52 protein-coding genes and 1 tRNA gene (2 of these 53 only partly in view) are annotated in these 56570 nt (G+C 63.1%); 26 read left to right on the top strand and 27 right to left on the bottom strand.

What is annotated here, in order from left to right; all coding sequences use genetic code 11:
- Positions 1–1517: the 3' portion of a type IV conjugative transfer system coupling protein TraD gene (gene traD, locus NJD74_RS06310; RefSeq protein ID WP_003821101.1), read on the top strand. Its footprint begins 676 nt before the window's first position; the window shows 1517 of its 2193 coding nt (coding positions 677–2193); its start codon lies beyond the left edge, outside the window; its stop codon occupies positions 1515–1517.
- Entirely contained in the window at positions 1514–2275 is a 762-nt protein-coding gene (locus NJD74_RS06305; RefSeq protein WP_003821103.1) for a TIGR03747 family integrating conjugative element membrane protein, read from the top strand. Before traD ends, NJD74_RS06305 begins: the two co-directional genes overlap by 4 nt.
- A gap of 46 nt (positions 2276–2321) precedes the next feature.
- On the opposite strand, the gene NJD74_RS06300 is transcribed toward NJD74_RS06305, so the two are convergent.
- Positions 2322–3251, bottom strand: coding sequence for a hypothetical protein (locus NJD74_RS06300; RefSeq protein WP_003821104.1), 930 nt, complete (start codon positions 3249–3251; stop codon positions 2322–2324).
- A 208-nt stretch (positions 3252–3459) separates the two neighbouring features.
- On the opposite strand from NJD74_RS06300, the gene NJD74_RS06295 reads away from it, so the two are divergent.
- The 16 genes from NJD74_RS06295 to NJD74_RS06220 all read left to right on the top strand — a co-directional run bounded on the left by NJD74_RS06295 (position 3460) and on the right by NJD74_RS06220 (position 17479).
- Complete coding sequence (locus tag NJD74_RS06295) at positions 3460–3840, top strand: RAQPRD family integrative conjugative element protein (protein WP_003821105.1); 381 nt, start codon at positions 3460–3462, stop codon at positions 3838–3840.
- On the top strand, positions 3837–4070 hold the full coding sequence (locus tag NJD74_RS06290) for a TIGR03758 family integrating conjugative element protein (RefSeq protein ID WP_003821106.1): 234 nt from the start codon (positions 3837–3839) through the stop codon (positions 4068–4070). Before NJD74_RS06295 ends, NJD74_RS06290 begins: the two co-directional genes overlap by 4 nt.
- Positions 4071–4086: 16 nt before the next feature.
- The gene (locus NJD74_RS06285; RefSeq protein ID WP_003821107.1) at positions 4087–4446 is read left to right on the top strand and encodes a TIGR03745 family integrating conjugative element membrane protein; all 360 of its coding nucleotides are present in this window, start codon (positions 4087–4089) and stop codon (positions 4444–4446) included.
- 12 nt (positions 4447–4458) lie between these two features.
- Entirely contained in the window at positions 4459–4869 is a 411-nt protein-coding gene (locus NJD74_RS06280) for a TIGR03750 family conjugal transfer protein (RefSeq protein WP_003821108.1), read from the top strand.
- The gene (locus NJD74_RS06275) at positions 4866–5558 is read left to right on the top strand and encodes a PFL_4703 family integrating conjugative element protein (RefSeq protein WP_003821110.1); all 693 of its coding nucleotides are present in this window, start codon (positions 4866–4868) and stop codon (positions 5556–5558) included. Before NJD74_RS06280 ends, NJD74_RS06275 begins: the two co-directional genes overlap by 4 nt.
- Positions 5555–6472: a TIGR03749 family integrating conjugative element protein gene (locus tag NJD74_RS06270; RefSeq protein WP_033962596.1), complete on the top strand. Its 918-nt coding sequence runs from the start codon at positions 5555–5557 to the stop codon at positions 6470–6472. The genes NJD74_RS06275 and NJD74_RS06270 overlap by 4 nt, the downstream gene beginning before the upstream one ends.
- The gene (locus NJD74_RS06265; protein ID WP_003821113.1) at positions 6462–7880 is read left to right on the top strand and encodes a TIGR03752 family integrating conjugative element protein; all 1419 of its coding nucleotides are present in this window, start codon (positions 6462–6464) and stop codon (positions 7878–7880) included. The genes NJD74_RS06270 and NJD74_RS06265 overlap by 11 nt, the downstream gene beginning before the upstream one ends.
- On the top strand, positions 7861–8301 hold the full coding sequence (locus NJD74_RS06260) for a TIGR03751 family conjugal transfer lipoprotein (RefSeq protein WP_003821115.1): 441 nt from the start codon (positions 7861–7863) through the stop codon (positions 8299–8301). Before NJD74_RS06265 ends, NJD74_RS06260 begins: the two co-directional genes overlap by 20 nt.
- Entirely contained in the window at positions 8301–11177 is a 2877-nt protein-coding gene (locus NJD74_RS06255) for a conjugative transfer ATPase (protein WP_319623851.1), read from the top strand. Before NJD74_RS06260 ends, NJD74_RS06255 begins: the two co-directional genes overlap by 1 nt.
- Positions 11178–11190: 13 nt before the next feature.
- A complete protein-coding gene (locus tag NJD74_RS06250) occupies positions 11191–11955 on the top strand; it encodes a DsbA family protein (RefSeq protein ID WP_011871455.1) in 765 nt (254 codons plus the stop codon).
- A gap of 184 nt (positions 11956–12139) precedes the next feature.
- Positions 12140–12634, top strand: a complete 495-nt coding sequence (locus tag NJD74_RS06245; protein WP_009876611.1) for a JAB domain-containing protein — start codon at positions 12140–12142, stop codon at positions 12632–12634.
- A 158-nt stretch (positions 12635–12792) separates the two neighbouring features.
- Complete coding sequence (locus tag NJD74_RS06240; RefSeq protein WP_011871456.1) at positions 12793–13239, top strand: TIGR03757 family integrating conjugative element protein; 447 nt, start codon at positions 12793–12795, stop codon at positions 13237–13239.
- A complete protein-coding gene (locus NJD74_RS06235) occupies positions 13236–14183 on the top strand; it encodes a TIGR03756 family integrating conjugative element protein (RefSeq protein WP_009876613.1) in 948 nt (315 codons plus the stop codon). Before NJD74_RS06240 ends, NJD74_RS06235 begins: the two co-directional genes overlap by 4 nt.
- A gap of 69 nt (positions 14184–14252) precedes the next feature.
- Positions 14253–15590, top strand: a complete 1338-nt coding sequence (locus NJD74_RS06230) for an integrating conjugative element protein (protein ID WP_009876614.1) — start codon at positions 14253–14255, stop codon at positions 15588–15590.
- On the top strand, positions 15587–15946 hold the full coding sequence (locus NJD74_RS06225) for a hypothetical protein (protein ID WP_009876615.1): 360 nt from the start codon (positions 15587–15589) through the stop codon (positions 15944–15946). Before NJD74_RS06230 ends, NJD74_RS06225 begins: the two co-directional genes overlap by 4 nt.
- A gap of 15 nt (positions 15947–15961) precedes the next feature.
- Positions 15962–17479, top strand: coding sequence for a conjugal transfer protein TraG N-terminal domain-containing protein (locus NJD74_RS06220; RefSeq protein WP_011871458.1), 1518 nt, complete (start codon positions 15962–15964; stop codon positions 17477–17479).
- Between the two features lie 13 nt (positions 17480–17492).
- Here the strand turns inward: NJD74_RS06220 and NJD74_RS06215 are convergent, their stop codons facing one another.
- From NJD74_RS06215 to NJD74_RS06205, 3 genes are read right to left on the bottom strand one after another with little or no spacing between them, the layout of a single operon-like run.
- A complete protein-coding gene (locus NJD74_RS06215) occupies positions 17493–17870 on the bottom strand; it encodes a DUF3742 family protein (protein ID WP_011871459.1) in 378 nt (125 codons plus the stop codon).
- 27 nt (positions 17871–17897) lie between these two features.
- Positions 17898–18356 (bottom strand): type II toxin-antitoxin system YhaV family toxin, encoded by a 459-nt coding sequence (locus NJD74_RS06210; RefSeq protein ID WP_009876618.1) that lies wholly within the window; start codon positions 18354–18356, stop codon positions 17898–17900.
- Positions 18356–18673: a type II toxin-antitoxin system PrlF family antitoxin gene (locus NJD74_RS06205; protein WP_009876619.1), complete on the bottom strand. Its 318-nt coding sequence runs from the start codon at positions 18671–18673 to the stop codon at positions 18356–18358. The genes NJD74_RS06210 and NJD74_RS06205 overlap by 1 nt, the downstream gene beginning before the upstream one ends.
- A gap of 305 nt (positions 18674–18978) precedes the next feature.
- On the opposite strand from NJD74_RS06205, the gene mobH reads away from it, so the two are divergent.
- A complete protein-coding gene (mobH, locus tag NJD74_RS06200; RefSeq protein ID WP_009876620.1) occupies positions 18979–20823 on the top strand; it encodes a MobH family relaxase in 1845 nt (614 codons plus the stop codon).
- Positions 20824–20903: 80 nt separating this feature from the next.
- Here mobH and NJD74_RS06195 read toward each other — a convergent pair whose 3' ends face one another.
- The 12 genes from NJD74_RS06195 to NJD74_RS06140 all read right to left on the bottom strand — a co-directional run bounded on the left by NJD74_RS06195 (position 20904) and on the right by NJD74_RS06140 (position 34669).
- Positions 20904–23555, bottom strand: coding sequence for an excinuclease ABC subunit UvrA (locus NJD74_RS06195; protein ID WP_020924950.1), 2652 nt, complete (start codon positions 23553–23555; stop codon positions 20904–20906).
- Positions 23556–23580: 25 nt separating this feature from the next.
- Positions 23581–25446, bottom strand: a complete 1866-nt coding sequence (gene nhaA / locus NJD74_RS06190) for a Na+/H+ antiporter NhaA (RefSeq protein WP_011871462.1) — start codon at positions 25444–25446, stop codon at positions 23581–23583.
- Positions 25447–25500: 54 nt separating this feature from the next.
- Positions 25501–26814 (bottom strand): replication-associated recombination protein A, encoded by a 1314-nt coding sequence (locus tag NJD74_RS06185; RefSeq protein ID WP_023106336.1) that lies wholly within the window; start codon positions 26812–26814, stop codon positions 25501–25503.
- A 51-nt stretch (positions 26815–26865) separates the two neighbouring features.
- Positions 26866–28173, bottom strand: coding sequence for an NAD(P)/FAD-dependent oxidoreductase (locus NJD74_RS06180; RefSeq protein WP_011871464.1), 1308 nt, complete (start codon positions 28171–28173; stop codon positions 26866–26868).
- Between the two features lie 16 nt (positions 28174–28189).
- Positions 28190–29020 (bottom strand): S-formylglutathione hydrolase, encoded by an 831-nt coding sequence (gene fghA, locus NJD74_RS06175; RefSeq protein WP_011871465.1) that lies wholly within the window; start codon positions 29018–29020, stop codon positions 28190–28192.
- A 58-nt stretch (positions 29021–29078) separates the two neighbouring features.
- Entirely contained in the window at positions 29079–30413 is a 1335-nt protein-coding gene (locus tag NJD74_RS06170) for a DUF3422 family protein (RefSeq protein ID WP_023106334.1), read from the bottom strand.
- Positions 30414–30595: 182 nt separating this feature from the next.
- A complete protein-coding gene (locus NJD74_RS06165) occupies positions 30596–30994 on the bottom strand; it encodes a VOC family protein (RefSeq protein ID WP_017514589.1) in 399 nt (132 codons plus the stop codon).
- 43 nt (positions 30995–31037) lie between these two features.
- Entirely contained in the window at positions 31038–32147 is a 1110-nt protein-coding gene (locus NJD74_RS06160) for an S-(hydroxymethyl)glutathione dehydrogenase/class III alcohol dehydrogenase (RefSeq protein ID WP_007182549.1), read from the bottom strand.
- A gap of 59 nt (positions 32148–32206) precedes the next feature.
- Entirely contained in the window at positions 32207–32482 is a 276-nt protein-coding gene (frmR, locus tag NJD74_RS06155) for a formaldehyde-responsive transcriptional repressor FrmR (RefSeq protein ID WP_007182548.1), read from the bottom strand.
- A gap of 282 nt (positions 32483–32764) precedes the next feature.
- Positions 32765–33655: a carbon-nitrogen hydrolase family protein gene (locus tag NJD74_RS06150; RefSeq protein ID WP_007182547.1), complete on the bottom strand. Its 891-nt coding sequence runs from the start codon at positions 33653–33655 to the stop codon at positions 32765–32767.
- Positions 33652–34260 (bottom strand): GNAT family N-acetyltransferase, encoded by a 609-nt coding sequence (locus NJD74_RS06145; RefSeq protein WP_007182546.1) that lies wholly within the window; start codon positions 34258–34260, stop codon positions 33652–33654. The genes NJD74_RS06150 and NJD74_RS06145 overlap by 4 nt, the downstream gene beginning before the upstream one ends.
- A gap of 1 nt (position 34261) precedes the next feature.
- The gene (locus NJD74_RS06140) at positions 34262–34669 is read right to left on the bottom strand and encodes a ketosteroid isomerase-related protein (RefSeq protein WP_017514126.1); all 408 of its coding nucleotides are present in this window, start codon (positions 34667–34669) and stop codon (positions 34262–34264) included.
- 154 nt (positions 34670–34823) lie between these two features.
- On the opposite strand from NJD74_RS06140, the gene NJD74_RS06135 reads away from it, so the two are divergent.
- Positions 34824–35729 carry a LysR family transcriptional regulator gene (locus NJD74_RS06135; protein WP_020924945.1) on the top strand — a complete coding sequence of 302 codons (906 nt, stop codon included), beginning with the start codon at positions 34824–34826 and terminating at the stop codon, positions 35727–35729.
- Between the two features lie 150 nt (positions 35730–35879).
- Here the strand turns inward: NJD74_RS06135 and uvrB are convergent, their stop codons facing one another.
- Positions 35880–37856 carry an excinuclease ABC subunit UvrB gene (gene uvrB, locus NJD74_RS06130; RefSeq protein WP_020924944.1) on the bottom strand — a complete coding sequence of 659 codons (1977 nt, stop codon included), beginning with the start codon at positions 37854–37856 and terminating at the stop codon, positions 35880–35882.
- 493 nt (positions 37857–38349) lie between these two features.
- On the opposite strand from uvrB, the gene NJD74_RS06125 reads away from it, so the two are divergent.
- Positions 38350–39621: an IS4-like element ISPa45 family transposase gene (locus NJD74_RS06125; RefSeq protein WP_020924943.1), complete on the top strand. Its 1272-nt coding sequence runs from the start codon at positions 38350–38352 to the stop codon at positions 39619–39621.
- A gap of 257 nt (positions 39622–39878) precedes the next feature.
- Here the strand turns inward: NJD74_RS06125 and NJD74_RS06120 are convergent, their stop codons facing one another.
- Positions 39879–40310, bottom strand: coding sequence for a DUF488 domain-containing protein (locus NJD74_RS06120; protein ID WP_023835768.1), 432 nt, complete (start codon positions 40308–40310; stop codon positions 39879–39881).
- A 484-nt stretch (positions 40311–40794) separates the two neighbouring features.
- Between NJD74_RS06120 and NJD74_RS06115 the strand changes: the two genes are divergently transcribed.
- The 3 genes from NJD74_RS06115 to NJD74_RS06105 all read left to right on the top strand — a co-directional run bounded on the left by NJD74_RS06115 (position 40795) and on the right by NJD74_RS06105 (position 44791).
- Positions 40795–41736: a LysR family transcriptional regulator gene (locus NJD74_RS06115; RefSeq protein WP_060765353.1), complete on the top strand. Its 942-nt coding sequence runs from the start codon at positions 40795–40797 to the stop codon at positions 41734–41736.
- Between the two features lie 514 nt (positions 41737–42250).
- Complete coding sequence (locus NJD74_RS06110) at positions 42251–43417, top strand: glutathione-independent formaldehyde dehydrogenase (protein ID WP_020924942.1); 1167 nt, start codon at positions 42251–42253, stop codon at positions 43415–43417.
- Positions 43418–43900: 483 nt separating this feature from the next.
- Positions 43901–44791 (top strand): LysR family transcriptional regulator, encoded by an 891-nt coding sequence (locus NJD74_RS06105; RefSeq protein ID WP_023103878.1) that lies wholly within the window; start codon positions 43901–43903, stop codon positions 44789–44791.
- Between the two features lie 22 nt (positions 44792–44813).
- On the opposite strand, the gene NJD74_RS06100 is transcribed toward NJD74_RS06105, so the two are convergent.
- Positions 44814–45107, bottom strand: a complete 294-nt coding sequence (locus tag NJD74_RS06100) for a helix-turn-helix transcriptional regulator (RefSeq protein ID WP_009459591.1) — start codon at positions 45105–45107, stop codon at positions 44814–44816.
- Between the two features lie 119 nt (positions 45108–45226).
- Here NJD74_RS06100 and NJD74_RS06095 point away from each other — a divergent pair, with 119 nt between their 5' ends.
- Both NJD74_RS06095 and NJD74_RS06090 read left to right on the top strand, forming a co-directional pair.
- Entirely contained in the window at positions 45227–45880 is a 654-nt protein-coding gene (locus tag NJD74_RS06095; RefSeq protein WP_023106332.1) for a substrate-binding domain-containing protein, read from the top strand.
- A 118-nt stretch (positions 45881–45998) separates the two neighbouring features.
- Positions 45999–46967, top strand: coding sequence for a Dyp-type peroxidase (locus NJD74_RS06090; RefSeq protein ID WP_020924940.1), 969 nt, complete (start codon positions 45999–46001; stop codon positions 46965–46967).
- A gap of 37 nt (positions 46968–47004) precedes the next feature.
- Here NJD74_RS06090 and NJD74_RS06085 read toward each other — a convergent pair whose 3' ends face one another.
- The 8 genes from NJD74_RS06085 to msbA all read right to left on the bottom strand — a co-directional run.
- Positions 47005–48948, bottom strand: a complete 1944-nt coding sequence (locus NJD74_RS06085) for an integrase arm-type DNA-binding domain-containing protein (protein ID WP_319623850.1) — start codon at positions 48946–48948, stop codon at positions 47005–47007.
- A 226-nt stretch (positions 48949–49174) separates the two neighbouring features.
- Positions 49175–49250, bottom strand: a tRNA-Gly gene (locus NJD74_RS06080).
- A 46-nt stretch (positions 49251–49296) separates the two neighbouring features.
- A complete protein-coding gene (gene pgsA / locus NJD74_RS06075) occupies positions 49297–49920 on the bottom strand; it encodes a CDP-diacylglycerol--glycerol-3-phosphate 3-phosphatidyltransferase (protein WP_019183370.1) in 624 nt (207 codons plus the stop codon).
- A 9-nt stretch (positions 49921–49929) separates the two neighbouring features.
- Positions 49930–51777, bottom strand: a complete 1848-nt coding sequence (gene uvrC / locus NJD74_RS06070; RefSeq protein WP_046273707.1) for an excinuclease ABC subunit UvrC — start codon at positions 51775–51777, stop codon at positions 49930–49932.
- Entirely contained in the window at positions 51774–53189 is a 1416-nt protein-coding gene (locus NJD74_RS06065) for a hypothetical protein (protein ID WP_070470669.1), read from the bottom strand. Before NJD74_RS06065 ends, uvrC begins: the two co-directional genes overlap by 4 nt.
- A gap of 46 nt (positions 53190–53235) precedes the next feature.
- Complete coding sequence (gene kdsB / locus NJD74_RS06060; RefSeq protein ID WP_070470670.1) at positions 53236–54009, bottom strand: 3-deoxy-manno-octulosonate cytidylyltransferase; 774 nt, start codon at positions 54007–54009, stop codon at positions 53236–53238.
- A 66-nt stretch (positions 54010–54075) separates the two neighbouring features.
- Positions 54076–55098, bottom strand: coding sequence for a tetraacyldisaccharide 4'-kinase (gene lpxK / locus NJD74_RS06055; RefSeq protein WP_319623849.1), 1023 nt, complete (start codon positions 55096–55098; stop codon positions 54076–54078).
- Positions 55098–56570, bottom strand: partial view of a lipid A export permease/ATP-binding protein MsbA gene (gene msbA / locus NJD74_RS06050; protein ID WP_070470672.1) — the 3' portion only. 276 nt of this gene lie beyond the right edge of the window; 1473 of the gene's 1749 nt are visible here — the last part of the coding sequence; its start codon lies off the right edge, out of view; it ends in the stop codon at positions 55098–55100. Before msbA ends, lpxK begins: the two co-directional genes overlap by 1 nt.

Genomic DNA, 56570 nt, shown 5'->3' with positions numbered 1-56570 from the left:
TGATCGTCATTGACCCCAAGGGCGATGCCGATCTCCTGAAGCGGATGTACGTCGAGGCTAAGCGCGCCGGCCGCGAAGGCGAGTTCTACGTCTTCCACCTGGGATGGCCGGACATCTCCGCGCGCTACAACGCCGTGGGGCGATTCGGGCGTATATCGGAAGTCGCCACCCGCGTTGCGGGGCAGCTTTCCGGTGAAGGCAACTCGGCCGCCTTCCGAGAGTTTGCGTGGCGGTTCGTCAACATCATTGCCCGCGCCCTGGTGGAGCTGGGACAGCGGCCCGACTACATGCTGATCCAACGGCACGTCATCAACATCGACGCGCTGTTCATCGAGTACGCCCAGCATTACTTCGCCAAGACCGAGCCCAGGGCCTGGGAGGTGATCGTCCAGATCGAGGCCAAGCTCAACGAGAAGAACATCCCGCGCAACATGATCGGGCGCGAGAAGCGCGTGGTGGCGCTGGAGCAGTACCTCTCGCAGGCGCGCAACTACGACCCGGTGCTGGATGGCCTGCGCTCGGCGGTTCGCTACGACAAGACGTACTTCGACAAGATCGTCGCATCGCTGCTGCCGCTGCTGGAGAAGCTCACTAGCGGCAAGATCGCGCAGCTCCTGGCCCCGAACTACTCCGACCTGGCCGACCCGCGCCCGATCTTCGACTGGATGCAGATCATCCGTAAGAGGGCCATCGTCTATGTGGGCCTGGATGCGCTCTCCGACGCCGAGGTCGCCACCGCGGTCGGCAACTCGATGTTCAGCGATCTCGTGTCGGTCGCCGGGCATATCTACAAGCATGGGATCGACGATGGCCTGCCGGGCGCATCGGCCGGTGCGCGCGTGCCGATCAACGTCCATGCCGACGAGTTCAACGAATTGATGGGCGACGAGTTCATCCCGCTGATCAACAAGGGCGGCGGTGCCGGCCTGCAAGTCACTGCGTACACGCAGACCCTGTCGGACATCGAGGCCCGCATCGGCAACCGCGCGAAGGCAGGCCAGGTGATCGGGAATTTCAACAACCTGTTCATGCTGCGCGTGCGCGAGACCGCGACCGCCGAACTGCTGACCCGGCAATTGCCGAAGGTCGAGGTCTATACGACCACCATCGTCAGCGGCGCGACCGACAGCTCGGACATTCGCGGGGCGACGGATTTCACGTCGAACACTCAGGACCGCATCAGCATGTCCAGCGTGCCGATGATCGAGCCGTCGCACGTCGTCGGCCTGCCGAAAGGCCAGTGCTTCGCGTTGCTGCAGGGCGGCCAGCTTTGGAAAGTGCGCATGCCGCTGCCGGCGCCGGACCCGGACGAAGTGATGCCGGCAGACTTGCAGCAACTGGCCGGGTACATGCGCCAGAGCTACAGCGAAGCGACGCAGTGGTGGGAGTTCACCAGTTCCCCCGCCTTGCAGGACACGGGCCTGCCCGACGACCTGCTGGATGACGCCGCTGCGGCCGAACCTCCCGCGGTGGCCATTGCCACCGACGAGGACACCGGCAACAAGGCCTCGCCATGAAGGACGCCGCCTCGACTGCACAACGGGAGCAGAACCAGCGCCAGGGCCTGATCGTCGGCACCATCACCTTGCCGTTCCGGCTGCTCGGGGTGCTGATCGGCTCGCTGCTGTTCTCGATCGTCGTGGAGTGCGTCGGCATGCACCTGTTCTGGAAGGACCAGGGCTGGCGGCACTCGCAGCAGATGTTGCAGTACGAACTGGGGCACCTGTCCAGCCACTTCACGCGCAGCGTCGTCGTGCAGGAGCCGGGGCGCACCGCGCACGAACTGGTGGATACCGGCTACGAATGGGTATTCGTTCGCTCCGGGCTGCTGGAGCGCATGAGCCAGACCGCCGAGCGCGCCCGCGCGCCGAGCCACGGGAGGATCCAGGACGGGGGGCGCAACTTTCGCTACTACATCAGCCAGGTCTATGTCTGGACCGAGAACTACCTGATTGCCGCGGCCTTCACCACCCTCACGTTTCTGGTGCGCCTGCTGGTTCTGGTGCTCACGTTGCCGCTGATCTGCACCGCGGCGTTCGTCGGCCTGATCGACGGTCTTGTGCGGCGGGACGTGCGCCGGTTCGGCGCAGGCCGGGAATCCGGCTTCATCTACCACCGCGCGAAGGCGAGCCTGATGCCGCTGGCCGTGCTGCCGTGGGTCACGTACCTGGCCTTGCCGATCTCTGTGCATCCACTGCTGATCCTGCTGCCCAGCGCAGCCTTGCTGGGACTGGCCGTGAGCCTGACTGCGGGCAGCTTCAAAAAATACTTGTGATGACAGAGAAACCAGATCATTAGGCAACTCATTCAGTATTTCTTATTTATTGAATTTGCTGACCAAGGATTTTCTCGCGATACATATTGGCCAAATGGCGCGCCCTCATGCTCCACTGCTCTGTAATCTTTGGGAAATCTGTTGCGCCGCGCCCATCCATTCCTTGCAATGTAACGTAGCCCTGCCCATCCTGTCCGCGTACAAAAGCTATGTAGTTATATATTGAATCTCGAAATTCAGTGAGAGCATAAAAGAAGGCATCGCCAGCCGGAAGCGCACGAGATAAGTCAATGCGACCTTGGGCATATAAAAAATCATTGACACCCTTCATTCCCCATCCTACCCGATCCAACTCAATGTAAAGATTGTCCACGGCGTCATAATGCACAGATGGAATGTAACCACATGAAAAGTCCCATGTTTCGAGCCAGTCGAGAAAGTCAGACCTGAAATATGAAGGAACAATATTTTGAAGTGTGGCTATGGAATCCGCCATCTGCTGAGGCGTTAATGCGCTCCTGGCAACTTGAAATGCTGATGGGAAAATTCTCTTACAGACATCTTGTGGGATAAAACTAATATCAGAAATTTCACCCCAATAGACCACGTGAACCGGAAAAATCGATCCATCCAGCCTTTTGTGTTGAGTGCCATGGAACTGATGATGATTTATGCTGGTATGGCGATTTGCCGTTGTGAAAATCACATAACAACCAATCGGCTCAGGGAAGGAATCGGTCTTACTCAACTCAGCCGTAACGTCTGTAGAGTTTAGTTGATTAACAAATTTTGCCTGCCCAAACACTGAGTAGCCGCCAACGGCAGGAAAAATGTCAATGCCATGCTGCCTTTGCCCATTTCCGCCGTATCTTCTGAATTGCACGTCATACCTCATATTCCGCGCGACCCAGTCCCTCATGAGGTAGCAGCAAATTTCCTCAAAATCTTGATCAGTTCTAAAGGTCAGTCCTTGCATTTTTATCCTGGATCTTTGTAAGAGCGTTGATATTTTGCCACGCGGCCGGTGGAAATTCCCTTCTTGAATTCTGGCCTGACGACCACTCCCTGAGCGAACTGGACGCACGCTGCCAATCAAACCGATCAGCGCAGTTTCCTATTGTTTGCTGCCTGCAGTCACCCTGAACTCCACCATCGCACTATTCTGATCACACAGGAATGGCGCGATGTTGGCTCCGATCTGGCAGCGCGCCGCGCATCGCGGCGTGCCCATTTTTCTCGTGACGGCCCTGCTGCTGGGTCAGTCCCCGATGGCGTTGGCCGAGTCCCCCGCACAGCGCCAGGAGCTGGTCGCCGCGCTGCGCCAACTCGACGCGCTGGAGCGCACCGTCGCCGACAGCGCCGCGCGTGCCCCCATCCAGCCGGGCGAGCGCTACCACTTCGATTACCCGCGGTTGCTGGCTGACTTGGCGCGCGTGCGCGCCGGCATCCAGGCCCATCTCACACCGTCGCGTGCCCAGCCGCGCGACCCCTCCGAACTGGCCAGCGACTACCGCACCGAGCGGTCCGCTTCGCCATCGCCGACGACTACGGAAGCCAAGCCATGAACGGCGCCCAGGTCTCGGCATTTCAAGCCAACAGCGGCATCGCGCCTTCGGCGATGGCGACCGTCCTGGTCGGCGCCGTGTTCGCGGTGCTCCTCGTCTGGGGCGTCTGGGCCATCCGAACGGCCTACGTGGGGTGGTCCGAGAGCCGCCTCAACCAGCGCCAGTTCCTCGGCGTCTGCATCCGCTTCGTCGCGATGTACCTCGTCCTGAGCTTCTTCCTCCTCTCCTGACCTGAAAGGCACGACCATGCAAAACCGCATCCTCCATTCCCGCCTTGCCCAGCGCGCCGCTGTGGCACTGGGCTCCGCCGCGCTGCCCGCGCTGTCGTTCGCGCAAGGCTTGCCGCAGTTGGAAAACCCGACCCGCGGCACCGGCAACGGCATCATGGAAACGATCAGGAACTACGGCTACGACATCATCATGCTCGTAGCCCTCCTGGTCGTGGCGTCGATGTTCATCGGCGTCTGCTACCACGCCTACGGCACCTACGCGGAAATCCACACCGGCCGCAAGACCTGGGGCCAGTTTGGCCTCACCGTCGCGATCGGTGCCGTGCTGCTCGTGATCGGCATCTGGCTGCTCACCGAAGCCACCGGCATCCTGTAAGGCGAGGCCGGTATGTCCGAGCAGCAGCACGTCCGTGCGGACGGGACGGTCACGTTCCTTCCGCATCGGCTCAACCGCCACCCTGTTGTCGTGCGCGGCCTCACCGCCGACGAACTGTGGATCTGCTGCGGCCTGTCCGGCGCCGCCGGCCTGCTGGTCGGCGCGCCGCTGTCCTGGGTGTTCCGCACGATCGCCATCGCGCCGACGTTCGTCGTCCTGGGCGTGGCCCTGGGCGTCTTCATCGGCGGCGGCATCCTGCGCCGGCTCAAGCGCGGGCGCCCCGACACCTGGCTGTACCGGCAACTGCAATGGCGCATCGCCACGCGCCATCCACTGATGGCGGGATGGGTAGGCGGCCACGTGCTGATCTCGCGCTCCGGCTTCTGGTCCACCCGAAGGTCCGTTGCAAGGGGGGCACGATGAGCCGCTTCAAGAACGAGATCACCCACCTGCAGGCGCACATCAAGACGCTTCGCCTGGGTGCTGGTGCGCTGGTCATCGTCGCCCTGGTCATGGGCGGTGGCTGGTGGAGCGCGCCGCGCGACCTGACCATCCACGTCCCGCCCGACCTGCGCTCGGGCAGTACCCGCAAGTGGTGGGAAGTGCCGCCCGAATCGGTCTATGCGTTCACGTTCTACGTGTTCCAGACCCTCAACCGCTGGCCGACGAACGGCGAAGAGGACTATCCGCGCAACCTCCACACGCTCTCGCCGTACCTTACCCCGTCCTGCCAGGCCTTCCTGCGCGCGGACTACGACTACCGCCGTTCCACGGGCGAGCTGCGCCAGCGCGTGCGCGGGATTTATGAGATCCCCGGCCGCGGCTACGGCGACGACCCCACGGCGCGCGTGCGCGTGGTCTCCGACCGCGACTGGGTGGTGACGCTCGACATCACCGCCGACGAGTACTACGGCGCCGAGCAGGTCAAGCGCGCGCTCGTGCGCTACCCGGTGAAGGTCACGCGGGTGGACGTCGATCCCGCCCGCAACCCCTTCGGCCTGGCGCTGGACTGCTACGACGGCGCGCCCCAGCGCATCAGCGCACCGGAGCCGACTCGCCCGGCACCTGGCGGCCTGTCTCCGCAAGCGCCCCAAGGAGGAAACACCCCATGAAGCATCCTGTACTCGTGCTGCTGGGGCTGCTGGCCGTGGCCGCGGCACCCGTCGCCCAGGCGGTGGAGATTCTGCGGTGGGAACGCATGCCGCTGGCGGTGCCGCTGAAGGTCGGCCAGGAGCGCATCGTGTTCATCGACCGGAACGTCCGCGTGGGCGTGCCCGCAGGCGTGGGCGAACGCCTGCGCGTGCAGAGCGCAGGTGGCGCGGTGTACCTGCGCGCCAGCGAGCCGATCGAGCCCACGCGGCTGCAATTGCAGGACGCCGACACGGGCGCGCTGATCCTGCTCGACATTGCGGCCGAGCCGCCCAAAGACGGCGAAGCCGAGCTGGAGCCGGTGCGCATCGTCGAGGGCAGCAGCACCCCTGCGCGCTACGGCGATCAGCCAGGCGGTGCCGATGAGGCCCCGGCACGCGCCCAGGACCAAGCAGGTACGCGGGCGACCCGGCGCGAAACCCCGGTTCCGGTCGTCCTGACGCGCTTCGCCGCGCAGAACCTCTACGCGCCGCTGCGCACTGTGGAGTCGCTGCCTGGCGTCATGCGGGTGAACCTGCGCCGTGACCTCGACCTCGGCACGCTGATGCCGACGCTGCCGGTGCGCGCGGTCGCGCTCGCGTCGTGGCGTCTGGAAGACCAGTGGGTCACGGCCGTGCGCCTGACCAACAGCAGCAGCGGCTGGGTCACGCTCGACCCGCGCGTGCTGCAAGGCGATTTCCTCACCGCCACCTTCCAGCACGAAGCGCTCGGACCGCGCGGGACGCCCGAGGACACGACCGTCCTGTACCTGGTGACGCGCGGGCACGGCCTCGCGCAATCGCTGCTGCCGGCGATCCACCGCTTCGACCCGGCCGTGCATCTGCCGCAGCGGGAAGCTGAAGCCGACGATGGCAAGGAGGCCCGCCATGCGCAGTAACGGCTTGCTCAAGTGGCTGATGATCCCGGTCGCCTTGCTGGTGCTGTTCGTTGCCATCCGGCTGTTCTCCGGTGGAAGCACGTCGGCACCGCCCGCCGCGGATGCTGGCTCCAAGCTCACGCCCGAGGAAATGAAGGCGTTGGGCATCGAAGGCGATACCCCGCGCGATACCGTGGCAACGCTCGTCGCCCAGGTGAAACAGTTGCGCACCGAGCTTCAGACCGCGCTGACCGACAACAAGTCGCAGCGCGAGGAAAACCAGCGGCTGCGCCAGCGGGAGAACTCCATTGATCAGCGCATCAATTCGGCCCTCGAATCCGAGCGCTCCAACCTGCGCCGCGACCAGGAACAGGCGGCCAGCGCGCGCCAGCAGACCGAGGGGCTGCTCGCCGACCTGCAGCGGCGCCTGGACAGCATTGGCGGGCGCGGCGGCGGTCACGCTGATCTGCCGGTGGGCCTGGGGCTGCGCGGCGGCGACGAGGCCGGCATGGAAGGCGGCATGCGCTGGGTCGAACCGGACGACGCGAAGAAGGCCGAGGGCCGCAATGGCAGTCGTGGCGCAGGCAGCGGCATGAGCTTCCCGACGAGCTTCGGCCCGGCACAAAGCACACTGGAAACCACCGCGGAAACCGTGGCGAACGCCGGCGCAGGTGCGGCAGGCGTCAAGAGCGCCAAGCCGGTCTATACCGTGCCGACCAACTCGACACTGATGGGCTCCGTGGCGATGACGGCGCTGATTGGGCGCGTGCCGATCGACGGGACGGTGAACGATCCGTACCCCTTCAAGGTGCTGGTCGGGCCGGACAATCTGACTGCCAACGGCATCGACATTCCCGACGTGGCCGGCGCGGTGTTCTCCGGAACCGCATCGGGCGACTGGACGCTCTCGTGCGTGCGCGGCCAGGTTCGCAGCATCACCTTCGTCTTCAACGACGGCACGATCCGCACGATTCCCGAAGACCGCGAAGGCAACCAGCAGAACAACCAGCAGCGCGACGGCCTGGGCTGGATCAGCGACCCGCACGGCATCCCGTGCGTCAGCGGCGAACGGCGCAGCAACGCCCAGCAGTACCTCGGGTCGCAAGCTCTGATCACCGCGGCCGGAGCCGGCGTGGCCTCGCTCATCGAGAGCGACAGCGGCCGCATGTCCTACGTCGGCTCGGACGGCGCCATCGGCACCGTGGGCATCAGCGGCAAGGAAGCAGTCGGCCAGATCCTCGCGGGCGGCGTCCGGGACATGTCGACCTGGGTCAACAAGCTCTACGGACAGGCTTTCGCCGCCGTCTATGTGCAGCCAGGCGCCAAGGTCGCCGTCCACCTCGAAAAGCCGCTGGCCATCGATCACGACCCCGAAGGCCGGCGCGTCGATCACCGTGCAGGAGAAAGCCATGCGCTCGAACTCGATTAAGGGCCTCGCGCTGGCCGCGGCCGTCGCCGTGCTCAGCGGTTGCGCCACCAGCAAGGAAGAACTGCTGACCCATAGCGACCGCACCATGATGGACATCTGGCAGCAGGAAACGGGTGGCGGCGGCAGTGGCACCGGCCAGGTCGCGCGCCGGCAGTTGCTCGACGCGCGCCAGAGCCTGCGCCGGCCGCTGACCGACGCCGATGTGCAGGCTGCGCCCGTCGAGCAGATGCGCTACACGCGCACGGCGCGCAACGAGGTTTATCGCCAGTTCCAGCGCCTGCCCAACCCCGATCTCGTCATGTATGTGTACCCGCACCTGGCGGGCACGGACCCCGTGCCGGTTCCGGGCTACACGACGGTCTTCCCCCTGTACCAGCGCGTGCAGTACGCCATGCCCGGTGAACGGCTGGAGGACTATTGATGCGCTGGGAACTTCCCTGGCCGAAGCTGGCCGCATCCGGCACCGGCGACGAAGAGAAGCCGGACGGCTGGCAGCGCCACGTCGAGGCCTTGCGCCAGGCCGGCGTCCCTGAACCCGGCGCAGCGGTCCAGGGCCGCAGGCCGGCGACGGTAGCCGACGAGCAGGCGCTGTACGACGTCGCGCCGTCGTTCGCGGAACTGCTGCCTTGGGTGGAGTTCTTGCCGCAGTCGAAGTCCATGCTGCTGGAGGATGGGCAGTCGGTCGCTGCCTTCTACGAGCTGGTGCCGCTGGGCACCGAGGGGCGGGAGCCCGGCTGGCTCGCGCATGCCCGCGATGCCTTGGAGAACGCGCTCCAGGACTCGTTCGATGAGCTGGACGAGAACCCCTGGGTGCTCCAGCTCTACGCCCAGGACGAGCCCAGCTTCGACCAGTACATGCAGACCCTGCGCGACTATGTGCAGCCGCGCGCCCGCGATACTGCGTTCACCGAGTTCTACCTGCGCTTCTTCGGCCACCATCTGCGCGCGGTCGCCAAGCCGGGCGGCCTGTTCGAGGACACGGTGGTCACGCGGCTGCGCTGGCGCGGCCAGACGCGGCGGGTGCGCATGGTGATCTATCGCCGTGCCACCGGGCAGGCAAGCCGCCGCGGCCAGACGCCCGAGCAGATGCTGAACATCGTCTGCGACCGCCTGTGCGGCGGCCTGGCGAACGCCGGCATCCAGGCACGGCGCATGGTCGCAGCCGACGTCCACGACTGGCTGCTGCGGTGGTTCAATCCGCGCCCCGCGATGCTCGGGCCTGGAGCCGAGGATCAGGAGCGCTTCTATGCACTGGCGCGCTACCCCGACAGCACCGAAGAAAGCGAGGCCGGCGAAATCGAGCTGGCGAGCGGGCGGGATTTCAGTCAGCGGCTGTTCTTCGGCCAGCCACGCTCCGACGTGGAGCACGGCACCTGGTATTTCGACGGCATGCCGCACCGCGTGCTGATCACCGACCGGCTGCGCATGCCGCCCGGCACCGGACACCTGACCGGCGAGACCCGCAAAGGGGATGCCATCAACACGCTGTTCGACCAGATGCCGGAAGACACCTTGCTGTGTCTCACGATGGTCGCCACGCCGCAGGATGTCCTGGAAGCGGATCTCAACCACCTGGCGAAGAAGGCCGTGGGCGAGACGCTGGCGTCGGAGCAGACGTTGAAGGACGTGCAGGAAGCCCGCTCCCTCATCGGCAGCGCGCACAAGCTCTACCGGGGGACGCTGGCATTCTACCTGCGCGGACGCGACGAAGCGGAACTGGACCGGCGCGGCCTGGACCTGGCGAACGTGATGCTCAATGCTGGCTTGCAGCCGGTGCGCGAGGACGACGAGGTGGCGCCGCTCAACAGCTACTTGCGGTGGCTGCCATGCTGCTACAACCCCGGCCAGGATCGGCGCAAGTGGTACACCCAACTGATGTTCGCTCAGCACGCGGCGAACCTGTCGCCGGTGTGGGGCCGCGCTCAAGGTACGGGGCACCCGGGCATCACGATGTTCAACCGCGGTGGCGGGCCGATCACCTTCGACCCGCTCAGCCGCCTGGATCGGCAGATGAACGCCCATCTGTTCCTGTTCGGCCCCACCGGCTCCGGCAAGAGCGCCACGCTCAACAACCTCTTGAATCAGGTCACGGCCATCTACCGACCGCGGCTGTTCATCGTGGAGGCTGGCAACAGCTTCGGCCTGTTCAGCGACTTCGCACGCAGGCTCGGGCTGACGGTAAACCGGGTCAAGCTGGCCCCAGGTTCGGGCATCAGCCTCGCGCCATTCGCAGACGCGCGTCGGCTGATCGAGACGCCCAGCGACGTGCAGACGCTCGACGCCGACGCGCTGGATGAAGACCCGCCACCAGATGCCTCGGCCATGGAGGCGGACGAGCAGCGCGACGTGCTCGGCGAACTGGAGATCACGGCGCGGCTGATGATCACGGGCGGAGAGGACAAGGAGGAAGCCCGGATGACACGGGCTGACCGCTCGCTGATCCGTCAGTGCATCCTCGACGCCGCCGAGCACTGCGTGGCCGACAAACGCACGGTGCTTACGCGCGACGTGCGCAACGCGTTGCGCGCCCGCGGCCAGGACCCGACGCTGCCCGAAATGCGCCGCGTGCGGCTGCTGGAGATGGCGGATGCGATGGACATGTTCTGTCAAGGCACGGACGGCGAAATGTTCGACCGCGACGGCACGCCGTGGCCCGAAGCCGACATCACCTTGGTTGACCTCGCGACATACGCCCGCGAGGGCTACAACGCGCAGCTCTCCATCGCTTACATCAGCCTGATCAGCACGGTGAACAACATCGCCGAGCGCGACCAATACCTTGGACGCCCGATCATCAACGTCACCGACGAAGGACACATCATCACGAAGAACCCACTGCTCGCGCCCTACGTGGTCAAGATCACGAAGATGTGGCGCAAGCTGGGCGCATGGTTCTGGTTGGCCACGCAGAACATCGACGATCTGCCGCGCGCCGCGGAACCCATGCTCAACATGATCGAGTGGTGGATCTGCTTGTCGATGCCCCCGGATGAGGTGGAGAAGATCGCGCGGTTCCGCGAACTCAGCCCAGCACAGAAGGCGCTAATGTTGTCGGCGCGCAAAGAGGCGGGGAAATTCACCGAGGGCGTCATCCTCTCCAAGAGCATGGAAGTGCTGTTCCGTGCCGTGCCGCCGAGCCTGTACCTCGCGCTCGCGCAGACCGAACCCGAAGAGAAGGCCGAGCGCTACCAGCTCATGCAGCAATACGGCTGCACCGAGCTGGAAGCAGCTTTCAAGGTCGCCGAGAAGATCGACCAGGCACGCGGCATCGAGTCGCCGGCCTTGGAACTGTCGTAAGCCGGAGAACACCATGGAGCAGAAGCGTCCTTCCATTCCGATACAAGTCCAGGCGTTCCGCCGTCGCCACAGGCGGCCCCGCTGGCCTTGGGCCTTGACTGCTGCGCTGGTCGCGCTGCTGCTGATCTGGCTCGTGTCCCGGTCGCCCGGCGAATCCTCATCGCAGTCGCCCACGCCGGCTAGCACGGCGCAGATGGCCGGGCCGCCCTGGAAAATGGGCAACCCCGAGGGCCGTTTCACACTGACGCTCTATGCCGATCTGGAATGTCCGTTCTGCCGGGAGTACTTCCCGCAGCTCAAGCGCTGGGTCGGCAGCAACGCCGACGTGACCCTGCAATGGCATCACCAGCCGCTGGCTGCGCACGAGCCGGCCGCGTTGGCCGAGGCGCGTCTGGTCGAGTGCGTCGCCGAAGCCGGCGGGCATGCTGCCTTCTGGCGAGCCGTCGAGTGGGTCTATGCCCACACGCGCAGCGACGGCCTGGGACTGCCCGATGGCCTGCGCTACCCCGAATCGACGCCGGCCGTCGAGCAGTGCATGGCAAGCGAGCGGGTCGACGCGGCCATCCGCGCCCAGGCCGCGGAAGCCACGAAAAGCGGCGTGACGGCCACGCCGTCGCTGCGCCTGCTCGATCGCCAGACGGGTCAGTCCATCCTGCTGCAGGGACCGATCGAAGGCGATGCCTTGCTGTCGGCCATGGACATGCTGTCCGCTGATGAACCACCCGCCACACCCGCCACCGAAATGCCTGCCGACGTTGTCGGCGACATGCCCAGGTAGCCCGCGGTCCTTGAGGCTACGGCGCAGTCTTCTGCGCTGACCGCTCCCCGTTCGCTCCGCATCCTGGCCGCGAACAATCACCTCTGCGTGGTGGTGGATGCACCTTGTTCCGTTGTTCTCATCCCCAGGAGGGCTTGCCCTCCCAGGGCGTGCGCCCTCTGATCTCATCATCCGGAGGTTCGCCATGTCTCTCGTCGTCAATGACTCCTGCGTGGAGTCGCTTTCCGCTGTCGCAGCCCAGCGTGAGGACTGGATCATCCAGCAGGCTATCGCGCTGCTGGAGAGACGGATCTTCAAAGTCGGACCGTGCCTCAGCCGACCGGCCGCCGTGCGGGACTACCTGCGTCTAAAACTGGTCGCTGAGCCCAACGAGGTATTCGCAATCGTTTTCCTGGACAGCATGCACCAAGTGTTGGCCTACGAGCCGATGTTCAGGGGCACGATCAATTCGACTGCGGTCTATCCCCGTGTCGTCGTGCAGCGTGTATTGGAGCTGAAAGCCGCCGCAGTGGTCTTCGCGCACCAGCACCCCTCGGGTGTCACTGAGCCGTCGAGCGCCGATCGTGCGCTGACCCAGCAACTGCAGGCAGCGCTGGCGCTGATCGATGTTCGGGTACTGGATCACATCATCGTTGGCCAGGGGATTCCGTACTCCTTCGCGGAGCACAGCTTGCTGTAGCGCATCGTTCATTGATCACAACGGGGGCTTCGGCCTCCGTTTCTTCCTTGCCCCGAAGCAAGCAGGTATGCGGGGTGTCCGCGATGCGCATTGTTTGTGGGGGCTGCACCGGATTCGGCGTTTGACTATGGCCCTGATCAACTTCCGGGGCACGTGTCATGCCAGCATCTTTTCCCAGGTTCGCGCCAAGCTGGCGAGCCCTTGGCCTGGCCGTTGCACTGCCGGTGTCCTTGGGTGTCTTTAGTCCGGCCACATTCGCTGCCGATGTGCTGGTCATCACCGACAGCCGCCATCCGGTCAAGACCATGGGCGGCGAGCGGCTGATCGAGCTGGACGAAGCGCACCGGATCGAAGCGGAGCTTTCTGCGGAACTGCCCGCCGAACCCGAGCAGGCGACCGCCATCGTCAAGCGCCGACTGAACAGCGGCGGCACCGATCTCCAACGCCGCATCGCTTCCGCCTACCAGGGCGTCACCGACGCGTGGAGCCTGGGCATCACCAGCATCCCGGCCGTCGTGGTGGATCAACGCTACGTCGTCTATGGCGAACCGGATGTGGCCCGCGCAGTCGCTCGCATCGAGCAGCACTGGAGGGCCCAGCCGTGACCCGCCCATTCGACCTGATGCGCCGCCTGCGTGCTGGCGTGGCGTCCGTTCTGCTGCTCAGCGCCACGGGCAGCTACGCGCTCAACACCGCAACCATCGTCGGCTCGGTGGCATCGCCAGACTGCCTCGAATACCGCGTCGTCGGGATCTGCTACTGGCTCTACTGCACCTGGACGGGCTGTACGGTACGCACGTCCATCAAGGTCCGCCACTACATCCCCGATGCGATCGTCTCCAGCTACAGCAACACCGGCGAAAACCCCTGGATCGAAGTCCGGCCGATGAGCACGCCCAACCCATCCGCCCAAACCGGCGGGGACGGAACGACGAACGAGGACCACGAAAACAACCTCGCCAAGTTCAAGAACGCGGACGTCATCGGGCACCCGGGCGTCGAGGTGTTCAACCAGTTCGTGTCGTCCTCGGGCTACTTCTGCGAGGGTGCGGGCACGGCGTTCATGCCGTACTTGCTCGGCACCCTGGACACGCTGGCCTGGCGCTACAACGTGCCCGAGATGGCCTACCCGGAGGCGCTAATTCCCGGCATGCGTGAGGTCGGTGCACGCACCACGATGAACCTCTGGGGCAACGTGTATCCCCGCGGGGGTTTCCTGCACCAGACCGACGACCACAAGGCCAGTGCAGTGGTGGCCCAGCGCGCAGGCGATGTCGTCACGCGCCGGGGACAGATCCACGTTTATCAGCCGCTGCTCGCCAACTCCCGCGATGGCTACTGGCCGGCTGGCGCGCTCATGGAGAGCGATGCCTCGACGGGCAAGTGGCAGGAACTCACGCCAGTCCTGTCCTCGTCCTGCTCGGTCTTCCCGCGCAGCGGCGCCCTGACACAGGCCCGGCAAGGCGATTACGCCTGGGCGCTGTGGCGGCCCTATGCGTGCTGCGAACGCCGGGGCCAGGTGTTTCTCGGCAGCGTCGATTTCCTCTGAGGTGGTGCCATGAAGTTCCGTCCTGCATTCAATCCGTTCTCCCGCCGGGTACGTCGCACGAGGATCGTCATGGCGGTGGCCGGTGCGCTCGCGCTGACGAGCGGTGTGGCCTGGAGCCAACTGGGCTACCAGACCGGCGGCAGTGTCATCGGCGATGACGTCATGTACTCGATCGGCGGCGGAAACGCCGTGTCGATGGGACGTGCGGCTGGCATGCGCTCTCTCGGGGTCGGCGTGGGCTGGAACAGCAACTTGATCTGCGGTGACATGAGCATCCAGACCACGTTGAAGAATCAGCTCAACGGCGTCACCAACGGCTTCCAGCAAATCATGTCATCGGTGATCCAAAGCGCCACCAGCGCGGTGGCGTCGTTGCCGGCACTGATCATTCAGCGGGCCGATCCCGGCCTCTACAACCTGCTCACCAATGGCGTGTTGCAGGCACGGCTCGATTTCGACCGCTCCAAGCTGACGTGCCGTGCCATGGCGGAGAGGATGGCCGAGACGGCGGGCGGGCAGCTCGGCTGGAGCCAGATGGCAGAAGGCTTGGCGCTGCGCGATGCGGTGTCGAGCACGGATGCGGTCTCGGCCGTCGAGCAGGCCGAGACGCGCCGCGGCAATGACGGTGTGCCGTGGGTCGGGGGCAGCAACGCGGGAGGCTCCGGCCAGCCCGCGATCAAGGTCGTCGGCGATGTCACCCGCGCCGGCTACAACCTGGTCAACGGCCGCGGCGTGACCGATACATCGTCCATCGCACCGACCAGTTGCAGCAGTCTCTCGTGCCAGACCTGGACCTCGCCGCAGGCCGCCGTCGAGTGGGCCACGCGCGTACTCGGCGAGAAGGAACAGCGCACTTGCGATGCCTGCACCAAGACCGAGACGACGCCCGGCGTAGGGCTGACGCCGTTGATCCAAGAAGAATACGACGCCAAGCTGCAGGCGCTCCAGGATCTGGTGTCCAAGGCGAAGAACACGACGCCCGAGAACCTGCGCGAGGCTGGCAGTGCATCGCTGCCCATCACCCGCGGCGTGATCGAGGCGCTGCGTGACGAGCCGGACCAGCACCTGCTGTCGCAGCGCCTGGCGTCCGAGGTCGCGCTGTCCTCCGTGCTGGAGAAGGCGCTGTTGCTACAGCGCACGCTGCTCACGGGCAAGAAAGAGCCCAACGTCGCGGCCAACGAGCTTGCGGTGGAGGCCGTGAACAAGGAGAGCGATACGCTCGACCGCGAGATCCAGAACCTCAAAACGGAACTGGAACTGCGCCGCGAGCTGGCCAACAACTCGCCGATGGCCATCATTCAGCGCCATAGCACGCGCGCTTCGGGTTCGCGCGGCATCTACGAGGGCGATCCGGTGCCCGACCGTCTCGACCAACTCCAGAAGGGCAATCCGGGAGGTCGGCCATGAGCGAGGCTCGCATGACTTGGCGTCCACTACGCTGGCTGTTCAGCCGGCACGCGGCGAAAACCCTGCTATGGCTTGTGCTGGTCGTGGCCGCCGCCGTAGGGGCCAACGTCGCGGGCATCTACCTGGTCGGCAGTGTCGCGGCCTGGGAGCGGTGGCTGGCGGCGTCCGCAGGGTATTTCTTCATCTGGCGACTGTGCCTGTACGGCGGTACGGCCTATGGATGGGTCTGGATGCGCCGTCGGCTGCTGGCCCGCGAAGACAGCACGCAGGCGCGACGTCGGCTGATCCGCGCAGAGGTCGCCGGCGTCCTTGCCATTGTGGCGCTCGAAGCCAGCCTGTTGATGCAGGCCGCTTGAGGGGAGATCGAGGCAATGACGCTTTTCACGACCGACTACCTGGAGTACTACCTCACCCTCGTGTCCTGGATCGTCAACAACGGCATCTGGGCCGTGCTGGTGTCCAGCGGGGTGTTTGCGCTGCCCTTTGTGGCGATCGTCATCCAGGAATGGCTCAAGGCCAGAGCGGAGGGCGCCGACGAAGGCAACAAGGGCGTGCTCTCGGCGGCGCGCATCGAGAACCGAGTATTTGTGGCCATCGTGGTCGTGATGTTCGCCGGCATTCCGTTCATCGACGTCGACCTCAGCACTATCCAGTACGACAGCTCGCGCTCGGCGCAGTGCCAGGTCAGCGTGCCGCAGCCCGCGCAAACTGGCTGGTCGCAGTCCTTCAGCACCATCAGCAACCAGTCGGCGAAGGTTCCGGTCTGGTGGGCTTTCATGCACGCGCTTTCGCGCGCCGTCACGAGCGCCTCGGTGGCTGCGATCCCGTGCGGCACGGATCTGCGGCAGATGCGGATGGAGATCGATGCCACACGCATCGACGACCCGGTGCTGGCCCAAGAAGTGGCGGATTTCACGCACGATTGCTATGGACCGGCTCGCGCCAAATTGTTCATGGCGCGGCCGGAGCTGGACGAAACGCAGATGAACGATGTGACCTGGATCGGTTCGAGGTTTTTCACGGACACGGGCGGTTACTACGACAGCTACCGCTCTAGCACGGCGCGCGAGGCATGGCCCTATGACGACACCCGCGACGCTGGGCTTGCGCAGGTTGCCAATGGTGGCGGCTACCCGACCTGCAGGCAGTGGTGGTCCGACGGCAGTAACGGACTGCGCGCGCGGCTGCTGGGGCAAGTGGACCCAAGCCTGCTGAATCGCCTGGCGGGCTGGGCTGGATTCCTGAGCCGGGCCGAGGTGGACGACTCCGTGATCCGCGCCATCGCGTCACCGCGGCAGCAGAAATTGAACCAAGGCAGCGTCTATACGGACTACGGCGGTCAGATCGACAAGACATTGCCCAATGTCGTCAACCGTGCCACCAGCGATGTTGGCTTGGCGGTTGGGGCTCTCGCCGCCTTCCCGGCAATGGACGTAGTGCGCCAAGCACTGCCCATGGTGCTCGCGCTGCTCAAGATGGCGCTCGTGATCTGCATTCCGCTAGTGCTGGTCGTGGGCACCTATGACCTGAAGATGGTCGTCACCGTCAGCACCGTCCAGTTCGCGCTGTTCTTCACGGACTTCTGGTTTCAGCTCGCACGCTGGATCGACAGCACCATCCTCGATGCGCTCTACGGGTGGGGCTTTGGCTGGAACCGGCCGCATACCAACTTCGACCCGCTGGTGGGGCTGAACAATGCCTTCGGCGACATGCTTTTGATGTTCGTCACCGGCACGATGTTCTTGGTCCTGCCGACTTTCTGGGTGGCAGCGCTTGGGTGGGTCGGAGTAAAAGCCGGGGTAATCGCTCAGAACCTGGCTGTCGGTTCCAAGGAAGCACGCGACAGCGCGGGATCAGGCGTAAACAAGGTTACCGGCAAGGTGCTTTGATCGGTCGCCCATTTCAGTCGTTGAACGGATCGTTCGGGTCGTGCGGGTCGATCCGCTGACCGCTGGACGAATACAGGCCAAAGCCTGCCTCGCCGTTTCGCAGTTCGTCCGGTTGCGTCCAGCGATCATCATTGACCGTCGAATTGCTGGCCGTCCATGCTGCGGCAACCCCAACCAGAAGCACCAACGCCAGCCAGAACGCGGCGTAGAACAGCAATCCCAGCGCGACCAGCTTCACTACCCATACGAGCACGGTGGCCCCGGCAAGCGGCATCCCCTTGGAGGCGAGCCAACACGACAACCTTCGCTCGCCGCGCGCATAGGCGCGCCATCCACGGCCAACGCTGCGGCCGAGGCGTTCTGCGGTGCTGATGCGGGTTGTCGTGTTCATGGTCGTCTCCTGCTACATGAGGAATGCCTATTCCAGTTTGCTCCAATCCTGCTTGCTTGCCTGCACCAATACGTTCCAATCGTCTGGTGGATTTCCACGTCCGAGCATTTTCTCGAACACGGCATAGGGATCTGACTTGCTCCCCGAAGACCGCAAGGTCTGCTCATCATTGACCCAGGCGTACACGATGACCTTGGCCTTCGAGTCGTACCGGAAGAACAACCGGAACCGCCTTCCGATCTTGGCCCTTCGCCAGTGCCGGTGGGCCAGCCCCAGGGTGTTGCCCTGGCGGTACTCGTCGCGTGCCGGATCACCGGGCACCACATCTAATATCAACTGGTTCAAGGCCCGGAAGAGCTTGACGTTGGCGTTGGACTCGAAGCCCTCCGGGTCGTTCTCCTGCGCGCGCCGTGCGGCTGCGTGCAGCTTCTGCAACTGCTCGATCACACAGTCGTGGAACAGCAATGCCCAGCCATGCCGTTGCATCAGAGTTCCACTTCGCCGTCGATTTCCTCGTCCAGCTTCACGCCGTGACCCGCTTGCTCCAGCATGGCGCGAGTTAGATCCTCGGGCAGACCATGGACGTTCCGGCCCGCCTCGATGTCGCGGGCCAGCAGACTCAGGAACGCACCGATGGCGGGGTCCTCGTGCTCGGCGTCGGCACGGGTCACGACGACTTCTCCGTCACGCAGGTCGAACGCAACCTTGCCGCCGGCATCGACACCGAGCGCCTGCCGGATGGGCTTGGGCAGCGTGATCTGGCCTTTGGAGGTCAGCGTGGCAACTTCATGAATGGCAGGCATGGCCGTTCTCCTAATAGCGATGCCCTGATGGTAAGGAATATTCCTTACCATGTCAATATGGGGTCTCATGGCGTCCTCCCGAGTCCAAGAATCGGCCCATCGTAGGGCGGGAACACCAAGCCTTCACGCATCAATCCGGCCCGCCGAACCTCGCATTGGCCGTGGACGGTCAATGCCCCACGCCCTATACCCAAATGGTTAAAGGCTAAAGGGCCGAAAGGGCAAGGGAATGGGGTGCAAGGGGAAAGGCCCTACCTCGAAAAGGCGAAAAGGCCCCCCGCTCGGCCCACCACCAGGACACCCGCATGCTCTTTCTGTTCCAGCGGAAACGACCTCCGGTCGCTGCCGCTCCGTCGCCAGCGCCCGCCCTCGATCTCCCGAAAGGGCTGCTGCGGCCCGAGTCGGCCGCATCGCTGCTGGCCACGCCGCGCCGGCAGAAGCTGCTGGAATACATCTGGCAGCGCACCTCCCTCTCGCGCAAGCAGTTCGTCACCCTGTACCGCACGCCGCTGGAACGATATGCCGAGCTGGTCCAGCAATTTCCCGCTTCCGAAAGCCACCATCACGCTTACCCGGGCGGCATGCTCGACCACGGCCTGGAAATCGTCGCCTACAGCCTGAAGCTGCGCCAGTCCCATCTGCTGCCCATCGGTGCCAGCCCCGAGGACCAGGCGGCGCAGTCCGAGGCCTGGACCGCCGCCGTCGCCTACGCGGCACTACTGCACGACATCGGCAAGATCGCTGTCGATCTGCACGTCGAACTCGCCGACGGCAACACCTGGCATCCCTGGCACGGGCCGCTGCTCCAGCCGTACCGCTTCCGCTATCGTGAGGATCGTGAATACCGCTTGCATAGTGCTGCAACAGGTCTGCTCTACCGCCAACTGCTCGATCGGCACGTCTTGGACTGGCTCAGTGGCTACCCGGCGCTATGGGCCCCGCTGCTCTACGTCTTGGCCGGACAGTACGAGCATGCCGGGGTCCTGGGCGAGCTTGTCGTGCAGGCTGATCGCGCTTCTGTGGCTCAGGAGCTGGGTGGTGATCCGGCCCGCGTCATGGCAGCACCCAAGCACGCACTGCAACGCAAGCTGCTCGACGGGCTGCGTTATCTGCTCAAGGAAGAGTTGAAGCTGAACCAGCCGGAAGCCTCCGATGGCTGGCTCACCGAGGATGGTTTGTGGCTGGTGAGCAAGACGGTTTCGGACAAACTGCGCGCACACCTCCTGTCTCAGGGGATCGATGGCATTCCTGCGAACAACACCGCCGTGTTCAACGTGCTGCAAGACCACGGCATGCTCCAGCCCACCTCGGACGGCAAAGCGGTCTGGCGCGCGACCGTGACCAGCACGACCGGCTGGTCCCATTCGTTCACCCTGTTGCGTCTCGCTCCCGCGCTGATCTGGGAGTCTGGCGAGCGACCAGCACCTTTCGCGGGCACGGTAGAGATCGACGCGACGCCCGCGGAAAACGACGCCTGCATGTCGGCTCCCGCGCCTACCGTCTCGGTGAACCCAGCGCAGGGAGGTCAAGAGCCTCCGATTTGGGAGGGCGACAGCACCACCATCGTTTCACCGCCCGCAGCCCAGCCCGTGCCCGACGTCATGGAGGATTTGCTCGCGATGGTGGGCTTGGGTGAGTCGGCCGGCGTTGGCCAGGATGCCGAGGAGTTCCTCCACACCCCCGCGCCAGCAACAGCCGCGACGTCCATTCCATCGCCTGCACCTGCACCCGCGCCTACGCCTGGGTCATCGGCAACGAAGCCATCCGGGGAACAGTTCATGGTTTGGCTGAAGCAGGGAATCGCCTCACGACGGCTCATCATCAACGACGCGAAGGCACTCGTGCATACGGTGAATGAGACGGCCTACCTGGTCAGCCCGGGTGTGTTCCAACGCTATGCGCAGGAGCATCCCGAAGTGGCCGCACTCGCCAAGCAGGAGAATCAACAGGATTGGCAGTGGGTGCAGAAGCGCTTCGAGAAGCTGCAGCTACATCGAAAGCAGCCCAATGGCCTGAACATTTGGACCTGTGAAGTCACGGGCCCGAGGAAGTCCCGCCGACTGCATGGCTACCTCCTCGAAGATGGGTCCTTGGCACTCGCCGAAATACCGCCCAACAATCCCTATCTTGCTCTGACTCAGGAAGGATGACGCGATTCGGGCATTGATCGCCACCGTCGTGTGGCGACGATCAATGCCCCGCGAAAATTGGCAACATTTGGCGAACTGAGCTACTCGGCCCGCGCCAACTCCTGTGCAAGGAACGGAGCGGTTCTGCTGCCAGACGTTCGGGCCACCTGCTGAGGGGAGCCCGCCACCACGATGCTGCCGCCGGCAGCGCCTGCACCAGGCCCCACGTCGATCACCCAATCGGCCTGGGCCACCGCGCGCATATCGTGTTCGATCATCACTACGGTATTGCCGGCATCGACCAGGCGCTGCAACTGCACCAGCAGCCGGTCGGCGTCCGACGCATGCAGCCCGGTAGTCGGCTCGTCGAGCACGTACAGGCTTCGGCCGCGCTGGCTGCGCTGAAGCTCGGTCGCCAGCTTGATGCGCTGCGCCTCGCCACCGGAAAGCTCAGTGGCTGGTTGTCCCAGGCGCAGATAGCCCAGTCCGATGTCGCGCAGCAGTTGCAGGGGCCTTGCCACCGCGTCTTCACCCGCGAAGAATTCGCTGGCCTCGTCCACGGTCATCTGCAGCACCTCGGCGATGTTGCGCCCGTTCCACTGCACCTTCAGCGTGGCCTCGTTGTAGCGCGCGCCATGGCAGGTCGGGCACGGCGCGTACACGCTGGGCATGAACAGCAGTTCCACGCTAACGAAACCCTCGCCCTCGCAAGTCTCGCAGCGCCCCTTGGCGACGTTGAACGAGAACCGTCCGGCATCATAGCGGCGGCGTCGAGCATCGGGCGTGGCAGCGAACAGCTTGCGCACATGGTCGAACAGGCCCGTGTAGGTGGCCAGGTTCGACCGCGGCGTGCGCCCGATCGGTTTCTGGTCCACCTGCACCAGACGCTGTACGGCGTCCACGTCGCCCGCCAGATGGCCGCCGGTCGCTTCGATCACTGCCGGCCCTTCGCTGGTGGCGCTTTCGGCTACATCGTCTTCCGGCTCGTGGCCCAGGTGCAGCAGCACCAGCTCCGGCAGGGCCTGCGCGACGAGGCTGGACTTGCCCGAGCCGGAGATGCCGGTGACGGCCGTCAGCACGCCCAGCGGAATGCGCGCATTCACGCCATGCAGGTTGTGGCGGTGAATGTCCTGCAGCTCCAGCCAGCCGGTCGCTTCGCGTGCCCGGCTTCCCGGCGCGGGGATCTCATCGAACAGGTAGCGTGCAGTACGCGATTCGGCAATCTTGCGCAGGCCATCCGGCTCGCCGCTGTAGAGCACGCGGCCGCCACGCTCCCCAGCATCCGGCCCGACATCCACCAGCCATTGCGCGCGGCGCATCAGGTCCAAGTCGTGCTCCACCACGAACACCGAGTTGCCGGCGTCGCGCAGCCGGTCGAGCGCGTCGTACAGGGCCTGGCTATCGGAGGGGTGCAGGCCCGCGGAGGGCTCGTCGAGCACGTACACGACACCGAACAGCAGGGAACTCAATTGCGTGGCCAGCCGCAGGCGCTGCAACTCGCCGGCCGAAAGCGTCGGCGTGGCCCGGTCCAGCGTCAGGTAGCCCAGGCCCAGCCCACGCAGTTGGCGCAGGCGTGCCATCACGCCACCGGCCAGGCGCTGCGCGGCGAGGCGCTTTTCTTCCGATAGCGCCGAGGTGCGGCGCACGTCGGGCGATACCGCATGGACGGCGCGGCCGGAGGCCGCGCGTTCGGCACGGTCGCGTCGGGTCGCTTCCTTGTCCGTAGCCGCCCCCGCTGCATGGGCGCGGAAATCGCCCTGGGCGATGGGTTCGAGCAAGGCCGCCAACTGGTCCAGCGGCATCTGCATGAACGCGCCGATGTCCACGCCGGCGAAGGTGACCGACAGCGCCTCGGGCTTGAGCCGCTTGCCGTGGCAGGTGGGGCACGGTTTGCCCTCCATGAACCGGGACACGCGCTTTCTCATCAACGCGCTCTGGGTGTTGGCAAAGGTGTGCAGCACGTAGCGCCTGGCGCCGGTGAAGGTGCCCATGTAGCTCGGCTCCATCTTGCGCTTGAGCGCGGCGCGGGTTTCGGCGGGCGTGAAGCCGGCGTACACCGGCACCGTCGGTGTTTCCTCGGTGAACAGAATCCAGTCGCGATCCTTCTTCGGCAGGTCCTTCCACGGTCGGTCAACGTCGTAGCCCATGCTGACCAGGATGTCGCGCAGGTTCTGGCCTTGCCAGGCGGGGGGCCAGGAGGCGATCGCCCGCTCGCGGATGCTCAGGGAGGGATCGGGCACCATGATGGCCTCGGTCACCTCGTACACATGGCCCAGGCCGTAGCAGGTCGGGCACGCTCCCTGCGGCGTGTTGGGCGAAAAATCCTCGGCGTACAGCATCGGCTGGTTGGCCGGATAGGCGCCGGCGCGCGAATACATCATCCGCACCAGGCTGGACAAGGTGGTCACACTGCCCACGGAGGAACGCGCGTTGCTGGAGCCCCGCTGCTGCTGCAGCGCCACCGCCGGCGGCAGGCCGTCGATCGCATCGACGTCCGGCACGCCGGCCTGCTCGATCAGTCGCCGCGCATAGGGGGCCACCGACTCGAAGTAGCGTCGCTGGGCCTCGGCATAGATGGTGCCGAAGGCCAGCGAGGACTTGCCGGAGCCGGAGACACCCGAGAACACCACCAGCGCGTTACGCGGGATGGAGACGTCCACCTCCTTGAGGTTGTTCTCGCGCGCACCGCGCACTTCCACCATGCCGCTGGCCGCAGCGGTACAAGAGGATTCACCGAAAGAATTGTTTGGCAAGTTTTTATCCTGTAGTTCGTCCCGCTCAGGACGGGACTTCCTGAGTTCGGGTGCCGCGGCGGCTGGCTTCGAGCACTGCGGTGACAGTGCGGGCGTCGTAGCTGCCGCGCAGACGACGACCCTCGACGAAGAACGTCGGCGTGGCGTGCGCACCGCTGGCGACCGCACTGGCGAGGTCGCGCTCGACACGCTCGATCACCGCAGGGCTGTCGAGATCCGCGATGAACCGTTCGACGTCGAGCCCAAGCTCGGCGGCGTAGCCGATCAGATGCTCGCGCTCCAGCGCATGCTGACGGGTGAACACGAAGTCCAGCCACGGCCAGAACATCCCCTGGTTCGCCGCTGCCTCGGACGCCCGCGCGGCAATCGGCCCGTGCGGGTGGTGCGGCAGATGGCGCACCACATACCGCAGGTCGTCACCGAAGTGGGCGCGAAGATCGTCCCACGAACCGGTGGCGTGCGCACAGTACGCGCACTCGAAGTCCACGTACTCGACGAGTGTGAGCTGGGCGTCCTCCGGCCCGCGGATGTGATCGATCTCCGGATCGACCGGCGGCTCAAGCACCATCGGCAGGTCAGCGGTCTTCTCACCCCACCGCTGGGCGGCGACCTTGAAGATCAGCCACCCGAGCAACGTGGCGAACACCATCGACACGAGCACGCCGACCGTCGCCTGGCGGCCCAGGTCGGAGGTCGTGCCGAACGCGAGCCCGATGATCAGCAGCGACACGGTGAAGCCGATCCCGGACAGCGCCGCCCCACCGAACACGCTCCCCACCCCGACGCCCTCGGGCAGCCGGCCCAGGCCGAGACGGACGGCGACGAGCGTGGTGAGCCCGATGCCCAAGAGCTTGCCGAGCACGAGCCCTGCGATGACGCCCCACGTGACTGGCGAGCCAAAGGCCTCGGCGAGCAGCCCGCCACGCACGTCCACCCCGGCGTTCGCCAAGGCGAAGATCGGCACGATCAGCAGCGCCGTCGGCAGCCGCAGGAACTCGTGCAATCGCTCGTTCACCGAGATACCCCGGGACAGCCCGCAGTCCACCGCGCGGGCCGATGCGGCACTCGGCGACTGCCAGAAGTCACGGAACAACTGTCTTGCCGCAACGACCCCGTGACGTTGCGTCGCATAGGCGGGGATCAGCAGCCCCGCGGCCATCCCGGCGAGGGAGGCATGGATGCCGGAATACACGGTTGCGAACCACAGCACGATCACGATCAACACATACGGCGTCGCCCGCCACTGGCGGGTGCGCCCCAACAACCACAATCCAACGAGGCTGGCGAGGGCGATAAGCAACGGGACGATCCGGATCTCCTCGCTATAGACGATGCCGATGATGGACACTGCGAGGAAGTCATCGACCACGGTCAGGGTGAGCAGGAACACGCGCAACTGACCCGATAGCCGCGGGCCGACGATCGCCAAGGTGCCCAGCATGAACGCCGTATCGGTGCCGACCACCGCACCCCACCCGTGCAGGCCCTCACTTCCGGCTAGTTTCACGATCAGGACATACACCAGCGCGGGAAGCACGACTCCCGTGACCCCCGCGATCAGGGCGAGGCGGGCACGGCTGCGGTCACGGAGCGATCCGTGGGCGAACTCCTGACGCACCTCCAGTCCGATCAGGAAGAAGAAGACGACCATCAGGCCGTCGTTGACCCAGTGATGCAGATCCATGTGTAGGCGCAGTGGCCCGAAGTTGAACCCGACGTCTAGGTGCCACAACTCGAAATAGGCGTTAGATAGCGGCGAGTTCGCCCACACGAGCGCCACAACCGTGACGATCACCAGCAGCACCGCAGCGCCAGACTCCGTGCGTAGATAGTGGGCAACGCGTCTCCGTCTGATATGCGCCGAGGACTCACCAAAAGAAGAGGCTGGCATGTGCTTATCCTGTAGTTTGTGAGATCACGATGGGCAGGTTTCGGAGGCGACCGGTCAGGCGTCCGCCTCTGGCAGCGTCCCATCATCCAGCGAGCGCAGCCAAGTAAGCCATTCTCCCAGCCTGCGCTCAACACCTCTGTCCGTTGGCTGATACCAGCCCGGCCGCGCCACGCCCTCGGGAAAGTAGCTTTGCCCAGCGGCGTAGCCGTTGGGCTCGTCAGGAGCGTAGCGGTAGCCTTCGTGATACCCCATCTGCTGCATCAGCTTCGTCGGCGCATTGCGAAGATGGAGAGGCACAGGCAGGGAGCCGCTGTTCTTGACGAAGGTCTTCGCCTTGTTCCAGGCGGCATAGGCAGCGTTCGACTTGGGGGCGGCAGCAAGGTAGGTCGCCGCGTGGGCAATCGGTATTTCGCCTTCGGGGGAACCCAGCCTCTCATAAGCCAGCGCGGCATTGAGCGCCAGTTGCAGCGCCTGCGGGTCGGCATTGCCGATGTCTTCGCTGGCCACTACCACCATGCGGCGGGTCACCTGGCTGACGTCGCCGCTACCGTCAAGGATGCGGGCCAGCCAATACAGGGCCGCATCAGGGTCGGAGCCCCGTAGCGACTTGTGGAAGGCTGAGAGCTGCCAGTAGAACTCGTCACCGCCCTTGTCGAACCTGCGCAGCGATGGACTGGTGGACAGCTTGGCGGACTGGCCATCGACCACGGTCTTGCCAGCGCCCGACGCCGCATTCGTCACCTGCTCAAGCAGATTGAGGAAGCGCCTGCCATCGCCATCGGCAAAGCCCTTGAGCAGATCCAGCGCGTCCGCGTCCAACGTGACGCCCTGGAGATGCGGCAGTGCGCGTTCGTAGAGTTGGTTCAGTTCGTCGCTGGACAGCGGTTCGAGGGTATAGACCTGCGCGCGCGAGAGCAGTGCGGAATTGACCGCCAACCCCGGATGCTCGGTCGTCCCCCCCACCAGGGTCAGGAGCCCCGACTCGACATGGGGCAGCAGGGCATCCTGCTGCGCCTTGTTGAAGCGATGGATCTCATCGACGAAAAGCACCGTCGATCGACCATGGTTGTCCAGTTCGGCCTGGGCCTCGTCGATGGCTTGCCGGATGTCCTTCACCCCGGCCAGCACGGCCGAGATGGCGATGAATCGGCTGTCGGTCGCACTGGCGGCCAGGCGCCCTAGGGTGGTCTTGCCCACGCCTGGCGGCCCCCAGAGGATGAACGAGTGCAACTTGCCCGCCTCGAACGCGAGACGCAGCGGCTTGCCGGGGCCGAGCAAGTGCCGTTGCCCGACGAATTCGTCCAGCGTCTTGGGCCGCAGGAGTTCGGCCAAGGGAGGCTTGGGCTTTGTCGTGAATAGATCGGTCAAGTTCCTCTCCCTGGCATTTCTGATAGTTGACGTTCCGATAAGGTGGGCACCTCAATCCAGAGAGCCGGATTTATCCAACGCCGTGGGCTCTTTGTCGGCAATCGCATGCATGATGATGCGAGAGCCGCGGTAGCCGATGCTGTGGTTCCATACCCAGCTCAAAGCGACACTGAGACGATTTCGCGTGCCGATCAGAAAGTAGATGTGCGCCAGCTTCCAGATCCACCACGCAAAGGCACCACGCAGCTTCACCCGCCCCATGTCAATCACCGCCAGGCTGCGGCCGATGGTGGCCAGGTTCCCCTGATGCCGGTATTTGAAAGGCCCGTCAGCGGGCTTGCCCTTCAAACGCCGTCCAATCAGGTTAGCGACGTACTTCCCTTGCTGTTTGGCGGCCGGGGCGATGCCCGGCACGGGCTTCCCATCGGCCATGGTGCACGAGGCTGTATCGCCGATGGCGAAGACCTCCGGGCGACCGGCCACCGTCAGGTCAGGGCCAACGACCACTCGACCAGCACGATCAGACGCAGCGCCCAACCAGCGAGCCGCGGGAGACGCCTGGACTCCGGCGGCCCAGACGATGGTCTTGGCCGAAAGGGGCTTGCCGCCATACACCACGCCGTCGGCCGAGCATTCGGTGACCGGAGTACCCAGCACGACCTCGACCCCGAGTTTTTCGAGTGCCTGGCGCGTATAGGCCGAAAGATCCTCTGGAAAGACCGACAACAGACGCGGGCCAGCCTCGATCAGTACAACCCGCGATGTGCTCGGGTCGATCGAGCGGAAGTCACGCGCCAGCGTGTCTCGTGCCAGCTCGGCGATGGTTCCGGCCAATTCAACCCCGGTGGGACCACCACCGATGATGACGAACGTCTGCAGCGCGGCACGCTGCTGAGGATCGCTCGTGCGCTCAGCTTCCTCGAAAGCCGCGAGGATTCGGCCCCGAATGGTCGTGGCATCTTCCAGCGTCTTCAACCCCGGCGCGAAAGCCCCCCATTCGTCGTGTCCGAAGTAGGCATGGGTAGCACCTGTCGCGAGCACGAGCGTGTCGTAGGTTTGCCGCATTCCATTGTTGAGAATGACCTGACGCGCGTCCTGGTCGATACCTTCCACTTCCGCCATCAAGGTGTTCACTTCCGGGCGATTTCGGAAGAGATAGCGAATAGGCCAGGCGATCTCGGATGTCGAAAGTGACGCACCTGCGACCTGGTAAAGCAAGGGTTGGAACAGGTGATGATTGCGCCGATCGATGATCGTCACATCGACCTCGACACCAGCAAGCTGGTTGGCAACCTCGATCCCGCCGAAGCCCGCTCCGATAATGACGACGTGATGTCGGTTTTTGGAGGTCTTTGTCATGACCTGATCTCCTCTCTCAGCGTTTCAGCGCCGATGCGTGGTGTGCCATATGCTCGCCAATGAAGCTGGCAATGAAGTAGTAGCTGTGGTCGTAGCCTGGGCGCAGATTCAACGTGAGCGGGTGCCCCGTCTCGTCGCAGGCTTTGCGCAGCAGGTCGGGCTGAAGCTGGCTCTCCAGGAACTCGTCGCCCAAGCCCTGATCAACCAGCAACGGCAAACGCTCCTGCACGGTGCGAATCAGCTCCACGGTGTCGTACTGCTTCCACACTTCCCGATCGCTGCCCAGGTACGCCTCGAAGGCCTTGTGCCCCCAGGGAACCTGGGTGGGGGCGACGATGGGCGAGAAGGCCGAGACGCTTCGATAACGGCCCGGGTTGCGCAGGGCGATGACCAGAGCGCCGTGTCCTCCCATGGAATGGCCGCTGATGCTCCGCTCCGCTGTCACGGGAAAGTGGGCCTCGATCAGCGCCGGCAATTCCTGCACGACGTAGTCGTACATCCGATGATTCGCAGCCCAGGGTTCCTGTGTGGCGTTGACGTAGAAACCCGCCCCCTGTCCGAGGTCATAGGCAGGATCGTCGGCAACGCCTTCGCCGCGAGCACTGCTATCGGGCGCGACGACGGCAATGCCATGTTCGGCCGCGTAGCGCTGGACGGCGGCCTTGGTGATGAAGTTCTGCTCGGTGCAGGTGAGGCCTGAAAGCCAGTACAGCACCGGCACCTTGCCGTGCTGTGCCTGCGGAGGCAGATAGACGCCGACCTTCATCGTGCAACCGAGCGTCGTGGATTCATGCTGATAAACGTCCTGCCAACCATCAAAGCTGGCGTGATGTTCGATGCGTTCCATGTAGTTCTCCTATGTTCAAAGGAACGGCGCAGCTCTCGCGCGCCAGGACGGCAGCTCGTCAGGAAGATTTCTCTTCCGCTGCCGTGTCGCCGTGGGCGTGTCTGATCCTGCGCACGATCCACCAGATCGTCAGCATCACCGCAGGCACCAGAACCGCCATCACCGGCGCCACGCTGTCGTGAACCATCGGAATGCCCTTGAGCAAATAGCCGAGAAGACTCACGACGTAATAAGAAATTGCCGCGACCGACAGGCCTTCGACGGTTTGCTGAAGGCGCAATTGCATCTTGGCCCGGTTGTTCATCGACGCAAGCAGATCGCGGTTCTGGCGTTCAAGCTCGACGTCGATCCAGGAACGCAGCAACGCGATGGCCCGGGTCAGCTTGTCGGAGAGCTTGGTCTGGCGCTCCTTTACGGATTGGCATGTCCGCATGGCGGGAGCGATGCGACGCTGCAGGAAATCCGCCCAGGTGCAGTACCCGGATACGGCCTCTTCCGAAAGCGCTGCCAGCCTTTCCTCGACGATCTCGTAGTAGGCACGACTGGCGCCGAAGCGATAGAGATTCGCCGCAACGCCAGCTTCCAGTTCGGCAGCCAGGCCGGTCAATTCGGACAGCAGCACGTCGCTGTCGCGCCGTTCCACCAAGCTCGTACACATCTCGTCGGTGATCGCCGCAAGGCGCGACTCCATGCGCCGCAGCTCCGACGTCATCGACCGCGTCAACGGCAAGGACAGCAACGCCAAGGTACGGTAGGTCTCGATCTCCAGCAGACGTTGAGCCAGCGCACCCGCCCGCGCCGGGGTCAAATCGCGGGCAAGGACGAGGATCTGCGTCAGGCCATCCTCATCCTGTCGGAAGTCGGTGAGGATGGCGGCAGAGCCGTTCTCCACCAGCGAGTAGCACAGGCTGGCAGGATCGAAGCGATCGGCCTCCTTCTCCGTTTCCGGCGTCCATGGAAGAAGTCTCAAACGGATGCCGGATACGACCGGGCCGGGAGGAACAAATCCATGCTTGAACGGATTTTCGCCGCACGGCTCTCCCGTCTCGGAATCCAGCGAAGCGCACCAGAGATACGTTGAGAACTCGGTGTGCTTTTCACAGTGCAGGTCTCCCTCATCCCATGTCATGCCGTGAAGCGGCGTAGCGTGGTCGGGCTCGGCAACGCCGAAGCGATGAGACAACTCACTCATCGCCATCTGATCCCTGGCCTGATCGCCTTCGGTCATGAAAGCGAGCTGCAATATGCCGCGGGGGGCCTGAATCAACAGATGCGGGCGCGCATGCACTTCACCCACGGCCGCAGCACGATCGGCATAGGCCGGCATGCCGTACACGGTGGCGGTCGGGGCGGGTTGTACGGTCGTCGCATTGATGTTGGCCGGCTCTTGCATAACGACCTCATTTCTCATTGGTTGAAAAACACGCTTCAAAGCAAATGCCCGCAGCCATGCGTTTCGCACATGGCTGCGGGCCGATCTTCATGAGCAGGCACCGCTCTACACGGTCCGTCTAATAGGCTCGCCGTATAGAGGCTTGTGCTGGCCCTTTCAGAACGCCCTCAGCTTCCTTGCTTTCAGACGAAGGTGTACGAGCAGACCTTGTTGCCCGCCGGATCACGCAGGTAGGCCGCATAGGCACCCGGCAGGTGACCACGTGCGCCAGGCTGGCCCTCGTCGGTGCCGCCTGCGGCAAGGCCGGCAGCATGGAAGGCATCCACTTCGGCGGGAGTGGCGGCCGCAAAGCCGATCGTCACGCCGTTGCTGGAGGGCGCTTCACCATTGCCCGGACGGGCGATGATGAAAGCCGGCTTTTCGCGACCGAAAAGTACCCATCCGTTGTTGAAAGGACCGAGGTTCTTGATGCCAAGAGCACCCAGAGCGGCGTCGTAGAACGCGACCGACTTCTGAAGGTCGGCAGCGCCGATAAAAATGTGCGAAAAGATGCCATCGCCAGAAATGACAGGAGTGGACATGATTAATTTCCTTGGTGGTTGGTGTTGAATGGGTAGTGGGCGGTCAGTAGTGGATCACCGTGCGAATCGACTTGCCTTCATGCATCAGGTCGAAGGCCTTGTTGATGTCGTCGAGGCCCATGGTGTGGGTGACGAACGGGGCGAGATCGATCTCGCCTTTCATTGCGTCCTCCACCATGCCGGGAAGTTGAGTGCGGCCCTTGACCCCGCCGAAAGCCGAGCCCTTCCAGGTGCGACCGGTGATCAACTGGAACGGGCGCGTCGAAATTTCCTTGCCTGCACCAGCCACGCCGATGACGATCGACTGGCCCCAGCCACGATGTGCTGCTTCTAGTGCCGAGCGCATCACGTTGACGTTGCCGATGCACTCGAAGGTGTGATCGACACCCCAACCGGTCATCTCGATGAGAACCTCGTGAATCGGCTTGTCGAAGTCCTTCGGGTTGAGGCATTCGGTCGCGCCGAAGGTACGAGCCAGCTCGAACTTCGCTGGATTGGTGTCGATGGCGATGATGCGACCTGCCTTGGCCTGGCGTGCCCCCTGAATCGCAGCGAGCCCGATGCCGCCGAGGCCGAAGATGGCCACAGAGTCACCCGGCTGAACCTTGGCCGTGTTGTGAACAGCGCCGATGCCGGTGGTCACACCGCAACCCAGCAGGCAGACATGCTCGGGATTGGCGTCCGGGTTGATCTTGGCCAGCGAGACTTCGGCCACCACCGTGTATTCGCTGAAGGTCGAGCAGCCCATGTAGTGGTAGATCGGCTGGCCGTTGTAGCTGAAGCGGGTGGTGCCATCGGGCATCACGCCCTTGCCCTGGGTGGCGCGCACCGCGACACACAGGTTGGTCTTGCCGGACTTGCAGAACAGGCACTCGCCGCACTCGGCGGTATAGAGGGGAATGACGTGATCGCCAGGCTTCACGCTGGTCACACCTTCACCCACCTCCACGACGATACCCGCACCTTCATGACCCAGCACGACCGGGAAGAGACCTTCGGGGTCGTCGCCCGACAGGGTGAAGGCGTCGGTATGGCAAACGCCGGTGTTCGTGATCTTGATGAGCACCTCGCCCTTGCGCGGCGGCTCGACGTCGATCTCGACGATTTCCAGCGGCTTTCCTGGCCCGAAGGCAACTGCTGCACGTGATTTCATGATGTCGCTTCCTTTACTAGCTAACTAAATTTGCCCTCACCGAGGGCACCCTGGTGCCTCTACCGCAGATAGGAGCGGACGATAGAGATGGTCTCGTCAATGGACTTGTTCTGCGAATCGCTCCTGATTTCGCTACTGGGAAACTCTTCCCGCAGATAGCTCTCCAGAACGGTTGCCATCAATCCGTTGACTGCCCCACGAACGGCCGCAAGCTGCTGAAGAATTGCAGGGCATTCCGCACCTGCATCGAGCGCTTGCTCAAGAGTCGCTACCTGACCTTTGATGCGCCGGATGCGCGTCAGGGCTTGCTTCTTTTCTTCCGGGCTGTGTGGCATCGAACACCTCTCTACTTGGGTACACCGCCGCATTATACAATACTCCACCATAGTATATGCGGCCGAACTTCGCCACAAATTCTGTGCTCTTCGAGCACTATTACAGGCTAGTACAGATTTGTTCCCAAGAAGCGCAAAACATTCAAATCAATGAATATTTCTTGCATGTATCGACAGCATCGGGGCAAGTTCAAAACCGGTCAAACTGGAAAAATCTATGCGCAGATAGATATGGCCTATCTAAGCCAACTCATCGAGCTGAAGCTATCAAGATGAGACCGGCTAGGCGACCTGACGACCCGAGTACCGAGCCTTCCTCAGTGCAGGCAACATCTGGCCGTCCCAGTCACGATCGACCGCAACCTGGGCCTGTTCCTGGTTTCGTTCGAGGGCTTCAACGTCCAGATCAGCAATCGCCCATGTCTGCGTGCCGCAAGTCGTCGCGAGAATGCCATCCTCCGGGAATCCGCGATCCATGGGTGCATAGATCGTGGCCTCGCCAGTATTCGTGTCCAGCGCCGGGCTCCAGTCAGCAGCTCCGGTCGTCACGGCCTGCGCGATGAACATTCGGTTCTCCAGTGCCCGCGCCATGCAGCCCACACGGACCCGGGTTGCACCTGCTTGGGTGTCGGTACAGCTCGGGACCAGCAGCAGGCGCACTCCCGCCTCTCGCTGGGCTCGCACGGGCAATGGAAACTCACTGTCATAGCAAACAGCGATGCCGGCACGCACGCCTTTCAAATCGAACACCTTCAGTTCGTCGCCACCCTCGATGACGCCGGCGTCTTTCTCGAACCCCGTCAACTGCAATTTGTCTTGGTAGTCGCGTGTGCCGTCAGGCGCAAACCACCAAGCCCGGTTGCGGTAGCGGTCCAATCCAACCTGGGTCAAAAACGTACCGGCCTGAATGGTCATGCACAACTCGCGCGACAGGTCGGCATACAGTGCCAGCCACGCAGGCTGCAAGGCCTGCAGCGCGGCCAGAGAGGCGTTGAAATCATGGCGGATGCCAGGCTCGAACGTTGCAGCCAGTTCGAGGGATAGATACTCGGGCAACACGGCCAGTTCCGCCCCGCCACGGCGCGCCTCCTCCAGAACCAGCCGCTGCCGCGCAGCAAATGCCTCGAAGCCCGCGGGCTGACCCACTGAGTATTTCGCAACTGCTACTTTCATTTCGCGTTCTCCAGGGAGTGCAGCCACATCGTGAGCGTCTGCTCGGTTTCGCTCGGCTCACCCACCTGCTTCCAGGGCAGCGTAACCTTCATGTCCGACTGCCGCACGTAGCCGCGACGGGTCCAGAAGGGGTCATTACTGCGGTAGTTGGAAGGACGCCGGAGATCGTCGTCTGCACGATCCACCGACGCGAACGATGCCCACTGCATGCCGCCCAACGAACGGGCATGCGCTTCGCGCTCGTCAAAGAAGCGATGGCCCAGGCCAAGGCCCCGGAAGGCCGGGAGCAGGACTGATTCGCCACAGTAAAACACTGCCTCCACCGGGATTCCTCGATCGGCGAACGGCACATGGAAGGCCGGCTCCGCATCGCCGAGCGGCAACCCCGTGGACGCACCCACGACCACATCATCAGCGAGCGCGAGTACCAGCAGGCTGTCTGCCGAACGGGCGTACATGGCGAGGTAGTGCTTCTCGTATTCGGTGTCGCCCTCGTACAGGTAAGGAAAGCTGCGGAAGACGCTCGCCCGCAGGCCTGCCACGGCATCGAACCATTCGGCAATGTCCGGGCCACGACGAACCAGCACCTGCACGTCGCTGGTCATTTCAGGCGTCCCCTCCAACCTGTGCGATCCAGTCGCCGAGGTTGTAGTAGTTGGTGACACGAGCGATCTTGCCATCGCGGATCTCGAAGAACGCGCCGCCCGGCAGCACGTAGCGCTGGCCCTGGGCTTCCGGCAGCCCGTCGTCCGTCACCTTGTATTCGCCATGCACCACGTACTCCGCGCCTGCACGCAGGCCGTCGGCGCTGACCATCACCACGATCCCGCGCAGTTGCTCGCCATAGCAGCGGTCCATGCGCTGCAGGAAGGCGCGGAAGGCTTCGCGACCGACCTCACGAGCGCCCTGGTTCAAGTCGTGCGCGACGTCATCGGTCAACATTGACAGCATGGCCTCGCGGTCGCCGCGGTTGAAGGCGTCGTAGTAGGCAGTGATGAGAGTCGCAGCGTTCATTCGCGTTCCTTGTTGGGTTGTTCGGAGCGGAGCATTCCGGGGTGTTGTCAGTCTGGGCAACCGCGCTCTCCTTGTATATGGAATTGTTGCGATTTTATAATTCCACAATCTGGAACAATTAACGAGCAGCGAAACCGGCCATGAGGCGTGCGTCATGAACAAAGAAATGGAACTACTGCGCATCTTTCGGGTGGCGGCCGAAAGCAGCAGTTTTCGCGATGCGGCCGTCCGGCTGGGGACTTCTCCGCAAGGTGTAACCCGTGCCATCCAGCAACTGGAGCAACACTACGGCGAGGTGTTGTTTCATCGAAGCACGCGCCAGGTGCGCATCACCGCCTTCGGCGAAGGGCTGCTAGACCAAGTGCGCCCCGCATTGGAGCGGTTCGAGGATCTGTGGCGAACGCCTAGCTCCGACCAGCAGGCCTCTCTGTCCGGTACGGTTCGCATCACCGCACCGCACAGCTTGGGCACCAGAGCGGTGCTACCGGCACTGGAGCGCGTGGCCGCGCGTCATCCCGGCATCACGCTGGATGTGCGCCTGTCCGATCGCATCAGCAATACGGTTGACGAAGGGATTGACGTCGGGATCAGGGTCGGATTCATGCGCGATAGCCGCTTCGTCGCACGCAAGGCCGCCGACATGAGACTCCCCATCGTTGCCGCTCCGCGCCTGATCAAGAAAGTGGGCGTACCTGCAAACATCGATGCGCTAAGCAGCCTGCCAGTTACCGTGGCCTTGGATATCAATACCGGCCGTCCCTGGCCTTGGCACTTCAAGGCGGGACGCCAGTGGACACCTACCGCACCCACTCTCGTCGCCGACAATGCCGACATGGAAATGGGAGCGGCGCTGGCCGGGATCGCGTTCGCGCAACTGGCGGACTACATGGCCGCCCCCTACATTGCCAGCGGGAAGCTCGTGCGAGTGCTGGAGAACGAAGAACCTCCGGCATGGGGGTTGTACGTCTATCGGCCTCAGCGTGGCCCCATTCCGGGAAGGGTTCGAGCGGTATTTGATGAAATGCTGGTCGCCGTTGGATCGTTGCCAGCTTTGCGCTGACACGTCGCAAGACGCTGTAGGGCACACATCTTGGAAAGCGGGGCACTGAGCCTCGGCGGCTCACCCCTCCGGTTGAATGATGAACCGACCGTCTGCCCGCTTGCCCCAGATGCAGATCGGTCGGCCATGCAACCCAATGCCGGCGAACGATTAGATGTAAATGAATTGCCGGTACAACCCATCCAACTGACGACGAATGTCTTCGACGCGCTGCTCGTCACCGGTATCGGTAAATTCGAGTAGCTGCTGTTCCTTGGCAGTGATCTGATCGCAAAGGTCGGACAAGTTCTCGCAGAAAGCCTCGGAATGAACGGTGGGCTCCTCCGTATTCGTCTCTTCCCCTGCTAGTTTTCGCACAGACGAGGCTGGAGAAATCCCATTTTCCTCGTTAAAGGCAATTTGAAGCTGCCTGCGCCTATTGGTCTCATCGATCGCCTGCTTCATCGCCGGCGTCACCGCGTCGGCGTACAAGATCGCCTTGCCGTTTTCATTCCGAGCGACTCGACCGATCATCTGAATGAGCGCATGGGCCGAACGCAAGAACCCTGCACGGTCTGCATCGAGAATGGCAACCAATGATGCCTCTGGAATATCCAGCCCTTCGCGCAAAAGACTAATCCCAATCAAAACATCGAACTCTCCTGCGCGCAGGCCATTGATGATCTCAACACGATCCTCCGCTTTTATGTCCGAATGCATGTAGCGCGCTCGAATCCCGTTGTCCGTCAAGAAATCCGTTAGCTCTTCTGCACTGACCTTCGTCAGCGTAGTCACAAGCACTCGATTCTTTCTCTTCACGCACTTCGATATTTCGGCAAGCAGGTCATCTATGTATCCATCCGCTTTCCGCACTTCAACCTTGGGGTCAAGCAGTCCCGTTGGCCTGATAACCTGTTCGACAACCCTGCCTTTCGACACCCTCAGCTCGTAGTCGCCCGGAGTAGCGGAAACAAAGATGGTCTGAGGCTTGACCTTCTCGAACTCGTCAAAGTTCAATGGCCGGTTGTTCTTCGATGAAGGCAAACGGAACCCGTAATCGATCAGCGTGTCCTTGCGCGCCTGATCCCCCCGGTACATTGCGGATATCTGTGGCACCATGACATGAGATTCATCGACGAACAGCAGCCCGTCTTTCGGCAAATAATCCAGCAACGTGATCGGAGGAGAAGCTGCGTCTCGGTCGCTGAAGTAGCAGGAATAATTCTCCATCCCCGAGCAATAGCCGACCTCGCGCATCATTTCCACGTCATGCGTGATCCGCTCGTACAGCCTGATTGCCTCGACCAAGCGATTATTCCTGTTCAGCTCGGCAACCCGCTCTTCCATATCAGCGAGTATCTTTTTGGATGCAGAATCTATTTTGTTCGTGGGCGGCGCGAAAAGCGTTTTTGGCGAAACCAAATAATGGTCTATCTCTCCCAACGTCTTGCCGGTAACAGGGTCCATCCATTGGACAGACGCAACAGTGTCATCCAACAGTTCCACCCGAACCGCCCTGTACTCGGAATCAGCGGGGAAAATGTCAATCACATCACCTTGGACGCGGAACGTTGCACGCTTGAGAGTGCGCTCCGTGCGATCATATTGCAGCAAAGCCAAGCGACGAATTAGCTCTCTCTGGTTTAGTTTGACCCCAGGGGACAGAGCGATCTGTAGCGCTCGGTATGCATCTGGATCACCCAGGCCGTAGATTGAAGACACCGAAGCGACGACGATCACGTCACGACGCTCAATCAAGGATTTGGTCGTGGACAGGCGCAGGCGCTCAAGGTGGTCATTGATGGCCGAGTCCTTTGGAATGAAACGATCGGTGCCCGGCATATAGATTTCGGGCTGAAAATAATCGTAGTAGGAAACGAAGTACTCGACCGCGTTCTCAGGAAAGAAGTGCTTCATTTCACCATAAAGCTGCGCGGTCAACGTCTTGTTAGGAGCCAAGATCAACGTAGGCCGCTTCAGACGATGAATCACATTGGCCATGGTGAAGGTCTTACCTGAGCCGGTGATACCTTTCAGCGTCTGGTGCGTCGCACCTTCTTCTATGTCCGACAGCAGGCGCGCTATCGCCTCTGGCTGGTCCCCCGCCGGCGTATAGTTGGAGTGCAGAATAAACATACCGGTTGACATTAGATATCTCCTAATTGAGCTACTTCAATTTGTCCTGATGTATCGGCTATTCCAGAAGACCTATAGCAGTACCAAACTGGGGTGTAAATGACGGCGATCCTGCCGCGCCCCACCTGGGCGTAGGCGTCGCCAACATGATAGCCCAGCACATGGGCGGGCTTCCCAGTGCATATCCGCCGATCGCCACGACGTCAGCCAGCGGCCCGTCTGCCAATGCACCTGGAGCCACTCGCCTCGTTGAGCGCTGACATCGAGCCGTGGCGGGCGAGGTTGCTCTGTACGCCCAATGTGTGGCGCCGGCTCCCGCCGATACGCGCCTTTGTCTCTCTCAGCCCTCCAGACGAGGCGTTGGAAACGTGGAGCTACGTCAATGTCATCAACTTAAGGAATTTTTCCTATAAATATCATATAATTAGCGCTAAATTCAGCGCATAGGAGAAACCCTTTTGGCCCCTCATTCCACACCGTTTGACACCGCCCAGCAAACCCTGGCTTGAAAATTGTACAAAAAATAACCAGTCAGCTCGATTGTCCCGACTTCATCGATACCCACCGCCAGCGCCCTCACGACTTTACCCGCCGACGCCAACTGACCTTCAAGAACCTCGTCCTGTTTTTGCTCAATCAGCCACGCACCGCCCTGCAAACCGAGCTCGATCAGTTCTATCGCGTGCTCAACCAGGCCTCGGCCGAGACCCAGGTGGTCACCGCGCAGGCCTTCAGCAAGGCGCGCGGCAAGCTCAAGCCCGAGGTCTTCGAGAGCCTCAACCAAACCCTTCAGCAACAGCTCGACAGCCTCGGGCTGCGCCAGACGTGGCGCGGGTTACGGGTACTCGCCGTGGACGGCTCGACCGTCCATTTACCGCTGGAGTCGGTCATGACGCGCTTTTTCGGCTGCCATAGCGAGTTTCCCGTTGCCCGTCTGTCCATGCTCTACGACGTCGCCGACGGCCAGACGCTACACAGCCTGATCGTGCCATCCGCAGTCGGCGAGCGCGATTGCGCCCATCTGCACCTCGAGCATCTGCCCGCTGACAGCCTGACGTTGTTTGATCGCGGCTACCCCGGACACTGGCTGTTTGCGCTGTTCGAGCAGCACCGGCGACATTTCCTGATGCGCCTGCCGTGTGGCTACAACGCGCAGGTCAAACAGTTTCTCCGCTCGGGGCAGACAGAAGACACGCAGTTCTTCTCTGCCAGTCATCCCGAGGCGCGCCTGTTCTGTACCGAGGCCGGCGTCGATCCCGCGGGCCGGGTCGAATTGCGCCTGATCCGGGTCGAGCTAGCCAGCGGTGAAAGCGAAGTGCTGCTGACCTCCCTGCTGGATCGACAGGCCTTCCCGGCCGAGGTGTTCGCGGATCTTTACCACCGCCGCTGGGGCATCGAAACGGACTACCGCCGCCTCAAGCAGACCCTCTGCCTCGACAACTTTAGCGGCCGTAGCGTGACGGCCGTGAAGCAGGACTTTCATGCCGGGCAACTGCTGAAAAACCTAGCGCTGCTGATGCAACATCTGCTGCAACCGGTCATCGAGCAGCGCCACAAAGGCCGCAAGCTGCGCTGGAAGGTCAACTTCACCCAAGGGGTGTCACGCCTCAAGAACACCCTGGTCGACCTGCTGGTACGCCCCGGTGTGCAGGGGCTGGCCAACGTGATGGAGTTGATGGCCAACAGCCTCAGCGCTGTGCGCCCGGGCCGCAGCTTCCCGCGCCAGCGTATGCGCCTGGCCAGTCGCGGCTGCGAGGGCTACAAACCGACGCGCTAAGAACAAGCAGCACCCGAACTGCACCGCAAAAAAGCTGGCCAGACAGCGGCCGGCACGCGCTCGCCCGGAAAACGAGAAATCCCGCCCGCCGAGGCGAACCGGCATCCATTAAGCTGGCGTCTGGGTCGCACATGCGCTGAACTGGGGAGCAAAACCAGTGAAGGCACTGCTGCAACCGCGCGTCCAAGCCCCGGGATTTCTTGCCCCGGCCAGGGCTGGGGGCTTAAGTTGATGACATTGGGAGCTACGTCGCCCCTCTAAAGATGCACGATCTCAACATTCGGCCATTTGCCTGCAAGGTACTCGGCCACTAGCCTCCGATGGCAGTGATGGGGCTTGTCTTCGCTGCAAAGCAGGCAACTGTTATCAATCTTTTCTTTATCGATTGACTCAATCTTTCGGGACGACATTAAATCCAGAAATTTACTGGCGTAGATATCCCAATCTCCCCCTTTTATTTTATATTCCTCGAACATGTCTTTGGTTGGAGCAAGTGCTGGTAGATGTTCATATTCCATCCCACACAACGCCTCGGAAAAATATCGAAGATCCTCGCGTTTAGCGAATCCGGCCAATTGCGAAACATTATTCAGGCGAACATCGACAAGGCGCTTGGCACCAGAAGCACTTAACTTGGTGAAGAAGGACCGCGCGGAGGTCTTAGTGAATCCAATCGTGAATATCTTCATCTGCCTTATTCCCCTCGTTCCTTCATCCATAAATGGCTGTTATTGAGCTACCGCCAGGCATGCCCGTCAATCGCAGCTAAGGAAACGCTGGGGGCATGGTGTACTAGCTGCGCCACAACGGCCATGGCAGGCTCCATTCTCTCGCCGCTTCAACGGCCACGACCCGAACAGCTCAAGAGCTTAGCACCGCCTTTTGCGGTTGCGTGCCTCACCACTCACGCTTACTCCCTTCCAGAACGCGCCAACTGCTAAGCTACATGAGGACGACTCGCCCACAGCGCAAAGCACCTGTGTTCGCGCTATTGGCTGTCCCGTGCGTTGTGGTGCTGACCGTCGATGACGAGTCGAACCTACTGTATGGACACTGCGCGCGGCAGCCTTTCATGCGTGCCAGCTACGTGCCCAAGGTTGGACGCGGATCGAAGCGTGCGCAGGGTTTTTCGTGAAAGTATAAAATCCAATCAACTTTATCAGAAGAAAATATATGATCGTAAGAAACTTTGAATACTTGCTTGCTTTGCACCGTGAAGGCCATTTTGGCAACGCGGCCAAAAGCTGCAATGTTTCTCAGCCGACACTCTCCGCGGGCATTAAGCAATTGGAGGAAGACATGGGTGTCGAGATCGTGCGTCATGGCCGACGCTATGACGGCCTCACTTCTGAAGGGATGCGCGTACTGTCTTGGGCTCAGCAGATGTATGACGTCTGCAAAGGGCTGGAGCGAGAACTCTCCGCACTACGGCGAGGTATAGAGGGGCAATTCCGGCTAGGGATACTCCCAGGAACTGCCGGTGTAGCGCCCACATTAAGCATCGCCCTTGCTGAAAAAACACCCTTACTTCAACAATCAGTTCTGGTTTCCGGCGCTTCTTCCCTGCTACAGGCGATTCGAGAAAACAATTTGGATATCGCACTCATGCATTTGGAGGATATCCCAGGGGAAGACTTCGATACTCACCTTCTGTACCGTGAACGCATTTTCCTTTTTCACGCCGCGAGAACACAGCAACCCCGAAGCACAACGTGGGACCATGTTCTCAATAGACAACTCTGCGTGCTGAACTCGGCAGTACCTGAACCCATTCAAGATAGGCTGATGCAATGTACCGCGCAGACTATTCGCACTGATTCAATTGACGTGCTATCGGCACACGTGGCGACAGGAAAATATTCGGCAGTTCTTCCGCAATCTCTCGCCGGCCAACTCGCGCACATTCCAAATCTCCACGCAATCGCAATCAATGGACCAATGTCGCACTCAAATGTCGGATTCGTTGCTGGGAAAAATGCGTTCGAGGCACCGTCATCGCGTGCATTGCTCGAAATGGTGCACACCCCCGAACTCGCCGCCACTCTTCAATCCGTTATATCGATCCATCGTCGGTTCCAGCCCAAAGCAGACTCATCTCAAAGCCCCCTGAAATAGCGAGTCTTGAAGAGCAACTCTGTATTGCTTCAACCAGGCGAAGATTGCAGGCATGCCGTGTGCGCCGCTAACAGGCGCCACGTGCTGAGCAACCCATCGAAGGCCACTAGGTCCAGGGGCAACTCGGGGGGCAGGAGTACCTGCTGCATGCGGCCTCCTCATGTCTCGCTGGGTCGAGCTGACTGTTCCTAGATCAAGCTAGGAGGCGCGATGTAGCGATGATCGTTGCCCTCTCCCGGCTAGGAGACGAGCACGGCTCGACGATCCCGCGTAGATAGATCGTGCCTATCTGCACATAGATTATTCCAGTTTGACCACTTCTGAGCTTGATCCGATGCTGTCAAGACCGCAGAAGGAGACGCGACCAACGGCTAGGCAATACCACGATCGTTCTTCTTGACAGCGGTAAATTTCGTTTCCCACTTCGATTTAGAAGATGGAAACATTAACGCACAGAGGTGACGAAATGACTCCGACCGGTAACCGAATCGTGACTTTCGAGAAGCCCTTGGAAATGAAGGTCAACACCTTCAAATTTCCAGAGCTGATAACCCCTCAAGGGAAAAGCGCACCCCATGGCGCTATCCTCAAAATAGTTACCACAAATATCTGTGGCAGCGACCTTCACATTTATCGCGGTTCGTTTGCTGTTCCCAAGGGAATGACCATGGGCCATGAAATGACCGGCGAAGTGATCGAAGTGGGATCAGACGTCGAAGTCGTGAAGAAGGGCGACATCGTTTCCGTTCCCTTCAATGTGGGGTGTGGGCGTTGCTACAACTGCAAGCATATGCGCTCCGATGTATGCGAGAACACCAACCCCGAAATCGACTGCGGAGCCTACGGGTTCAACCTCGGTGGCTGGACGGGGGGGCAAGGTGATTATCTCTTCGTACCGTATGCGGATTTCAATCTCCTTCGCTTCCCTGACAAGGATGCCGCCATGGAAAAAATCCGCGACCTGACCCTTCTCTCTGACGTATTACCCACAGCTTTCCATGGGTTCGCTGGCCCAGACTGGCCAGCCGCGCCGGCCTACGTCGTCGGCGAAAACATCCTGATCTTCGGTGCCGGGCCGGTCGGCAGAGCGGGTGCCGCCTGCGCCAGACTTCTGGGTGCAGGCGCCATCATCGTTGCCGATTACATTCAAGAGCGGCTGGACCTTCTCAAGCCACACGGCGTGGAAACCATCAACCTTTCCGACGGCGTGCCGATCGAGGAGCATCTCGAACGCATTACCGGGCACAGGGAGGTGGATCGCGTCATCGACTATGTTGGTGTGGACTGCCGCGGGTTTGGCGCGGAGGCTGACAAGATCGTGGAGAGCGCTGTTACCAACGCAATGCTCAAATATGTCCGCTTCGGCGGAATGACCAGTACGGTCGGTGTGTACTGCGCAAACCCGATCTCGAAAGACCCGAAAGCCAAGAAAGGCCATATGGATCTGGAATGGTCCAACGCCTGGATCAAGTCGCCGCGAATGTCGGCTGGTCAATCTCCGACGGCCAACTACAACCACGCGTTAATGCGGGCGATACTGAACGATCGCATGCCTTACCTTTCGCCGATGATGAACACTAAGTTCATCAAGCTCGAAGACGCGCCCGCCGCGTACAAAGAGTTCGACGCGGGTTCTGCATACAAGTACGTCATCGACCCGCATGGTTCAGTGCGGCATTAAGCATCCGGCGCGGGCTAAGCATCAGGATGTCTCACACTTTCTGGTGAGAGGCATTCTGGTCCCGCCAGTCTCCGGGCAGCAACTGGAGCCGGCGAATATTTTCGCCGGCATTTGCCGTCTGCCCCAGGGTACTTGCCTTGGCTCGGACCAGGAGCAGAGCCTCAGCAATCCGCAGGTGATGATCAACCGCAAGCGTGTTCAAGCGCTTGGTTCGCAATCGGCCAAGGGTCAGACGGGGACGATGCACGGCATCCATTGACGTGCGTGGCTGGAGATAGCCTTCGTCTGATCCTTATCACCCCACGGACTTGACAGGCTCGCCTGGTGTTGTGCCTGCCTCGGGCCATCGCACGGTCAACCCAGCCCTGGCTCATTCAGCCAGAAGTTTCCAATGATGTGGCCGAACTCGCCGCCGCCAGAATGGCAGTCACTTCTATAGGGAGATAGCACAGTGTTGGATAAGTCGGAACGGGAGGGTGGCCTATGGAGCTGCGCCATCTTCGCTGCTTCGTAGTTCTTGCTGAGGAGCTACATTTCACGCGGGCGGCTGAGCGCCTGCATATCGAACAACCACCGCTATCACGAGCCATCAAGGAACTTGAGGACGAGTTGGGCGTAGTGCTCTTCGACCGAAACCGACGAGGAACAGTTCTAACGGCGGCGGGCGCGGTCTTCTTGCAAGATGTTCGCCGTCTATTCACAGTGCTGGAACAGGCTCGTGAAAATGCCAAGGCTGTGGCATCGGGCTTGCGCGGTAGCCTGCGCATCGCTGTATCAGATGGGGCTATCGATCCACGGCTGTCGGCATTTCTGGCTCGTTGCCGCGCCGAGGAGCCGGAGATCGAAATACGCTTGTCAGAAGTGCCTCTGGCAGAGCAAGTGCGTGGCTTGCGTTCGGGCGACTTCATGATCGGGTTCGCGCACACGGGCGATGTCGGCGACGGTATCGCTGCCGAACCAATCTGGCACGACCCGCTGGTGATTGCGGTGCCAGCTCGTCACTCATTGCTCACCTACAAGGAGGTGCCACTTCAAGAACTTCAAGGCCATCCACTTGTCCTGTGCGACCCGCAGGTATGCGAGGGCTATTGCCGCGAACTCAAGCGGCTGCTCAACACGTTGGAGCACAAGCTGAATGTTGTCGAGGAAGTGTCCTCGCTGGACATGATGCTCACGTTGGTCGGCGCCGGCTACGGCATCGGCTTCATGACGGCGACCAAGATTCCCATCTCCCAACGGCCGGATGTGGTGATCCGCCCCTTGGCGATGGATTCTGCCGTGATCACCACCTACCTGCTTCGGCCCGACGGCGGCAATTTATCGGCTTCGGTGGAGCGATTTATCGTTCGCCTTCGCGACTCTTCGGACGGTTGACGGAGCCTGGCAGGCTAGACACTCAGGGATCAGTGTCGGCACGCAGATTGCGTTCGGTCGCCGTCATCAGGTCAGCCGCGCTTATTCCAAGTGCCGTAGAAATTTTCAGTATGAGCGGAAGCGTGGGCACGTGCTCACCACGCTCGATCTTACCCATGTGAGAACGCGAAATGCTTGCCCGAGATGCGAACTCGTCTTGCGCGACTCCTTGAGCGACGCGCGCAGCGCGCACGGCCTGTCCGAAGGCTAACGCCGACTCGGATTCATACGTCGATGTGCCAGAAGGACGGCCTGGCTGAATTGTTGATTTCTGCATTAGCAGAAGCGTCAAACAATCTGCCACAATTAACCACGTTAAAGATAACGACGTTAAACTTCACTCTTTCCTGCAACGCTGGTTTGCCTTTCTGGACAGATCGCTTATTGGGGGCCCTCATGCATGACGCCACCAGCCAGTTTTCCCATTTCAGGCTTGCTATCGCGCCCGGAGTGCCATCCTCTTGCCTCACAACGCTTCTTGCCCTACAGCGCGCGGAGGAACCAGAAGTCACCATCACGTTCTTTGAGACCTCAGCCGATGATCTGTTGACGGGCCTTGAGGAAGGCCGCTACGACGCTGGAATGACGCTTCGGAACGCTGGTGCTCCGGCCGTGAAAAGCCAACCGCTCTGGGTGGAGAACGTGGCTGTTGCAGTGCCGCTGGGGTCCCCCTTAGTTGCCCAGGCGAAGATCACGCTTGCCGAGCTTCTGGACTATCCGGTGTTTCGCTGGCCGGCGGAGGCTTGCCTACTGCTGGATCAGCGACTGTCCTTTCTTCCGTTGAGCCAGCAGAGCATTCAGCACGTGACTTCGTTCGAGATGATGGCGCTTTGGGTGACCGCTGGCTACGGAGTGGGGCTCTCCGCGCAATCGCGCATTGAGCGTGCCCATGCGTGGGGGATCACTATGCGACCGCTTTCAGACGGCCCCTACGAGATCGTGACATATCTGCAGCGGCCCCACGGACGAGCCAATGTTGTTTCTGAGCGGTTCGAGCACAGGGCAATGTTGGTTGCCAGGGACAGGGCGGCTTGCTCGAATACCCCATAGCCCGCTCTCGCCGAGGCTGCGTGCGGGTAATTGCAGCGGCACGCGCCTGTTAGCGCGCCAGTGATAGCGCTTCCATCTCTGGCAATATGATGAATTAACATGGTCTTTGGAGGCACGAATGGTTGGAAGTGGTTGGGATCGAGTACCAATTGACTCGCAAAGCATCGATGCGCCGCTGTCGCGCGCGGCGGTGTTTCTCACGTTGACAGTCGCCGAGGGCCACGAGGCCCTTCAGGCGGTCGCCGGCGTCTTGGACGGGCTGGACGACCTGATCAAAACGGTGGGCTTCCGCGATCTCAACGGCCGGCTGTCGTGCATCACTGCACTGGGATCGGCGCTATGGGACCGTTTCCAGACCGGGAAGCGCCCGAAGGAACTACGGCCCTTCGTGCCCATCGAGGGTGCCAAGCACACCGCGCCTGCCACGCCCGGCGACCTGTTCTTTCACATCCGTGCCGAACGCGAGGACCTCTGTTTTGAATTCGAGCGCCTGCTGCTGGACCAACTGGGCAGCAGCGTGACGGTGGCCGACGAGGTGGTCGGTTTTCGCTACTTCGACTCCCGCGACCTGCTTGGCTTTGTCGATGGCACGGCCAACCCGACCGGGCACGACATCGGCGCCTCGACGCTGGTCGGCAGTGAAGATCAGGCGTTCGCCGGCGGCAGCTACTTGGTGGTGCAGAAGTATCTGCACCAAATGCAGCCGTGGGCTCGGCTCGCCAAGGACGAGCAAGAGCGGATCATCGGCCGGGAGATCGTCAGCAATGTCGAATTGCCCGACGCGACGAGCGGCCAGAAATCGCACAAGACCCTCGCCACGATCGTGGACGACGACGGCACCGAGCACGACATCCTGCGCGACAACATGCCCTTCGGCCGCCCCGGCCAGGGCGAATATGGCACCTACTTCATCGGCTACTCCAGGCATCTGTGGGTGACGCAGAAGATGCTGGAGCGCATGTTCCTCGGCGATCCGCCAGGCATGCACGACCGCCTGCTCGATTTCTCGACGGCGCACACCGGCGCCGTGTTCTTCGCTCCCGCACCGCGCACGCTGAGCGAACTCGTGGAGGCGGTGCAAGCGTAATGCAGGGGCCGCAAGGCCCCTGCAAGGTTTGAGAGCCCTATGCTCCGTCTAGAACTACTGCGCTATCCACCAGCCGACGAACGCTTTGCCGCACATCCTCGGGGATGGGGTACGGGGCAATGGCCTCGGGCATATCCGCATAGTGCTGGTAGTCGCCCATGATGACCTGGATGATCGCCGGCACGTTGGTCGGCGTGACCGCATCAATGGCCGCGCGGTCCCCCAGGTCAGGGTGCGGCTGGGTCAGCATGCGGTACAGATCCCACGAATCCGCGTGCGGGCACTGGTTCATGAGCACCTGGGCCAGCTTGTGCTTGAGCGGCACCAGTTGCCAATCGGGAACACGCTGCCCCCGATTGCCCAAACTGATGGACAGCAACTTGCCCGCTTTCAGTTCGCGGTTGATCTGGTCCTTGGACTTTCCGGCCAGCTTGCCGAACAGCGGGACCGGCAAGCTGCTTGGAGACTCGTAGATGGTCAGCATTTCCTCGCGCTCGCGCTGGATCGCGGACACTTCCGGCTCTGGGGCATGCGTCGGAGGCGGCGGTACCTGAGACAGCCGCTGGAACGTGATGCCGCCGTTGCTCGGGGTTACGACAATAGGCGTGGCCACGACGGGCGGGACGCCGGGAGGAGTGGGCTCGGCCATCGCGAGGGTCGCATCCACCGCTTCCTCCACTTCTGCCATCGCCGGCACCCCGTCGATACGGATGGTCAGATGCGCGCTCGCGGCTTCCACTTCGCCCTGTTCGAGCAGGTCGAGCCGATCGGCCCAGTCCTGCATCATCCGACGGCGCGGCTCAACGTACTTGGCGTGGTTGTAGGACGAACTCACCTTGTTGGGGTCGGAATGGGAAAGCTGCGCGTCCACCCAAATCTTCGGGTAGCCAATCTCGTTGAGCGCCGTCGAGATAGTGCCGCGGATGCCGTGGCCGGTCAGGCGCCCCTCATAGCCCATGAGCTGCACGGCCTTGTTGAGGGTGTTCTCGCTGATGCGCTTCTTGAGTTCGCTGCGGTGTGACAGCAAGTACTTCTGCGCCGGCCGCATCACCCCCAGGAGATAGCGCACGATCTCGATGGCCTGCAGGGATAGCGGCACGATATAGGGGGGCACATCCTGCGGCCGCTTCCCTGCCTTGCGCATTTCATCCTGGAGCTGCTTGACGATCTGCGGTGGGATGATCCACAAGTCCCTGTCGAGGTCGAACTGTTCGGGTTCGGCCAATCGCAGTTCGCCGGTGCGCACCCCGGTCAGGAACAGCAGCCGGACGCCAAGCTGGGTCTGCCAGCCACGGGGGTTGTAGAGCCGGAGCTTCTGGAGGAACTCGGGCATCTCGGGCAGGTGCAGGTAGGGATTGTGGGCTACGGGGGGCTTGGGCTCTGCCACCACGTCCAGGTCGGCGGCCGGGTTGACTTCCAACCCCTCGGCAATGACCAGGGCATAGCGGAACAACTGGTTGAACCAGGTGCGGACCTTCTCGGCGGTGGTGAACGCCTTGCGTTTCTCGATCGCCGCCAAGACGCCCAGGAGTTGGGGGCGGCGAATGTCGTAGATCGACATTCTTCCCAGGGTGGGCAACACGTCCTTGTTGAAGATGCGCAGGATCTGCGACAGCGTGCTTTGACGGCCTTCCTTGAGTTCCTTGCGGCGATGCTCGACCCAGGCATCGAAGACGGTCTTGAAGGTGTATTCGCCCGCCAGCTTGGCCGCGTGCCGTTTCTGGTCGCGCTCGACCTGAGGATCGATCCCCCTGGCGAGCAGGGCCTGGGCCTTGTCTCGCTCGATCCGGGCCTCGCGCAGGCTGAGAGCAGGATAGCCGCCCAGGCACAGGCGCTTTTGCTTGCCCAGCCAGTAGTAGCGGAATTGCCATGACTTGCCGCCTGCGGCTGAGACCATCAGGCCCAGGCAGTCGTTGTCGGAGAGGGTGTAGCGTTTTCCGGTGGTCTTCGCCTGCCGGACGGTCAGATCAGAGAGCGCCATTTCGAGACTCCTAAGTAATGACTTAGGCCCTATGCTCGTCATGGTCCCCGCTCAGCCCCAGCAACTATCCGGTAGCCGACCCACCCGTATTCTTGTGCCTTATTTGGTCACTCAAAAACGGTAGCTGTGGGTGGATTTCCGTGGCACTCGCTGGAATGAAAAAAGGAGCCGAAGCTCCTTTTTTCAATGACCTACAGACCCCAGTAGAAGTCTGTGGATCAAAATTTGGAGCGGGAAACGAGACTCGAACTCGCGACCTCAACCTTGGCAAGGTTGCGCTCTACCAACTGAGCTATTCCCGCTTGGGAGGCGAAATTCTACAGCCAAACGAGGGGCTGTCAACAGCCCTCATGCATTCTTTTTCGCTTTGGCGTTCTCACGCGCAAGGCGCTCGTCCTCGCGCAGGCTCGGCCATGCCGCGTGCAGGTACTGCAGGCCCGACCACAGCGTGAGAATCGAGGCGATGGCCAGGGTCCAGTCACCGATATGGAAGACCTGGGTACCCATCCAGATGTCCTGCATCGGGGTGTGCGGCGCCACCGAGTACAGCAGGCACAGCAGCGCGATCATCTGCGCGGTGGTTTTCACCTTGCCGATCACCGCCACGCGCACCTTCGCACGCTGGCCGATTTCGGCCATCCATTCGCGCAGTGCCGATACGGCAATCTCGCGGCCGACGATCACCGCCGCCCACACCGCCATCCACGCAGTGGGATGGCCCTGCACGATCAGGAACAGTGCCACGGCCACCATCAGCTTGTCCGCGACCGGATCGAGGAAGGCGCCGAACGCGGACTGCAGGTCGTAACGGCGGGCAATCCAGCCGTCGAGCCAGTCGGTGAGCGCGGCCAGGCCGAAGATCGCCGCGGAAGCGAAATTGGTCCACTTGTAGGGGAGATAGAACACCAGCACCAGGACGGGGATCATCACGATCCGCAGCAGGGTAAGCCAGGTGGGGAGGGTCAACTTCATTGCGTCTCTCTACTCGCCCGCCGCATCGGGCGTAGGCAGTCCATGAAGGTTAGCGTAGATACGCGCAGCGAGGGCGTCATTGATGCCGTCCACTTTCGCGATTTCCGCTTCGCCGGCGGCTTTCAGGCCTACCAGGCCGCCGAAATGCTTGAGCAGGCTGGCCCGCCGGCGCGGTCCGATGCCGGGAATATCTTCGAGCTTGCTGGTCATCCGGGCCTTCTGGCGGCGCCCGCGGTGGCCGGTGATGGCGAAGCGGTGGGCCTCGTCACGCACCTGCTGGATGAACTGCAGGGCGGGCGAGGCAGCGCCCGGGCGCAGCTCGCGACCATCCGGCAGCACCAGGGCTTCATGCCCTGCCCTGCGCTCCACGCCCTTGGCCACACCGACCAGCATCACCCCTTCCACGCCCAGGTCGGCCAGCGCCGATTGCGCCTGGGCCAACTGTCCGGCACCGCCATCGATCAGCAGCAGGTCCGGCAGCACGCCGTCTTCCTCGACCGCGCGGCGGAAGCGCCGTTCGATCGCCTGGTGCATGGCCGCGTAGTCATCGCCGGGCTCGATGCCACTGATGTTGAAGCGGCGGTACTGGCTGCGCACCGGACCGGCCGCATCGAACACCACGCACGAGGCCACGGTGGCCTCGCCCATGGTGTGGCTGATATCGAAGCACTCCACGCGCTTGACCTGTTCGGCAAGGCCCAGCATCTGCCGCAGATCCTCGCTGCGGGCGTGCTGCGCGTTGCGGCTGCCCAGCTCGGTGACCAGGGTGATCTGCGCGTTGCGTGCGGCGAGCTCGACATAGCCGGCGCGCTCGCCGCGCACGTTCCATCGCAACTGCACCTTGTGCTCGGCCGAGGCACTGAGCGCCGACTCGATCAGGCTCGCGTCGGGAATTTCGCGGTCGAGCAGGATCTCGCGCGGCGGGGCGTGCTCGGCGTAGTACTGCGAGACGAATGCACCCAGCACTTCATCGGCGCTTTCTTCGCCATTGGTGCGCGGGAAGAACGGGCGCGTGCCCATGTTGCGGCCGTCACGGAAGGCCAGCAGCAGCACGCAGGCACTGGCGCCCTGGGTGGCGCAGGCGAGCACGTCCAAGTCCGCCGCGCGGCCATCCACGTACTGGCGGGTCTGCATGCTGCGCAGCGAGGCGATCAGATCGCGCAGGCGCGCGGCCTGCTCGAACTCCAGCGCTTCGCTGGCGGTCTGCATCTGGGTGCCAAGCTCACGGGCGAGCTGGTCACTCTTGCCCTCCAGGAACATCGAGGCGCGGCGCACCGATTCGGCGTAATCCTCCGGTGCCACCAGATCCACGCAGGGCGCGCTGCAGCGACCGATCTGGTACTGCAGGCAGGGCCGCGAGCGGTTGCGGAACACGCTGTCTTCGCAGCTGCGCAGCTTGAACAGCTTGTGCATCAGGTTGAGCGTCTCGCGCACGGCGGTGACGCCCGGGTACGGACCGAAGTAACGCCCCGGCACCGCACGCGGGCCGCGGTGCAACGCGATCCGCGGCCATTGCTCGCGGGTCAGCAGCACGTGCGGGTAAGTCTTGTCGTCGCGCAGGGAGACGTTGTAGCGCGGCGAGAGCGACTTGATCAGCTGGTTTTCCAGCAGCAGCGCCTCGGCCTCCGAGCGGGTCACGGTCACGTCCATGCGCGCGACCTGTGACAGCATCGACATGATCCGGGTGGTCTTGGGCGTGCCGTTGAAATAGCTGCCCACGCGGTTGCGCAGCGCGCGCGCCTTGCCGACGTACAGCAGCGTGTCGTCAGCGGCGTACATGCGGTACACGCCGGGTGCGGTGCTCAGGTGGGCCGCAAATGCCTTGCCATCGAAGGCGGGGGCGGAAGAAACAGTCATTCGTTGATCGGCACGTCGCTCAGGACACCACTGACGGGGTCGAACCGCAGCACGGCATGGGCATCGGTCTCGGCGATCCAGACCGCACCACCGCCCAGCGCCAGGCCGGCCGGACCATGCAGGCGCCGCGGCAGCTCCAGCGTGCTCAGCTCACCACCGCCCAGGCGCAGGGTGCGCAGGCGGCCGTTGCCGGCATCGGCGATCCACAACAGCGGCGCATCCGGACTCAGCGCGATCGCCTGCGGGTACTGCAGCAGTGCCGAGGCGCGCGGCCCGTCCTGGTCGCCGAAGCTCCACAGCCCCTGCCCGACCAGTGTCTGGACCAGATCGCCACGCAGTTGCATGGCGCGGATCGACGAGCCCAGCGCGTCGCAGACGTACAGCACCTGCTGGACCGCGGCGACCGAGCACGGCTGCGCGAAGGCGGCCATATGACCACTGCCGTCGCGTTCGTCGATGGCGCCACTGCCGGCGCGCCACTGCAGGCTGCGCTGGCCGAGGTGGTAGCTCCAGATCCGGTTGTCGCCGGCCATGGCGATGTGGACCTGGTTGTCAGCGACCGCCAGCCCCTGCGGGTGGTTCAGTGCGGTACGGCGCGGCGCGGCGATCGGCCCTTCGACCGGCTCGCCAGGGCGGCCGGTGCCGCACAGCGTGTCGACCTGCCCGGAGAGCAGATGGATCCGGCGCAGCGCGTGATTGCCGGTATCGGCCACGTAAAGCCATTCGCGCTCCAGCGCGAGGCCCTGGGGATGATGGAAGGCCGCCTGGGCCTGGTCGCCATCCATGAAATCGGCGGTGCCCATGCCGAACTGGCGCAGCACGCGGCCACCATGGCTGCACTCGAGCACGCGGTGGTGACCGGTGTCGGCGATGTACAGGCGCTCGGTGGTCACCGCCAACCCGGTCGGGAAGCGCAGCGGCAGGCGCGGCTCGGGGCTCAGCTCGCGGGCGCCGTGCAGGTCTTCATCGGATGGGCGCGAACTGCCCTCGCACAGCGCCGTCAGCGAACGCTCCAGCTCCCCGCCGAGACCGATCAGCCGCTCACGCTCGCGTCCCTGCGCATCGAGCAGCACCAGGGTCGGCCATGCGGTCACGCCGAACCGGCGCCAGCCATCCCAGTCCGCATCCAGCAGGGCCGGGGCGTTCAGCCCCTGGCGGCGCAGCAGTTTCAGGGACTGGGCAGGATCGCGCTCACCATCGAAACGCGGCACCTGCAGCACCAGCAGCTGCACCTTGCCGGGGTTGCGCGATTGCCACTGGGCCAGCTCGGCCAGCCGCTGCGCGCACCACACCGAGGCTGCGTTGACGAAGGCGAGCACCACGGGCCGCCCCTGCAGCTCGCCCAGCGTGGTGGGCGTGGCGTTGAGCCAGGTGGCGAATTCGGGCAGATCCTGGACGGGCTGGACGTTCATGCCCCGATTATGCCGGAGGACGCGTCATGCAGCCGTCGTGCCACGGTCACGAGTGGGCGGCCCACCAGGCCTCGGCGCGCGCCAGATCGTCCGGGGTGTCGATGCCGGGCGGGAACTCGGCCGGGGTCAGGGCCACGCTGATGCGGTGCCCTGCTTCCAGCACGCGCAGCTGCTCGAGCGATTCCAGCTGCTCCAGCGTGCCCGGCGGCAGCGCGGCGAACCGGCGCAGGAAGCCGGCGCGGTAGCCGTAGATGCCGATGTGGCGCAGCCAGTGTGGGCCGGCGAGCGTGTCGCGCGAGCGCGAGAAGGCGTCGCGGTGCCACGGAATCGGCGCGCGGCTGAAGTACAGCGCGTCCAGATTCTGCTTGCGCACCACCTTGACCACGTTCGGGTCGAACAGCGTTCCGGCGTCTTCCACCGGGGTGGCCAGCGTGGACATCTCCGCACCGCTGTAGACCAGCGCTTCGGCCACGGCACGGATGCCCTCGGCCGGGGCGAACGGCTCATCGCCCTGCAGGTTCACCACCAGGGTGTCGTCCGACCAGCCCGCCTGTGCGGCGCACTCGGCCAGGCGATCGGTGCCGGAAGCATGATCGGTGGAGGTCATCGCCACACGCACCTCGGCCAGGCCCTGCAACGCATCGGCGATGCGCTGGTCATCCGTGGCCACCCACACTTCGCGAGCGCCGGCGAGCAGCGCGCGTTGCGCCACGCGCAGCACCAGCGGTTCGCCGCCCAGCAGGCGCAGTGGCTTGCCCGGCAGCCGCGAGGCGGCGTAACGGGCGGGAATGGCGACGACGAACTCGACGGAAGCGCTCATGGGGGATGACCTGTACGAAAGGAAGGCAATCAGGGCCTCAGTGTGCCGCAAGCGGCACCGGAGGCGTCAACGCTTGCCGAGCTTCTCGACGCGATCCAGCAGGCTGATCCAGAACGCGGCCGGCAACTCCGCCGACAGCGGCACCGCGAAGTGCCACTCGGTCGCGAAGGCCTTGCACTTGACCGCATCCTTCTCGGTCATCAGCACCGGCAACTCGCTCCCGAAACGCAGGTCCGCAGGCTGGTAGGCGTGGTGATCGGCGAAGGCATGCGGCACCACGCCAATGCGGTGTGCGCGCAGCATGTCGAAGAAGCGCTGCGGGTTGGCGATGCCGGCCACGGCATGCACCCGCTGCCCCTGGAAATGCGAGAGGCGCCGCGCACGGCCGCCCTGCAGCGGCTGCGCACTGTCGATGCGCAACTGCATCGGCCATTCGCCGAAGCCGCAGGCGGTCTGAGCTTCGGTACCGTCACTGGCCTGGCCCATGTTGACCACGCGGAAATCGCAGTCGCGCGCACGGCTGGCCGGCTCGCGCAGCGGACCGGCGGGAATCAGGCGGCCGTTGCCGTAGCGGCGCTGGGCATCGACCACTTCGATTTCGATGTCGCGCGCCAGCCGGTAATGCTGCAGGCCGTCATCGCAGACGATGATGTCGCAGCCCGCTTCGACCAGCGCCTTGCCCGCCGCGACGCGGTCCGCATCGACCCGCACCGGCACGCCGGTTTTCCAGGCGATCAGCACCGGCTCGTCGCCGCCGACCGAGGTATCCGTACTGGCCAGCACCCAGCGCGGCGTGCCCGCCTCCTCGCGGCCATAGCCACGGCTGGCGACCCCCGGCTTCCAGCCCGCGTCGCGCAGGCGGTTGACCAGGGCAATCGTCAGCGGGGTCTTGCCGGTGCCGCCGGCGGTGATGTTGCCGACCACCACCACCGGCACCGGCAGCGAATGCCGCTTCAGCCAACGGCGGCGATAGGCCATCCGCCGCAGTGCGATCGCCGCGCCATACAGCGGTGACGCCAAACGCGCCAGGAACGGAATGGTGCTGCCGTCATACCAGTACGACGGCGTCTGCGTGCCCTTGCCTGCCATCAAGGCTGCCTTTCGCGGAACTGCATCCTGTGCAGGTGCTCGTACAGGCCACCCAGCGCCAGCAGTTCGTTGTGCGTGCCACGTTCAACGATGCGGCCGTGGTCCATCACCAGCACCTGGTCAGCATGTTCGATGGTGGACAGGCGGTGCGCGATCACCAGCGTGGTGCGCTCGGGCATCAGGCGCTGCAGGGCATCCTGCACCAGGCGTTCGGATTCGTTGTCGAGCGCAGCGGTGGCTTCATCCAGGATCAGGATCGGCGCGTCGCGCAGGATCGCGCGGGCGATCGCGAGGCGCTGGCGCTGGCCACCGGAGAGCAACGCGCCATTCTCACCAACCGGCGTCTGCAGCTGCTGCGGCATGCGCGCGATGAACTCCCACGCATTGGCCGCTTCGGCCGCCGCGCGGATCTGATCTTCAGTAGCATCCATGCCGTAGGCGATGTTGGCGCCCACGGTGTCATCGAACAGCATGACCTTCTGCCCGACCATCGCCACCTGGCGACGCAGGTCGGCCAGCGGGTAGTCGTCCAGGGCCACGCCATCGAGCGTGATGCGGCCGCCGCTGGGCTCGTAGAAGCGCGGCACCAGGCGGATGAGGCTGGTCTTGCCGCTGCCGGAGCGGCCGACGATCGCCGTCACCGTGCCCGGCCTGGCCACGAAACTGATGTCGTCCAGCGCGATGCCGGTGTCCTCGCGATAGCGCAGCATCACGTGCTCGAACGCGAGCTCGCCGCGCGCGCGGCCGATGCGCTGGAGGCCTTCGTCGCGCTCGACCGGCATGTCCAGAATCCCGAACAGGCGTTCGGCCGCAGCGACACCACGCGAGATCGAGGTCTGCACGCTGGTCAGGCGACGCAGCGAGGGAATGATCGCCATCATCGAGGTCATCAGGCCCATGAACTGGCCTGCGTTGAGCTTGCCGGCCAGCGCCTCGCGGGTGGACACCCACACGATCACCGCCAGCGCCAATGCCGCCAGGAACTGCACCGTGCTGGAGGCCAGCGCGCGCGTGGTTTCGACCTTCATGTTCAGGCCGAGCATGCGGTTGGCCAGCCGGGAATAGCGCGAAATCTCGTGCGCCTGGGTGCCATGCACCTTCACTTCCTGCTGCGCGGCCAACGACTGTTCGGCGGTCTGCGCCATGCCGCCCATGCCGTCCTGGATGCCCCGGCTGATCCGGCGGTAACGCTTGCCGACGATCGAGACGATCACGCCGATCAGCGGCACCACCACCAGCATCGCCATGGTGACCTTGACGCTCATCTGCAGCATCACCACCAGCATGGCGATGATGGTGAGGGTATCGGCCACCAGGGTCTTGAGCGCATCGGCACTGGCCTGGGTGACCTGTTCGGTATCGAAGTTCAGGCGGCTGACCATCACCGGCGTGGCCTCGGCATCGAAGTGCGAGGACGGCAGGTGCAGGTACTTCTCCAGCACCTGCTCACGCAGGTCGCGCACCACGCTGCG

Origin of the sequence: Stenotrophomonas sp. RG-453, from assembly GCF_033843685.1 — a bacterium.
Taxonomy (GTDB): domain Bacteria; phylum Pseudomonadota; class Gammaproteobacteria; order Xanthomonadales; family Xanthomonadaceae; genus Stenotrophomonas; species Stenotrophomonas bentonitica_A.
The sequence above is the reverse complement of the archived record's forward strand: the minus strand, read 5'-3'. Positions and strand labels throughout refer to the sequence as shown.

What these genes read in the sequence shown, in the direction of transcription:
- NJD74_RS06305 (WP_003821103.1), top strand. Translation starts at nt 1,514, where the DNA reads ATGAAGGACGCCGCCTCGACTGCACAACGGGAGCAGAACCAGCGCCAG.
- NJD74_RS06300 (WP_003821104.1), bottom strand. Translation starts at nt 3,251, where the DNA reads ATGCAAGGACTGACCTTTAGAACTGATCAAGATTTTGAGGAAATTTGC.
- NJD74_RS06295 (WP_003821105.1), top strand. Translation starts at nt 3,460, where the DNA reads ATGTTGGCTCCGATCTGGCAGCGCGCCGCGCATCGCGGCGTGCCCATT.
- NJD74_RS06290 (WP_003821106.1), top strand. Translation starts at nt 3,837, where the DNA reads ATGAACGGCGCCCAGGTCTCGGCATTTCAAGCCAACAGCGGCATCGCG.
- NJD74_RS06285 (WP_003821107.1), top strand. Translation starts at nt 4,087, where the DNA reads ATGCAAAACCGCATCCTCCATTCCCGCCTTGCCCAGCGCGCCGCTGTG.
- NJD74_RS06280 (WP_003821108.1), top strand. Translation starts at nt 4,459, where the DNA reads ATGTCCGAGCAGCAGCACGTCCGTGCGGACGGGACGGTCACGTTCCTT.
- NJD74_RS06275 (WP_003821110.1), top strand. Translation starts at nt 4,866, where the DNA reads ATGAGCCGCTTCAAGAACGAGATCACCCACCTGCAGGCGCACATCAAG.
- NJD74_RS06270 (WP_033962596.1), top strand. Translation starts at nt 5,555, where the DNA reads ATGAAGCATCCTGTACTCGTGCTGCTGGGGCTGCTGGCCGTGGCCGCG.
- NJD74_RS06265 (WP_003821113.1), top strand. Translation starts at nt 6,462, where the DNA reads ATGCGCAGTAACGGCTTGCTCAAGTGGCTGATGATCCCGGTCGCCTTG.
- NJD74_RS06260 (WP_003821115.1), top strand. Translation starts at nt 7,861, where the DNA reads ATGCGCTCGAACTCGATTAAGGGCCTCGCGCTGGCCGCGGCCGTCGCC.
- NJD74_RS06255 (WP_319623851.1), top strand. Translation starts at nt 8,301, where the DNA reads ATGCGCTGGGAACTTCCCTGGCCGAAGCTGGCCGCATCCGGCACCGGC.
- NJD74_RS06250 (WP_011871455.1), top strand. Translation starts at nt 11,191, where the DNA reads ATGGAGCAGAAGCGTCCTTCCATTCCGATACAAGTCCAGGCGTTCCGC.
- NJD74_RS06245 (WP_009876611.1), top strand. Translation starts at nt 12,140, where the DNA reads ATGTCTCTCGTCGTCAATGACTCCTGCGTGGAGTCGCTTTCCGCTGTC.
- NJD74_RS06240 (WP_011871456.1), top strand. Translation starts at nt 12,793, where the DNA reads ATGCCAGCATCTTTTCCCAGGTTCGCGCCAAGCTGGCGAGCCCTTGGC.
- NJD74_RS06230 (WP_009876614.1), top strand. Translation starts at nt 14,253, where the DNA reads ATGGCGGTGGCCGGTGCGCTCGCGCTGACGAGCGGTGTGGCCTGGAGC.
- NJD74_RS06225 (WP_009876615.1), top strand. Translation starts at nt 15,587, where the DNA reads ATGAGCGAGGCTCGCATGACTTGGCGTCCACTACGCTGGCTGTTCAGC.
- NJD74_RS06220 (WP_011871458.1), top strand. Translation starts at nt 15,962, where the DNA reads ATGACGCTTTTCACGACCGACTACCTGGAGTACTACCTCACCCTCGTG.
- NJD74_RS06215 (WP_011871459.1), bottom strand. Translation starts at nt 17,870, where the DNA reads ATGAACACGACAACCCGCATCAGCACCGCAGAACGCCTCGGCCGCAGC.
- NJD74_RS06210 (WP_009876618.1), bottom strand. Translation starts at nt 18,356, where the DNA reads ATGCAACGGCATGGCTGGGCATTGCTGTTCCACGACTGTGTGATCGAG.
- NJD74_RS06205 (WP_009876619.1), bottom strand. Translation starts at nt 18,673, where the DNA reads ATGCCTGCCATTCATGAAGTTGCCACGCTGACCTCCAAAGGCCAGATC.
- mobH (WP_009876620.1), top strand. Translation starts at nt 18,979, where the DNA reads ATGCTCTTTCTGTTCCAGCGGAAACGACCTCCGGTCGCTGCCGCTCCG.
- nhaA (WP_011871462.1), bottom strand. Translation starts at nt 25,446, where the DNA reads ATGCCAGCCTCTTCTTTTGGTGAGTCCTCGGCGCATATCAGACGGAGA.
- NJD74_RS06180 (WP_011871464.1), bottom strand. Translation starts at nt 28,173, where the DNA reads ATGACAAAGACCTCCAAAAACCGACATCACGTCGTCATTATCGGAGCG.
- fghA (WP_011871465.1), bottom strand. Translation starts at nt 29,020, where the DNA reads ATGGAACGCATCGAACATCACGCCAGCTTTGATGGTTGGCAGGACGTT.
- NJD74_RS06170 (WP_023106334.1), bottom strand. Translation starts at nt 30,413, where the DNA reads ATGCAAGAGCCGGCCAACATCAATGCGACGACCGTACAACCCGCCCCG.
- NJD74_RS06165 (WP_017514589.1), bottom strand. Translation starts at nt 30,994, where the DNA reads ATGTCCACTCCTGTCATTTCTGGCGATGGCATCTTTTCGCACATTTTT.
- NJD74_RS06160 (WP_007182549.1), bottom strand. Translation starts at nt 32,147, where the DNA reads ATGAAATCACGTGCAGCAGTTGCCTTCGGGCCAGGAAAGCCGCTGGAA.
- frmR (WP_007182548.1), bottom strand. Translation starts at nt 32,482, where the DNA reads ATGCCACACAGCCCGGAAGAAAAGAAGCAAGCCCTGACGCGCATCCGG.
- NJD74_RS06150 (WP_007182547.1), bottom strand. Translation starts at nt 33,655, where the DNA reads ATGAAAGTAGCAGTTGCGAAATACTCAGTGGGTCAGCCCGCGGGCTTC.
- NJD74_RS06145 (WP_007182546.1), bottom strand. Translation starts at nt 34,260, where the DNA reads ATGACCAGCGACGTGCAGGTGCTGGTTCGTCGTGGCCCGGACATTGCC.
- NJD74_RS06140 (WP_017514126.1), bottom strand. Translation starts at nt 34,669, where the DNA reads ATGAACGCTGCGACTCTCATCACTGCCTACTACGACGCCTTCAACCGC.
- NJD74_RS06135 (WP_020924945.1), top strand. Translation starts at nt 34,824, where the DNA reads ATGAACAAAGAAATGGAACTACTGCGCATCTTTCGGGTGGCGGCCGAA.
- uvrB (WP_020924944.1), bottom strand. Translation starts at nt 37,856, where the DNA reads ATGTCAACCGGTATGTTTATTCTGCACTCCAACTATACGCCGGCGGGG.
- NJD74_RS06120 (WP_023835768.1), bottom strand. Translation starts at nt 40,310, where the DNA reads ATGAAGATATTCACGATTGGATTCACTAAGACCTCCGCGCGGTCCTTC.
- NJD74_RS06115 (WP_060765353.1), top strand. Translation starts at nt 40,795, where the DNA reads ATGATCGTAAGAAACTTTGAATACTTGCTTGCTTTGCACCGTGAAGGC.
- NJD74_RS06110 (WP_020924942.1), top strand. Translation starts at nt 42,251, where the DNA reads ATGAAGGTCAACACCTTCAAATTTCCAGAGCTGATAACCCCTCAAGGG.
- NJD74_RS06105 (WP_023103878.1), top strand. Translation starts at nt 43,901, where the DNA reads ATGGAGCTGCGCCATCTTCGCTGCTTCGTAGTTCTTGCTGAGGAGCTA.
- NJD74_RS06100 (WP_009459591.1), bottom strand. Translation starts at nt 45,107, where the DNA reads ATGCAGAAATCAACAATTCAGCCAGGCCGTCCTTCTGGCACATCGACG.
- NJD74_RS06095 (WP_023106332.1), top strand. Translation starts at nt 45,227, where the DNA reads ATGCATGACGCCACCAGCCAGTTTTCCCATTTCAGGCTTGCTATCGCG.
- NJD74_RS06090 (WP_020924940.1), top strand. Translation starts at nt 45,999, where the DNA reads ATGGTTGGAAGTGGTTGGGATCGAGTACCAATTGACTCGCAAAGCATC.
- NJD74_RS06085 (WP_319623850.1), bottom strand. Translation starts at nt 48,948, where the DNA reads ATGGCGCTCTCTGATCTGACCGTCCGGCAGGCGAAGACCACCGGAAAA.
- pgsA (WP_019183370.1), bottom strand. Translation starts at nt 49,920, where the DNA reads ATGAAGTTGACCCTCCCCACCTGGCTTACCCTGCTGCGGATCGTGATG.
- uvrC (WP_046273707.1), bottom strand. Translation starts at nt 51,777, where the DNA reads ATGACTGTTTCTTCCGCCCCCGCCTTCGATGGCAAGGCATTTGCGGCC.
- NJD74_RS06065 (WP_070470669.1), bottom strand. Translation starts at nt 53,189, where the DNA reads ATGAACGTCCAGCCCGTCCAGGATCTGCCCGAATTCGCCACCTGGCTC.
- kdsB (WP_070470670.1), bottom strand. Translation starts at nt 54,009, where the DNA reads ATGAGCGCTTCCGTCGAGTTCGTCGTCGCCATTCCCGCCCGTTACGCC.
- lpxK (WP_319623849.1), bottom strand. Translation starts at nt 55,098, where the DNA reads ATGGCAGGCAAGGGCACGCAGACGCCGTCGTACTGGTATGACGGCAGC.